This window comes from Mycobacterium celatum, from assembly GCF_002101595.1.
In the GTDB taxonomy this organism is placed as follows: Bacteria; Actinomycetota; Actinomycetes; order Mycobacteriales; family Mycobacteriaceae; genus Mycobacterium; species Mycobacterium celatum.
Map to the genome: position 1 here is coordinate 1 of NZ_LQOM01000051.1, position 57319 is coordinate 57319.

The window sequence follows — 57319 nt, forward strand, 5'->3', positions numbered from 1 at the left end:
ATCGAGGACCGGGAACGCCGCCGCGCCCCCGGTCACCACCGTGGCCCCGGGCAACGGCGCAACCACTGCACCGGTGGCCCCGGCCAGGCCGGCCGGTCCCCCGCCTGCCGAGGGCGACGAGGTCCAGGTGCTGCGCGGTGCCGCCGCGGCCGTCGTCAAGAACATGTCCGCCTCGCTGGATGTGCCGACTGCGACCAGTGTCCGGGCCATTCCGGCCAAGCTGCTGATCGACAACCGGACCGTCATCAACAACCAGCTCAAGCGCAACCGCGGCGGCAAGATCTCGTTCACCCACCTGCTGGGATACGCGGTGGTTCGGGCGATCAAGAAGTACCCGAACATGAACCGCCACTTCGCAGAAGTCGACGGCAAGCCCAGCGCGGTCACGCCCGCGCACACCAATCTGGGCCTGGCGATCGACCTGCAGGGCAAGGACGGCAAGCGGTCGTTGGTGGTGGCCGGCATCAAGCGCTGCGAGAGCATGCGCTTCGCGCAGTTCGTCACCGCCTATGAGGACATCGTGCGCCGGGCTCGCGACGGCAAGCTGACCGCCGAAGACTTTGCGGGCGTGACGGTTTCGCTTACCAACCCGGGCACCATCGGCACCGTGCACTCGGTGCCGCGGCTGATGGCCGGTCAGGGCGCCATCATCGGCGTCGGCGCCATGGAATACCCGGCCGAATTCCAGGGCGCCAGCCCGGAACGCATTGCCGAACTCGGGATCGGCAAGCTGATCACGCTGACGTCGACCTACGACCATCGCATCATCCAGGGCGCGGAATCCGGCGATTTCTTGCGCACCATCCACGAAATGGTGCTCTCCGACAGCTTCTGGGATGAGATCTTCCGCGAGCTGTCCATCCCGTATGAGCCGGTGCGCTGGCGCCCGGACAACCCGGACTCGATCGTCGACAAGAATGCCCGTGTCGTCGAGCTGATCGCGGCCTACCGCAACCGCGGCCACCTGATGGCCGACACCGATCCCCTGCGGCTGGACAACACCCGCTTCCGTTCTCACCCCGACCTCGACGTGCTGACCCACGGGCTGACGCTGTGGGACCTCGATCGGGTGTTCAAAGTCAACGGCTTTGCGGGCGCGGAGTACAAGAAGTTGCGCGACGTGCTCTCGGTGCTGCGCGATGCCTACTGCCGGCATGTCGGCGTGGAGTACACCCACATCCTCGAACCCGAACAGCAGAAGTGGCTGCAGGAGCGGATCGAAGTCAAGCACGACAAGCCGACCGTCGCCCAGCAGAAGTACATCCTGTCAAAGCTCAACGCTGCCGAAGCTTTCGAGACCTTCCTGCAGACCAAATACGTTGGACAGAAACGTTTCTCACTGGAAGGTGCCGAGACTGTCATCCCGATGATGGACGCAGCCATCGACCAGTGCGCGGAACACGGCCTGGACGAAGTGGTCATCGGCATGCCGCACCGCGGGCGGCTCAACGTGCTGGCCAACATCGTCGGCAAGCCGTACTCGCAGATCTTCAGCGAGTTCGAGGGCAACCTGAACCCGGCCCAGGCGCACGGGTCCGGCGACGTCAAGTACCACCTCGGCGCCACCGGCGTGTACATACAGATGTTCGGCGACAACGACATTCAGGTGTCGCTGACCGCGAACCCGTCGCACCTCGAGGCCGTCGACCCCGTCCTGGAGGGGCTGGTGCGAGCCAAGCAGGACCTGCTCGACAAGGGCCTCGGCGAGGACGGGTTCTCGGTGGTGCCGATGATGTTGCACGGCGACGCCGCGTTCGCCGGGCAGGGCGTGGTGGCCGAAACGCTGAACCTGGCGTTGCTACCCGGTTACCGGGTCGGCGGCACCATCCACATCATCGTCAACAACCAGATCGGTTTCACCACTTCGCCAGAGCACTCCAAGTCCAGCGAATACTGCACCGACGTCGCGAAGATGATCGGTGCGCCGATCTTCCACGTCAACGGTGACGATCCCGAAGCGTGCGAGTGGGTGGCGCGGCTGGCGGTGGACTTCCGGCAGAAGTTCCACAAGGACGTCATTATCGACATGCTGTGCTATCGCCGTCGCGGCCACAACGAGGGCGACGACCCGTCGATGACGAACCCGTACATGTACGACGTGATCGACACCAAACGCGGTGCGCGCAAGAGCTATACGGAAGCGCTGATCGGTCGCGGCGACATCTCGATGAAGGAAGCCGAAGACGCGCTGCGCGACTACCAGGGCCAGTTGGAGCGGGTGTTCAACGAGGTCCGTGACCTGGAGAAGCACGGCGTGCAGCCCAGTGAATCGGTCGAGTCCGACCAGATGATTCCCGCGGGGCTGTCCACCGCGGTGGACAAGTCGCTGCTGGCCCGCATCGGTGATGCCCACCTGGCCATGCCGGAGGGGTTCTCCGTGCACCCGCGGGTCAAGCCCGTGCTGGAAAAACGCCGGGAGATGGCTTATGAGGGCAAAGTCGATTGGGCGTTCGCCGAATTGCTGGCGCTGGGTTCGCTTGTGGCAGAAGGCAAGCTGGTGCGGCTCTCCGGGCAAGACACCCGGCGCGGCACGTTCTCGCAACGGCATTCGGTGATCATCGACCGCAACACCGGCGCGGAGTTCACCCCGCTGCAACTGCTGGCCACCAACCCTGACGGCACTCCGACCGGCGGCAAATTCCTGGTCTACGACTCGCCGTTGTCCGAATTCGCCGCTGTCGGTTTCGAATACGGCTACACAGTGGGCAACCCGGACGCATTTGTGATGTGGGAGGCGCAGTTCGGCGACTTCGTCAACGGCGCCCAGTCGATCATCGACGAGTTCATCAGCTCCGGCGAGGCCAAGTGGGGGCAGCTGTCCAACGTGGTGCTGTTGCTGCCGCACGGTCATGAGGGCCAGGGTCCCGACCACACGTCGGGCCGCATCGAACGCTTCCTGCAGCTGTGGGCCGAGGGTTCGATGACGATCGCGATGCCGTCGACCCCGGCGAACTACTTCCACTTGTTGCGCCGGCATGCGCTCGACGGCATCCAGCGGCCGCTGATCGTGTTCACCCCGAAGTCGATGCTGCGCAACAAGGCCGCGGTCAGCGACATCAAGGACTTCACCGAGATCAAGTTCCGCTCGGTGCTCGAGGAGCCCACCTACGAGGACGGCGTCGGCGATCGCGGAAATGTCAAACGGATCCTGTTGACCAGCGGAAAGCTGTACTACGAGTTGGTGGCCCGCAAGGCCAAGGACAACCGGGACGACGTCGCGATCGTGCGCATCGAGCAGCTGGCGCCGCTGCCGCGACGGCGGCTCAACGAAACGCTCGACCGGTACCCGAACGTCAACGAGTACTTCTGGGTGCAGGAAGAGCCGGCGAACCAGGGCGCGTGGCCGCGGTTCGGCTTAGAGCTGCCCGAAATGGTGCCGGACAAACTGACTGGCATCAAACGGATTTCACGCCGCGCGATGTCGGCGCCGTCGTCGGGTTCGTCGAAGGTGCACGCCGTCGAGCAACAGGAAATCATAGACCTGGCGTTCGGCTGAGCGGTTCTGGGGCATTCCCCGCACGCTCGCGGGGGCCATGTAGGCCGTACCACGAGTACCGGCTAGCCTCATCGGCAGCTACTGATTAAAGGAGTCTCCATGGAGGGGTTTGCCGGGAAGGTGGCCGTGGTCACCGGCGCCGGTTCGGGTATCGGCCAGGCGCTGGCCATCGAGCTGGCCCGCTCGGGCGCGAAGTTGGCGATCAGCGATATCAACACCGAAGGGCTGGCGCAGACCGAGGAGCGACTCAAGGCGATCGGCGCGCCGGTCAAGGCGGACCGCCTCAACGTCGCCGAGCGCGAGGCCTTCCTGGTCTACGCCGACGCCGTCAACGAGCATTTCGGCAAGGTGAACCAGATCTACAACAATGCCGGCATCGCGTTCACCGGTGACATCGAGATCAGCCAATTCAAGGACATCGAACGGGTGATGGACGTCGACTTCTGGGGCGTCGTGAATGGCACCAAGGCCTTTCTGCCGCACCTGATCGCTTCCGGCGACGGGCATGTCATCAACGTCTCCAGCGTTTTCGGGCTGTTCTCTGTGCCGGGGCAGGCTGCCTACAACTCGGCCAAATTCGCCGTGCGCGGCTTCACCGAAGCGCTGCGGCAGGAGATGATCCTGGCCGGTCATCCGGTGAAGGTGACCACCGTGCATCCCGGCGGCATCAAAACCGCGATCGCCCGCAACGCCACGGCCGCCGAAGGGGTCGACACCAAGGAACTGGCCGACTTCTTTGACAAGCGCCTCGCCAGCACCAGCCCGCAACGAGCCGCCCGGATCATCCTGGAAGCCGTGCGCAAGAACAAGGCCCGGGTCCTCGTCGGTCCGGACGCCAAGGTGCTGGACCTGCTCGTGCGGGCGACCGGTTCCGGCTATCAGCGGCTGTTCGCCTCGGTGATGGGCCGGGCGATGCCGTCTACCCGCTAAGTCGTCCACACTGGCGCGAACGTGCGCAAACCCGGGAATTAGCGCGGCGTGTCGACCGGGGACGCGCACGCTCGCGGGAGAAGGTTAGCGTCCCAACGGGTGTTCGCCGATCCACGCGTCGGCCACCGCCTGCGGGTCGGCGCCCTTGGCGACCTGCCGGCGCATGTCGACCAGCGCGGCGGTGTCGAGCACACCGGCCACCTCGTTGATCGCCAGCAGCTGCCGATCGCTCAGTTCGTTGCGGCGATACAGCGGCACCACGTTTTCGGCCTGCACCAGCGCCGGCTTCCCGTCGGCCAGCACCACCAGGTCCCCGGGCACGTCAGGGGCAGCCGTGCTGGTCCACGCCGCCGTCACCTCGCCATCTCGCAGCGCTGCGAACATCGTTGCGCTGTCCGGAAATTCGTGTGGAGGGGGCAGTTGACAGCTACTTACCTTGGCGGGCACGCGGGCGCCGAGGAGTGACGCGACGACCAGGCCGTCGCAATGCCGGGGCAACACGCTCAGTTCGGTACCGCCCCACGCTTTGGCGGTCGACTGGGTTACCGCCAGCGCGGGCTTGTCCTCCGCAGCGGTCGCGTAGTCCCCGGCGGCGATCCCCTCCGGGAGCACGCCGATCATCGCCCGGTAGACCTGCTCGTCGGATCGCACCTTCGCACCTGGCTGGAAAACCTGCAGCACCCGGCCGGTGAATCCGGGGACGACGTTGTACGCGCCGGCGTCCAGCTTGCTCAGCGGGTCGGGCGCCGGCTCGCTGCGCGCCGGGAAACCGTACGAGCGCAGCGCCCCGACATAGACGTCGGCGAGCAGCACCGACATTGCGTCGCGCTGGGATCCGACCACCAGTTCGGACGCCTGGTTGTGCGTGTCGCCGCACCCGCACAGCGCGAGCGCCGCAGCGAGCACCAGCGCGACAAACCTACCGGCGGTCACTCGGCGGTATCGGCGGCTGCTGCCACCGCGGCCGCCACCGCCGGTCCCACCCGCGGGTCCAGCGGGCTTGGCACGATCCGGTCCGGCGCCAGGTCGTCGGCGACGACGGAGACGATCGCCTCGGCCGCGGCCACCTTCATCGCCTCGGTGATCCGGCGGGCGCCGGCATCCAGCGCGCCGAGGAAGACCCCGGGGAACGCCAGCACATTGTTGATCTGGTTGGGGAAATCGCTGCGGCCGGTGGCGACGATCGCCGCGTGCCGGGCCGCCACATCCGGATGGATCTCCGGGTCGGGGTTCGACAGCGCGAACACGATGCCGTCCGGGGCCATCGTCGCGATCAGCTCTTCGGGAACCACACCGCCCGACACACCCAGGAACATGTCGGCCCCCTTGAGCGCCTCGACCATGCCGCCGGTGAGGCCGTCGGGGTTGCTGCACCGCGCCAGGTCGGCCTTGATGGTGGTCAGGTCGTCGCGCCCGGCGTGCAGGATCCCGCGCGAGTCCAGCAGCGTGATGTGCGAAATACCCACGGACATCAGAATTTTCGCGCATGCCAAGCCCGCCGCGCCGACACCGGAAATCACCACGCGCAGCGAGGCCATGTCACGGCCGAGCACCTTGGTCGCGCCGATCAACGCCGCCAGCACCACGATTGCGGTTCCGTGCTGGTCGTCGTGCATGACCGGGCAGTCCAGCGCCTCGATCAGGCGGCGTTCGATCTCGAAACACCGCGGCGCGGAGATGTCCTCGAGGTTCACCGCGCCGAAGGTCGGCCGCAACCGCACCAGGGTGTCGATGATCTCGTCGGGATCCTTGGTGTCCAACACGATCGGGATCGAGTCCAGGCCCGCGAACGCCTTGAACAGCGCGCACTTGCCCTCCATCACCGGCAGCGCCGCCGCGGCGCCGATGTCGCCGAGACCCAGAACCGCGCTGCCGTCGCTGACCACGGCCACCAGTCGGTGCGCCCATGTGTAGCGAGCGGCCAGCGTGTGGTCGGCGGCAATCGCGCGACTGACCTGTGCCACGCCCGGGGTGTAGGCGATCGACAGCGCGCGTTGGGTGTCCAGCGGGGCCCTCAACTGCATGGAAAGCTTTCCGGCCAGGTGCGCCTCGAAGATCTCCTCGTCTTCTAAGACGATGTGCGGGCTTGGTTCGGACACGTCCTTGAGCGTACTGCGGCTCAGATCAGCCCCAGTTCGGTGACCGCCTTGCGCTCGTCGGCGAGCTCGGCGGTCGACTTGTCGATCCGCCCGCGCGAGAACTCGTCGATCTCAAGCCCCTGGACGATGCTCCAGTTGCCGTTCTTGGTGGTCACAGGGAACGACGAGATCAGGCCCTCCGGCACGTCGTAGGAGCCGTCGGAGACGACGGCCATCGACACCCAGTCGCCGTCGGGGGTGCCCAGCAGCCAGTCGCGGGCGGCGTCGATCGTCGCCGAGGCGGCCGAGGCGGCCGAGGAGGCGCCGCGCGCGTCGATGATGGCCGCGCCCCGCTTGGCGACGGTCGGGATGAAGTCGTTTTCGATCCAGGCCTGATCGCCCACGACCTCGGCTGCGTTCTTGCCCTTCACCTCGGCGTGGAAGATGTCGGGGTACTGGGTGGCCGAGTGGTTGCCCCAGATCGTCATCTTCTTGATGTCGGTGACCTTGGCCCCGGTTTTCTTAGCCAGCTGCGAAATGGCGCGGTTGTGGTCCAGCCGCGTCAGCGCGGAGAACCGCTCCTTGGGGATGTCGGGCGCGTTGCTCATCGCGATCAGCGCGTTGGTGTTGGCCGGGTTCCCGGTCACGCCGATACGGACGTCGGCGGCGGCAACCTCGTTGAGGGCCTTGCCCTGGGCGGTGAAGATGGCGCCGTTGGCCTCGAGCAGGTCGCTGCGCTCCATGCCCGGGCCGCGCGGGCGCGCGCCGACGAGCAGCGCCAGGTTGACGCCGCTGAAGATCTTGTTGGGGTCCGCGCCGATCTCGACGCCGGCCAGTAGCGGGAACGCGCAGTCGTCGAGCTCCATCACCACGCCCTCGAGCGCCTTGAGGGCGGGCTCGATCTCGAGCAGCCGCAGCTCGATCGGGCGGTCCGGGCCAAGCAGCGAGCCGCTCGCCAGGCGGAACAACAGGCTGTAGCCGATCTGGCCGGCGGCGCCGGTGACGGCGACCTTGAGGGGTGTTGTGCTCACGTCGGTTGCTCCTTGGGCAGTGTTGCGTCGGGTCGAAACTAGCGCACGGACGCGCGACGGAAACCTCGGGTCGCCTGCTGCGACTCACGGGCGCTGATCTGGCGCGACGCGTAGCATTGCCGACGCTTGGCCCGTACTGCGCTGCAACGGAGGTGACGCGATGCCGTCGTTTCGCGCGTTATCACCATCGCTGCGACCGGCCGTGCGCGCGAAGGTCGGCGAGCCGGCCACCCCGTCGGTCCAGTCGCCGATCGAGCGGGTCATGGTCGACTGCGGCGTCTACGTCGAGGGTGTGCGCCTGCCCGGCGTGTACACGCACGCGACGGCGCTGGCCAAGGTGCGGGAGGTCGAACAGGGCGGCCAGAACGCGTTCGTCTGGATCGGGCTGCACGAGCCCGACGAACACCAGATGCAAGATGTGGCAGACGTTTTCGGGCTGCACCCGCTGGCAACCGAAGATGCCGTGCACGCCCACGAACGGCCCAAGCTGGAGCGCTACGACGAGACGCTGTTCCTGGTGCTGAAGACGGTGAATTACGTTCCGCACGACTCGGTGGTGCTGGCCCGCGAGATCGTCGAGACCGGCGAGATCATGATCTTCGTCGGGAAGAACTTTGTGGTCACGGTCCGGCACGGCGAACACGGCGGGCTCTCCGAGGTGCGCAAACGCATGGACGCCGACCCCGACCATCTGCGGCTGGGACCCTACGCAGTGATGCATGCGATCGCTGACTACGTGGTGGATCACTACCTTGAGGTGACCAACCTGATGGAGACCGACATCGACGCCATCGAGGAGGCGGCGTTCACGCCCGGTGAGCGGACCGACGTCGAACCGATCTATTTGCTCAAGCGCGAAGTCGTCGAGCTGCGCCGCTGCGTCAGCCCGCTGTCGGTTCCGTTTCAGCGGATGCAGACCGAGCACAAGGACCTGATCTCCAAGGAAGTGCGGCGCTATCTGCGCGACGTCGCCGACCACCAGACACAAGCCGCCGACCAGATCGCCGGATACGACGAGATGCTCAGCTCGCTGGTGCAGGCCGCGCTGGCTCGGGTCGGCATGCAGCAGAACACCGACATGCGCAAGATGTCGGCGTGGGCCGCCATCATCGCCATGCCGACCATGATCGCCGGGATCTACGGCATGAACTTCGAGTACATGCCGATCCTTCACAAGACCTGGGGTTACCCGGTGGTGCTCGTCGTGATGGCGACGATCTGCCTGGTCCTGTACCGCACCTTCCGGCGCAACCGCTGGCTATAGTCCCGCGAGCAGACAGAGAATCGCGTTACCGCAGCCGAATTCATGCGATTCTGCGTCTGTTCACGCAGAAGAGGCGCGGCGGTTTGGCGAAAGGACGTCGACGCCGTCGGCCCGCCACGCCTCGCGCATGGCGTCGGCCCCTTTGAGTCGCACCCACGCCGCCTCGGTCGCGGTAATCGGTGTCGCCGACAAAAAAGTCACCGGCTCGCGCGGCGACTCCAGCGGCAGCTCGCCGATGTCGCTGCGGCCCAACAACACCGCGGTGAACGGCGCCGGCCCGGACGCTTTCGCCCACAGCGGCGAGCCGAGGTCGATCAGACCATCGGGCACCAGCACCACGCCCTCGACCGCCGGCGTGGCCGCCACGACGGCCAGGCTACGGGCCAGCCCGGTAATCGGTCCCGGATCACGCAGGCGCAGAACGACTTCGGCACGCGGACCCCGCAACGGATCGGCGACCATCGCGGTCGGATCGACCATCGGATGCCGCGAACAACCCAGCGACACGTAGTGGACCACGCCGTCGCTGCCCGGCGGGAAACGCAGCACCTCGATGGGCTCGGTGCCCAGAAAGGTCACACTCGCGACATCGGGCTGCGCGTCGGCAAAGTGCCCGCACAGGTGTGTGCGGACTTCAGCCAGAATCTGTGTCACTCGGCGGAACAGTCAGGTTGACACCGGAATCGGCGTCGAAGATGGCCAGTTTCAATGTGTCGAAAGCCAATTCGAGCGACTGTCCTTTTGCGGCCTTCGACGCCGACGGAACCCGCGCGACGAATTCGTGTTCGACGCCGTCGGATTCCTCCTCCGCCTCGGCCAGCTGCTTGGAATGCACGGCGGCGCCCTCGGTGGTGAAGTACACGTACTTGTCGGCGCCCAGCGACTCGACCATGTCGACCTTCACCTCGAAGAGCAGCGCGCTGAGGCGCTGATAGGCGTCGATCAGCGCGGCGTCCTGCAGATGCTCCGGGCGGATGCCCACGATGACGTTCTGCGGTGTCGGGTGCTGCGCCAGCACATCGTAGACCGGCTGGGTCAGCGTCACCTCGCCGAACGGCAGGCTCACCCCGGTGGGCGTCATGGTGGCGGGGAAGAAATTCATCGCGGGCGAGCCGATGAAGCTGGCGACGAACAAGTTGGCCGGCCGCTCGTAGAGTTCGTCGGGAGTGCCGATCTGCTGCGCAACACCGCCTCGCATCACCACCACCCGGTCGCCCAGTGTCATGGCCTCGGTCTGGTCGTGGGTCACATACACCGTCGTAGTACCCAACCGCCGCTGCAGGCGCGCGATCTCGCCGCGCATCTGGACCCGCAGCTTGGCGTCCAGATTCGACAGCGGCTCGTCCATCAGGAACGCCTTGGGGTGACGCACAATAGCCCGGCCCATCGCCACCCGCTGGCGCTGGCCACCCGACAACTGGGAGGGCTTGCGATCCAGAAAGTCAGTCAGATCAAGGATTCTCGCGGTCTCCTCGACCTTCTGGGCGATCTCGGCCTTCTTCATCTTCGCCAGAGTCAGCGGAAAGGCGATGTTCTGGCGCACCGTCATATGCGGGTACAGCGCATACGACTGGAACACCATCGCGATGTCGCGGTCCTTGGGTGCCTTGTCGTTGACCCGCTCGCCGCCGATCCGCAACTCCCCCGACGAGATATCCTCCAGCCCGGCAATCATATTCAGCGTCGTGCTCTTGCCGCAGCCGGAAGGCCCGACCAGGATGAGGAATTCGCCGTCGGCGATGGTGATGCTCAGATCCTTCACGGCCGTCGCGCCGTCAGGGTAACTCTTGGTCACCCGGTCCAACACAATCTCGGCCATCGAGCTATCCCTTCACAGCGCCAGAGGTCAGTCCGGCAACTATCCGTCGTTGGAAGACTAGAACAAAAACGATGATCGGGACGGTAATGACCATCGCGCCGGCCGCGATCGATCCGGTCGGCTCCTCGAATTGCGAACTTCCGGTGAAGTTGGCAATGGCCACCGGTGCGGTGATCGCCGCCTTGGTGGCGGTCAACGACAGTGCGAGCAGCAGGTCGTTCCAGGCGAAGATGAACACCAGGATTGCGGCAGTCACAATTCCCGGCGCCGCCAGTGGAACGATGACCCTGCGGAACGCCTGGCCCGGTGTGGCGCCGTCCATCTTGGCGGCCTTCTCCAAATCCCAGGGGATCTCTCGGAAGAATGCGGACAGAGTGTACAGTGCCAGCGGCAAAGCGAAAGTGATGTACGGGATGATCAGGCCCGGCCAGGTGTCGAACAGGCCGACCGCGCGTTCGATATCGAATATCGGTGTGACAAGCGAGATCTGCGGAAACATCGCGATCAATAGCGCGGCGCCGATCAAGAGCCCTTTGCCGGGGAAATCCAACCGCGCCACCGCATAAGCCGCCATTGCACCGATGACGACCGCGATCACGGTGGTAATCGCGCCGATACCAATCGAATTGATCAGCGCCGAGCTGAAGAAGTTTCCGCGGAAAATGGCGCGATAGTTGTCAACGGTCACCGATGACGGAATCAGCTTGCCGTCTTTGACCGTTGATGTCGGCTTGAGCGACAGCGACAAGATCCACAACACCGGAAACAGCGCATAGATCACCACCAACGCGTCGGCCACCACCCAACCTGCCGTGCGCGCGGCACCGGCCCGCTCAGCCACGGCCCTCACCTCCCGGTGCCGCAGCCCCGAACACCTTGACGAAGATGAGCGCAATGACCGCCACGCTGAGGAAGATCAGCACCGAAATCGCCGAGCCCAGGCCCACATTGAAGCCCTTGAACAGGTTGTCGTAGCCCAGCATCGACACCGAATCGGTGTTGTTGGAGCCGCCGGTGAGCACATAGATGTTGTCGAAGATCCGGAAGGCATCCAAGGTGCGGAACAGCAGCGCCACCAGGATCGCCGGTTTGATCAGCGGCAGAATGATCTTGAACAGCCGTCGCCAGGCACCCGCGCCGTCGACCTGGGCGGCCTTGAGCAGGTCGTCGGGCACCAACGCCAACCCGGCCAGCAGCAACAGCGCCATGAACGGTGTCGTCTTCCAGACCTCGGCGAGCACCACGATGCAAAGCGACGGAATCTGCTGGGTCAGCGGCGCGCTGCCCTGCGGCAGCAGGTTGGCCAGATACCCGGTGCCGGGCGTCCAGGCGTAGTACCAGCTGTACGACGCGGCCACCGTGACGATGCCGTACGGAATCAACACCGCCGTGCGCACCACGCCCTTGCCGAGCAGGCTGCGGTGCATGATCAGCGCCAGCGCCAAGCCCAACACGAACTCGAGCGCCACCGAAACCACGGTGATAGCCAGCGTCACCACGAACGCCGTCCACCACAGGCGGTCGGTCAAGATGGTTTGGTAATTGGCCAGGCCGGCGAACTTGGCGTCGCCCGGTGTGGCAAAACTGAAGCGCTGCAAGCTCAACCACACCGCGTAACCGATCGGGTACGCCGTCACGGCCAGCATCAGAAGCACCGCGGGCGCCACCAGGGTGAACGCCAGGCGGCGCTCCGAACGCCGGCCCTCGGTCGCGGTGGTCGCGGTCATGGGATCAGGCCCTTCCCGTCGATGGCCTTCTGCACCTGCTCGGTGAGCGTGTCGGCGGTCTTCTCCGGATCGATCGCGGTGATCGGGGCCAGCGTTGCCGAGATCCGGGTCGACACCGCTTGGTAGAGCGGTGTCTCCGGGCGCACGGCTGCGTCGGTGAGTTGCCGGCGAATCACGTCGTACATCGGATACTTCGCCTGGAACTGCGAATCGGAGTACAGCGACGAGCGCACCGCGGGCAGGCCGCCCTCGATCGAGACGTATTTCTGGTTGGCCAGACTGCGCAGGCAGCGCACGGCCTCGAAAGCCTCCGCCTTGTGGCGAGTTGTCTTGGCCACCGCCAGATTCAGTCCGCCGATCGTCACCTTGGCCGGCCGACCGGGTTGCACACCGGGATAGGGCGCGAAGCCGAGCACCGACTTGGCGGCCTCGTAGGCCGCGCGGAACTGCTCGTCGGTCGGATCGAAACTCCCCACGCTGTCGATGCTGCCCGCCAGGTCCGGACGCCTGTTGAGCGGCAGGAATCCCACGCCGCCTTTGACGGCGTTCTCGAGCATGGAAGGCAGCACGAACGGCCAGTTGACCTCGAGCGCGGCTTTGCCTTGCTCGAGCGCCAATCGCGCTGTGCCCTCGTCGGTCTGGGTGATCGACGGGTCGGCACCGGGTGCGGTGGCCACCGACTTCATGGTCTGCAGAGCCTTGACCGTCGCCGCGCGGTGGACGGGGGTGTCGGTCAGCGTGACCGCCTTGCCGTCGTCGGACAGCACCTGGCCGCCGGCACTGGCCAGCAGCGTGTTGAACCACACCACCAGCCCCTCGTATTGCTTGGCCTCCACCGCGATCCAGCTCGGTTTGCCGGCGTCGTGCAGCCGCGTTGCCTCGGCCACCATGCCATCCCAGGTGGTCGGCGGTTTATCCATCAAATCCGCGCGGTACCAAAGCAATTGGGTGTTCGTCGTCAGTGGTGACGCGTAGAGCTTGTGTCGACGGCGGGCGGTCGCGAGCGGACCCGGCAGCGTGTCGGAGGTGGCGTCGGCCTCGGCCCGGCCGGCGGGGTCGTCGGACAGCGGCAGCGCCCAGCCGGCGTCGGCGAACTCCGCGGTCCACACCACGTCGATGGCCATCACGTCCAGGGTGCGGTCGTTGCCGGTGAGCCTGCGGGCCAACTGCAGCCGCTGGTCGTCCGCCGACCGGGGCAGGCTGAACTGCCGGATGGTGAACCGGCCGCCGAGCTGGTCGGTGCAGCGCCGGGCGAGCGCGGTGAATGTCGCGGTGTCGTTGGCCGGCGAGTAGAGACTCACCACCAGACCGTCGTCGGCCGATCCGCACGACGACACCGAAGCGGTTGTCAGCGCCGCCAGCACGGCCGCGGCCAGCCGCCGCGCGCGCCCGCGACTCGGCCCGAGCTCACGGTGGCGATCCGCTTCACCCGGCTTCGCCGCGCTTGCGATCGGCCCGAGCTCACGGTGGCGATCCGCTTCACCCGGCTTCGCCGCGCTTGCGATCGCCACGGCACCTGCCTTTCTCCGGTTCCCCGCGGCAGAACGGTAGAACCAGCTACGCGTGAGATGCAACACGCCCGGTATGCGTGCCACGTTCGAGAGCGGTCAGATCGCCAGGCGGGCGAGAAGGTCGCGGGCTTTCTCGGCATTCTGCGGGTCGCACAGCACGTCGTAGCGGCCGGCGACCAGTTGCATCGTCGAACTGAAGTCGCGGGTGCCGCGCGCCATCGCATACGGGACCGCGGAGGTGATCAGGCCGAAGAAAACCCCGGCGATCAGGCCGGTGGCCAGCGCGGCCCACGGGTTGGGGCTGAAAAACCCCAGCACCAAGCCGATGAACAGCCCCAACCAGGCGCCACTCAAAACGCCACCGCCGAGGACCTTCGGCCAGGTCAGCCGGCCGGTAACCCGTTCGACCTGCATCAGGTCGACCCCGACGATCGTCACCTGCTGCACCGGGAACTCTTGCTCGGACAGGTAGTCGACGGCTCGCTGCGCCTCCGCATAGGTGGGGTACGACCCCACCGGCCAACCCTTGGGCGGGGTCGGCAGTCCGGGCGCGCTGCGCCGGCCCGCCGCCGGGCCGGAGGGGGCGCCACCGGGAACCTGTCCGGGCTGGAAAGGGCTGGTCATAGTTCTATTCTCCTCTGCCGGCGTACCAAGTAGCAGCGGGCCGCTGTCGATCTTCTACCAGCACATACGGTAGATCTCGGTGCGCCGCTTGCGTCGCAGGCGGGCTCTGCCAGTTCCGGCCGCCGACCGTCCGCATCGTTTAGGTTGAACAGCATGACAGTTCCCGGCGGCGACTCCGGCGAGAGAACGCCGGAGGGGCCGAATCCGCCGTCGGGCTATCCACCGCCGATGCCGCCAGGCTACGGCGGGGTCCCGGGCGGCTATCCGGAGTATGCAGGCGCCCACGGAGAACAGCCCGGCACCAACACCCTGGCGATCGCCGCCTTGGTCGCCTCGCTGGTAGGCCTGCTGTGCGGCATCGGCTCAATCGTGGGCATCGTGTTGGGCACCGTCGCCGTCAACCAGATCAAGCGGAATCCGCAGCAGGGTTACGGCCTGGCCGTCGCGGGCATCGTCGTCGGCATCGCGACGCTGGTGGTCAGCCTCATTTTCTTCATCACTGTGCGGCTGCACTAGCGACATGACCGGCCCCGATCAGCCGTACCCGGGCGGAGAGCAACAGCCGTGGTGGAACAACCCGCCCGCGCCGGTCGACCCGAACACGCCGATGAACTATCCGGTGTATCCGCACGCATATCCGCCGCCACCGCCGTATCCGGGTGGCCCCTTCGGTTACGGCGGCCCGCCGGGATACCCCTACGGACCTGCGGGAACCAACGGTCTGGCGATCGGATCGCTCACCACGTCGATCGCCGGGGTCGTCTTGGGGGTGCCGCTGACGTTCTTCTGCTACCTCGGGCTGCTGATCCCACTGGTCGGCGTTGTGCTCGGTGTCGTCGCGCTCAACCAGATCAAGCACACCCACCAGCAGGGCCGCGGGCTGGCGATCGCCGGCATCGCGGTGGGCGCCGTCACCTTCGCGCTGCTGGTGCTGGCCATCATCGGGCTCTTGCTCGTGGGTCTGAGTGCCCTGACCCGGTCCTGAGGGGCTAGTCGGTAGGCGGAACGAACGGGTCCGACTGGCGTTGCATACCCGCCGCACGCCCCTTGGCCGCGATCACCAATGCCATCTTGCGGCTGGCCTCGTCGATCATCTCGTCGCCGAGCATCACCGCGCCGCGGGCGCCACCGGCACTCGAGGTGTGCCATTCGTAGGCTTCCAAGATCAGCTCGGCGTGGTCGTACTCGTCCTGGCGCGGGCTGAAGATCTCGTTGCCGGCCGCGATCTGGTCTGGATGCAGCACCCATTTGCCGTCGTAGCCCAGCGCCGCCGACCGGCCCGCCACCCGCCGGAAGGCCTCGACGTCGCGCACCTTGAGGTAGGGCCCGTCGACGGCGGCAATGCCGTGCGCGCGCGCCGCCACCAGAATCGTCATCAGGGCGTGGTGGTAGGCATCGCCGACGTCGTAGCCCTCCGGCTGCTCGCCGACGACCAGCGTGCGCATGTTGAGGCTGGCCATCAGATCCGCCGGACCCAGCACCAGGGCCTGCACCCGCGGGACAGCAGCGATCGCGTCGACGTTCAGCAGGCCGCGGGCGTCTTCGATCTGCGCGTCGATGCCGATGCCGCCCACCGGCAGTCCGTGGGTGGTTTCCAACTGGGTCAGCAGCAGATCCAGGGCGGTGACATGTGAGACGTCGGAGACCTTCGGCAGCACAACGACATCGAGTGTGGCGCCGGACGCCGCGCCGACGGCCGAGACCACCTCGATGACATCGGCGTGGGTCCACGGCGTCGTCCAGCCGTTGACCCGCACGCCGCGCAGCTGCCCGGCCCACCCGGGCCCGGCGAGCGCGGCGGCCACCCGGGTGCGGGCGGATTCCTTGGCTTCGGGGGCGACGGCATCCTCGAGATCGAGAAAGACTTCGTCGGCCGGCAATGCTTTGGCCTTGTCGATCATCTTCTGGCTACTACCAGGGACCGACAGGCAGGTCCGGCGGGGTCGATAGGCGTTATTCACAGTTTCACTCCTACAGTTTGAACCATGACGTCGATCAACCGGGTGTACGTGGCACGGCTGGCGCGAATGCTGGTGCTCGGCCCGATGGGCGAGTCGCTCGGCCGGGTGCGCGACGTCGTCGTCAGCATCAGCATCGTGCGTCAACAGCCGCGTGTTCTCGGCCTTGTCGTCGAATTGCCTTCGCGCCGAAGGATTTTCGTGCCGATTGGACGCGTCGCAGCAATCGAGCCCAACGCGGTGACGTTGAACACCACCAGCGTGTCGCTGCACCGGTTCGAGCAGCGGCCTGGCGAAGTGCTGGTGCTGGGCCAGGTGCTGGACACCAAGGTGCGGGTCAACGATCCCGAACTGCCGCAGCTGGCCGACACCGATGTGGTGATCACCGATCTCGGCATCGAACAGACGCGAACCCGCGACTGGATGGTGACCCGTGTCGCCGTCCGCAACTCGCGGCGCCTGGGCCGGCGCGCCGGCGTCTACGTCGTCGACTGGCACAACGTGATCGGCCTGACCCCGTCCGCGCTGGCGATGCCCGGGCAGGGCGTGGCGCAGCTGCTGCACCAGTTCGAGGAGTGGCGGCCGATCGAGGTGGCCGACGCACTGCGTGAGCTGCCGCCCAAACGGCGCTACGAGGTGGTCAAGGCGCTCGACGACGACCGACTCGCGGACATCTTGCAGGAGTTGCCCGAGGAGGATCAGGCCGACGTGTTGAGGCAGCTGGGTCCCGAACGAGCGGCCGTTGTGCTTGAGGAGATGGACCCCGACGACGCCGCGGACCTGCTCGGCATGATGAATCCCACCGAGGCCGAGGTGTTGCTGCGCCGGATGGATCCCGACGAGTCCGATCCGGTGCGACGTCTGCTGACCCACTCGCCCGACAGCGCGGGCGGCTTGATGACGTCCGATCCGGTGGTGCTCACCCCGGACACCTCGGTCGCCGAGGCGCTGGCCCGGGTCCGCGATCCCGACCTCACCCCCGCGTTGTCGTCGCTGGTTTTCGTGGTGCGCCCACCGACCGCCACCCCGACCGGTCACTACCTCGGCTGTGTGCACCTGCAGCGGCTGCTGCGCGAGCCCCCGGCCGCGCTGACCGGCGGAATCATCGACACCGACCTGCCCCGCTTGAGTCCGGACACCTCGCTGCCCGCACTGACGCGCTACTTCGCGGCGTACAACCTGGTCTGCGGCCCGGTCGTCGACGAACAGAACCACCTGCTGGGGGCGGTGACGGTCGACGACGTGCTCGACCACTTGCTGCCGCACGACTGGCGGGCCAGCACCGACGAGCCGGCGCTGGGCGTCGCCGGAGGATCGTCGTGAGCAAAACGTCGGCGCGGGCGCGGCTGTACACGCCGCGCACATCACGCACGCTCGCCCCGCGGGTGGATCCCGAGGCGGTGGGGCAGGTCACCGAATCGGTTGCCCGGTTCTTCGGCACCGGCCGCTACCTGCTTATCCAGACCGTGGTGGTAGTGGCCTGGATCGCGGTCAACGTGTTCGCGGTCAAGCTGCGCTGGGACCCTTACCCGTTTATCCTGCTCAATCTGGCGTTCTCCACCCAGGCCGCCTATGCGGCGCCGCTGATTCTGCTGGCCCAGAATCGTCAGGAGAACCGCGACCGGGTGGCGCTCGAAGAGGATCGCCGGCGCGCGGCCCAGACCAAGGCCGACACCGAATACCTGGCCCGCGAGCTGGCCGCGCTGCGCCTGGCGATCGGCGAGGTGGCCAAGACCCGCGACTACCTGCGCCATGAACTGGAGGGTCTGCGAAACCTGCTGGAGGATCGCCAGCCGGACACCGCCGCGCCGGTGGGCACGGGTGACGGCCTCGACCGCCACACCCACAAATCCTGACCGGGATCGCACCCGCGCGGAATCCGCGATTACATAGTCCGCCATTGCCGCCACAGCGGTCACAACTGTTATGTATGGTGACTTAGTTCACGAGGCCCACACCGGGCATCGGGAGCGCCCGGATAAGGCTCGAATACTCAAGGACGGTCGAGTGCGCATAGGGGGACGCTGGGATGCACACCCGGCCCTTGCAACGGTGCGACGGCAGCTACGCCGTCTGACCAAGACCTCGGTATTCGGTGCGGCGCTGCCACGGCAGCTCAGCGGCGTGACCCAGACCCCGGTATTCGGTGTGATCGTGATCGTCGCACTCGTGTTCGCCGGAGCCGTCGGCGCCGCCGCTCCGCCCTTCCGCGCGCCGGCTCCCACGGTGCGCGGCACCGGCATCACCCCGGTTGCCGCGGTCGTGCCGGTCTCCAGCGACCCGGCGGGGCCGATGGTCGTCTCACTCGTGCGTCCCCTCAAGGCGTTCCACATCGCAGCGGCCACGGTGTCGGCGCCGCCGCCCACGGTCGTGGTGAATTCACCTGGCGCCCTGGGAATTCCGTCGATGGCTCTGTCCGCGTACCGCAACGCCGAGCGGATGATGGCCAACGCCTACCCCAACTGTGGGATCAGCTGGAACCTGCTGGCGGGGATCGGGCGCATCGAATCGATGCACGCCAACGGCGGCGCCACGGACGCGCGCGGCACGGCAGTGCGCCCGATCTACGGTCCCGCGCTGGACGGCACGCTGCCCGGAAACGAGGTCATCGTCCAAAACAGTGCGCCGGGCCGGGTCACCTTCGCGCGCGCGATGGGGCCGATGCAGTTCCTGCCCGGCACCTGGGCGCGGTACGCCTCGGACGGCGACGGCGACGGCGTCGCCGACCCGCAGAACCTGTACGACTCCACCCTGGCCGCGGCGCGCTACCTGTGCAGCGGCGGCTTGGACCTGCGCGACTCGCAGCAGGTGCTGTCGGCGATCCTGCGCTACAACAACTCGATGCCGTACGCCCAGAACGTGCTGGGCTGGGCGGCCGCCTACGCCACCGGTGTGGTGCCGGTCGACCTGCCGCCGCTCACCGGCGCCCCGCCGCCGCTCGCCGACATGCATCTGGAGCATTTGGAGAACGCCGAGGGCATCGGGCCCGGGTTGCCGCTCAACATCCACGGCCTCCCCTCGACCGACCCGCTGGCGCAGATGCCGCTGATCGATCTCAGCCAATCCGCTGCTCCCGGCCAGCAGCCGATGTGGCCGTGGGCGCAACAGCAGCAGCTGCCGGCTCAGCGCTCGTCGAGCTGCACGGTGATCTGCATCGGGCCGCAGGAAGCGGCGCCCGCGCAGCAGCCGGGACAACCGCCGTTGCTTGCGCCGCCAGGGGTGGCGCCGCCTGGATCACCGGCAGGCCCGCAGGTCGCACCCCCGCCCGCCGCGCCGGCTGCACCTGGTCCGCCACCGGCTGCGCCCGGTCCGCCGCAGCCGGGCGCACCGCAGCCGCCGACGGCGGCCAACCCGGCGTCGGGTCCGGGCCCCCTGCCAGGTCCGGCCGGCTGACCGCCGCCGCCTACACTCGGCGGTGATGTCTCAAACCGCTGACTCCGATCTGACCGCCGCGATCCGCGCTGCGCTGGCCAAGGTGATCGACCCCGAACTGCGGCGTCCGATCACCGAACTCGGGATGGTCAAAGGCATCGACGTCGGGCCCAACGGCGCAGTGCACGTGGAGATCTACCTCACCACGGCCGCGTGCCCGAAGAAAACGGAAATCAGCGAGCGGGTCACCCGGGCGGTCGCCGACGTGCCCGGAACCGGCGCAGTCACCGTCGGCCTGGACGTGATGAGCGACGAGCAGCGCACCGAGCTGCGCAAGCAGCTGCGCGGCGATGCCCGCGAACCCGTCATCCCGTTCGCCCAACCGGGGTCGCTGACCCGGGTGTACGCGGTCGCCTCCGGCAAGGGCGGCGTCGGCAAGTCGACAGTGACGGTCAACCTGGCCGCGGCGATGGCCGCGCGCGGTTTGTCGGTGGGGGTGCTCGACGCCGACATCCACGGCCACTCGATCCCCCGGATGATGGGCACCACCGATCGGCCCACGCAAGTCGAATCGATGATCCTGCCCCCGATCGCCCATGACGTGCGGGTGATTTCGATCGCGATGTTCACCCAGGGCAACACGCCGGTGGTGTGGCGCGGGCCGATGCTGCACCGGGCGCTGCAGCAATTCCTCGCCGACGTGTACTGGGGCGATCTCGACGTGCTGCTGCTCGACCTGCCACCCGGCACCGGCGACATCGCCATCTCCGTGGCACAGCTGATCCCCAACGCCGAAATCCTGGTCGTGACCACACCGCAGCACGCGGCCGCCGAAGTCGCCGAACGGGCCGGCAGCATCGCGTTGCAGACCCGTCAGCGCATCGTCGGCGTGGTGGAGAACATGTCGTGGTTGATGCTGCCCGACGGTTCGCAGCTGCAGGTGTTCGGCGAAGGCGGCGGCCAGCAGGTCGCCGAGCGGCTGTCGAGGGCGGTCGGCGCTGACGTGCCGCTGCTGGGGCAGATCCCGCTGGATCCTGCGCTGGTGGCCGCCGGCGACTCCGGTGTGCCGATCGTGCTCAGTGCACCGGATTCGGCCGTCGGCAAGGAGCTGCGCCGGGTCGCCGACGCACTGTCGTCACGGCGCCGCGGGCTGGCCGGGATGTCGTTGGGGCTGGACACGGCCCAGCACTAGACTAGACGACTGCGAATCCTTGGCTTCGAAAGTGAACTGGGGGCGGGATTTTCGCGATTCCACCGCCCTGGCTTCACACTCGACGCCAAGGATTCACACTCGACGACCCTAGGTCGCGTCTACGTCGAACGGTGCGGGGCCGTCGGCAGGGGGTGGCGACGGCTCGGGAGACGACGGGTAGGCGGGCGGCGGCGGAACACCTTCCTCCACCCGGTCGAACCTGCCGGTGAACAGCGAATCGTCGCCGTCGAACAGGTGCTTGGTCAGTGCCGCGCGCGGCGTCATACCGCGTAGCTTCTGCAACTCGCTCAACGGCTCACGCAGATCGTCGAATTCGGGTCCGATGTCCTGGCGCAGCTGCTCGGTCATCCCACTGAGGTAGTCGCGGGCCTGGCGAAGAGCGTTGGCGCTCCAGCGAATTGCGCCCGGGAGCCGCTCGGGACCGAGGACCACCAGCCCGACCACCACGAGGACGAGCATCTCTCCCCAGCCGACGTTGGCGAACACCTAACTGTTGTCCGGACCCGGTTTCACCGTCAGCGTGACATGCCGCCCGTCGCGCACCACCTCGACCGGGGCGTCCTGTCCAATGGTCAACTGCCGCACTGCAACAACCATTTCGTCGGCGTCGGCGACGGGGCGGTTGCCGACCTTGACCACGACGTCGTTCTCCAAAATGCCGGCCTGCTGCGCGGGGCTGCCGGCCTTCACGTTGGCCACCTGAGCGCCGGAGGCAATCGCGTTGCTCACCGACCGGGTGCTCAGCCCCAGCGTCGGGTGCACGATCTTGCCGTCCTTGATCAGCGTCTGCGCGACTTCTTTCGCCTCGTTGACCGGGATCGCGAAACCCAGCCCGCTGGCGCTGTCGGACAGCGACTTGCCGGCCGTGTTGATGCCGATCACCTGCGAATCCATCCCGATCAGCGGGCCGCCGGAGTTGCCGTGGTTGATCGAGGCGTCGGTCTGCACCGCGTCGATGACGGTGTCGGTGTCCGAGCCGTCACCCGACAACGGGATCGGGCGGTGCAGCGCGCTGATGATGCCGTGCGTCACGGTGCTGCGCAGCCCGAGCGGCGCACCGGCGGCCAGCACCTCGTCGCCGACGCGCACCTTGTCGGAGTCGCCGAGCCGGGCCACCGTCAGGTTGTTGACGTTGTCGACCTTGAGCACGGCCAGGTCGGTCTTGGGGTCGCGGCCGACCAAGTTGGCGGGCACTTCCTTGCCGTCGTTGAACACGACGCTTGTCTTCCACTGGCTGGGATTGTTGGCCGCCTCGGAGATGACGTGGTTGTTGGTCACGATGTAGCCGCGGCCGTCGATCACCACCCCGGAGCCCTGCATGCCCTCCTGGTCGCTGACCGATTCGATCGTCACCACCGAGTCGGCGATCGCAGCGGCAACTTTGGCGAACCGGCCGGCCGGCTCTTCCTTGTTACCGCTGGTGGACAGCGTCACCTTCGACGTGGTGAACGCCTCGGCGACCTCGGCGGTCTTGCGCCCGATCCAGCCGCCGGCCAGCCCGATCACCAGTGCGATCGCGGCCAGGATGGCCAGGGCCCGGTAGGAAACCTTGCTCCCGAACAGCACGTCGCGCACCCCGAGCTTGCCGCCGAGCCCGGCGGCGCCGCGCGGCGGAGCGGGCGCCAGCGCGGGGCTACCGAGCGCGGCGGCCGCGCCCGGGTCGCGCCACGGGTCGTCTGCCCCCTCGAGCTGGTCCTTATCCTTTTCGCTGTCCAGCGCGCCGGCGTCGGTGGGGTGACGCTGCAGCGATTCGGCCTCCGGGAACGGCCGGCCGAAGGCCTCTTCGAGCACGGGGTCGGCCGGCTCGTCGTGCGGGGTGAATTCGCTTTGGTTGCGGTACTTCTGCGGGCGTACCGCCTCCGCCACAAACGAGCCCTGTACGCCGTTGGGGCGGCCGAACGTCTGCTGCGACGCCGGGTCGACCGGTGGCCGCGAAACGGGTCGCGGCGCCAGCCGGTGGCCGCCGTACTTGTCTTGGTCGGAGGTCACGTCATCCTCTTCCGAGCGCTGGAGAAACACCCGCTGTGGGTACGAGCACGGCGTCTGACACCGGCTAATCCACCCTACCGGCGCTTACGCCGGTCACGCGCGCTGCCGCCGGCCAACGGGTCGGAGAACGTGTCGTCGGGGGGCGACTGCGGGATCTGGGACAGCAGCCCCAGTAATGAGCTGGGGATACTGATCGGGCTGGAATCGCGCAACGCGGCGCGCGCTCGGCTCTGATCCTCGACTTCGGTGGCGCACTCGGGACACAGCGAAATGTGATGGGCCGCGCGCAGGTGTGCGGTCATCCGCAGCTCGCCGTCGACGAACGCCGCGATGGCCTCGGTTGACAGGTGTTCGGTGGAACCGAACTGGCGGGGTGCGCCGACCGGCGCGTCGCTCTGCGAGGCAAATTGGGAGGGAACCCAGGAGAACGCGCGGCGGAACACATGTCCCCGGTCGACCATCGCCAAGCTCCTCTCGGTATCGCGCGGATGCGCGGCACTACCTCGAATGTAGCGCGCTACCCCGGTGCGCAATACCACTGAACAGCCCGGAAGGTCGAGTGTCGTCAGGCTGGGTCGCCCGGTGAGCCGAGGTCCAGGGAACGCTCGGCATGCTCGGGGTGCGCCGCCAGGTAGTCGCGCAGCGCCTGACGTCCGCGGTGAATGCGGCTTCGCACCGTGCCCAGCTTCACGCCGAGGGTGGCGCCGATCTCCTCGTAGGACAGGCCCTCGATGTCGCACAACACCACGGCGGCCCGGAACTCCGGCGGCAGCGAATCCAGCGCGGCCTGCAGATCCGCACCCAGGCGGGCGTCGTGGTAGATCTGCTCGGGGTTGGGCTCGTCGGCGGGCACCCGGTCGTAGTCGTCGGGCAATGCCTCCATCCGGACACGGCCGCGGCGGCGCACCATGTCCAGGAAAAGGTTGGTGGTGATGCGGTGCAACCAACCCTCGAAAGTTCCCGGCTGGTAATTCTGCACTGAGCGGAACACCCGGATGAAGGTCTCCTGGGTGAGGTCCTCGGCGTCGTGCTGATTGCCGGACAACCGGTAGGCCAGCCGGTAGACGCGGTCGGCGTGCTGGCGTACCAATTCGTCCCACGACGGCATAGCGGCCTTGTCACCGGTCGCGTCGAAGATCGCGGTTCCGTACGGCTCGTCGGATGGCTCGACCCAGTCGGCGTCGCGGTAGCGCTCTGGGTGCGACATGCTCGCCGGGCTCATCAGGGTGGTGATAGTCAGATCCTCCGGATTGGTCCTGCCGTCATATGGCAGTGCGTCACCGCGGGCAACGCCGAGACTCCATGCTGTATTCCCGGCCCAGCGTCCTCCGCGATCCATGTACATACCGTTGCCTATCGGGGTGTGGCCGGCATGTGACGCGACTGAGCTTTCGCTGAGAAACCCGGCCGGCGCCGGTTTGCGCTGCGATTTTGCCTACCGATGCGACCTCGCCGTGCGGGCGTGTCGGCTTGTCAGGGGCGCGCCTGCCTGACCGCGGCAGGGGTTGGCTCTACGCTGCGGGGCATGGCCAGCACCGACCACCCAACCGGCCAGGCGGCCCAAACCAGTCGGGCCGCGGCCATCTATGCCCACGCCGAGGAGTCGATCTCCGAGGACGCGGTTTTGGCGGCGGCTCGCGAGCGCGCGGTGGACATCGGCGCGGGCGCGGTCACTCCCGCGGTCGGAGCGCTGCTGAGCCTGCTCGCCAAGCTCAGCGGCGGTAAAGCCGTCGTCGAGGTGGGCACCGGCGCCGGGGTCAGCGGGCTGTGGTTGCTGTCCGGGATGAGCGACGACGGTGTGTTGACCACGATCGACATCGAGCCCGAGTACCAGCGCATCGCCAAGCAGGCGTTCAGCGACGCCGGCATCGGGCCGTCGCGCACCCGGCTGATCAGCGGCCGCGCGCAAGAGGTGCTGACCCGGCTGGCCGACGATTCCTACGACCTGGTGTTCATCGACGCCGACCCGGTCGACCAGCCGGACTACGTCGTCGAGGGGGTCCGGCTGCTGCGTTCCGGCGGGCTGATCGTCGTCCACCGGGCGGCACTCGGCGGACGGGCGGGCGACCCCGCCGCCCACGACGCCGAGGTCACCGCGGTGCGCGAGGCGGCGCGGCTGATCGCCGAGGACGATCGCCTCACGCCAGCGTTGGTGCCGCTGGGCGACGGCCTGCTGGCCGCCGTTCGCGACTAGTCACTGCCGAGCAGACGCAGAATCGCCCATTTCGTGCCGAAATGAGGCGATTCTGCGTCTGCTCGCGCGTCCATACTTGACCTGGGCTGAACGCGCGTTTAGTGTACTGAACATGCGTTCAGCCGACTTGACCGCAACGGCGCGAATCCGCGACGCCGCGATCGAGCTATTCGGGCAGCAGGGTTTCGGCGTCGGGTTGCGGGCGATTGCCGACGCCGCCGGAGTGAGCGCGGCGCTTGTCATCCATCACTTCGGTTCCAAAGACGGGCTTCGCAAAGCCTGTGACGACTACGTCGCCGAAGAGATCCGCAGCGAGAAGTCCGAGGCGGTGCGGTCGAACGATCCGGCAACCTGGTTCGCCCAAATGGCCGAAATCGAGTCCTACGCGCCGCTGATGGCTTACCTGGTGCGCAGTATGTCGTCCGGCGGTGACCTAGCGAAAATGTTGTGGCGCAGAATGATTGACAACACCGAGGAGTATCTCGAAGAGGGCGTGCGGGCCGGCACCATCAAACCCAGCCGCGATCCGCAAGCCAGGGCGAAATATCTGGCGATCACCGGCGGCGGTGGCTTCCTGTTGTATCTGCAGATGCACGAAACCCCAACGGATCTGCGGGCTGTGCTGCGCGACTACGCGCGCGACATGGTGCTGCCGGCCCTCGAGGTCTCCACAGAAGGCCTGATGGCGGACCGGACCATGTACGACGCATTCCTCGCACAAGTCGAAGCTCACGCCGACGAAAGAGAAGCACATGCCAGCTAACCAAGCGCCTATCGAAATCCGTGGTCTAACAAAGAATTTTGGTGCGGTTCGGGCGCTGGACGGTCTCGACCTGACGGTCCGCGAGGGTGAGGTGCACGGCTTCCTGGGACCCAACGGCGCCGGGAAGTCGACGACGATTCGAATTCTGCTCGGCGTCGTCAAGGCCGACAGCGGAACCGCGTGGCTGCTCGGCGGCGACCCGTGGCACGACGCCGTCGAGCTGCATCGACAGATCGCTTATGTGCCGGGCGATGTGACCCTGTGGCCCAACCTGACCGGCGGTGAGACGATCGACCTGCTGGCTCGGATGCGCGGTGGCCTCGACGAGAAGCGCCGGGCGGAACTGATCGAGCGATTCGACCTGGACCCGCACAAGAAAGCCCGCACCTACTCGAAGGGCAACCGGCAGAAGGTCTCCCTGATTTCGGCGTTCTCGTCGTATGCGCGGCTACTGTTGCTCGATGAGCCGAGTAGCGGCCTGGACCCGTTGATGGAGAACGTATTCCAGCAATGCGTGGCCGAAGCGCGGGACCGCGGCGTCACCGTGCTGTTGTCAAGCCACATCCTCGCCGAAACCGAAGCCCTGTGTGAGCGCGTGACGATCATCCGGGCCGGCAAGACGGTCGAGAGCGGCTCGCTGGAGTCGATGCGTCATCTCAGCCGCACCTCGATCAAGGCCGAAATGATCGGCGACCCTGGAGATCTCACCAGAATCCGTGGCGTCGAGGACGTCAGCTTCGACGGCAACACCGTGCACGCTCAGGTCGACAGCGAAAGCCTCGGCGAACTCATTCGGGTGCTCGGCGACGCCGGTGTTCGTAGCCTGGTCAGCCAGCCGCCGACTCTGGAAGAGCTGTTCTTGCGCCACTATGGCCACGACGGACAGCACGGGCGCAGCCAGCAGGAGGTGCGGGCATGACCGCCACGCTGGAACGGCCGACACACAAAGCGCCGCAACGTGGTTCGGCCTTCACCGGAACACTCGGGATGCTGCGGCTCTACGTGCGCCGCGACCGGATTGTCCTTCCGCTGTGGGTGTTGCTGTTGTCGGTACCGCTGGCCACCGTGTACGTCGGCAGCATCGAGAAGGTCTACCCGGACCAGGCCGCGCGTGACGCCTTCGCGGCGTCGATCATGGCCAGCCCCGCCCAGCGGGCGCTCTACGGAGAGATCTACGCAAACAATCTCGGCGCCGTCGGTATCTGGAAGGCCGGGATGTTCCATCTGCTGATCGCCGTGGCGGTGATCCTCACGGTCATCCGGCATACCCGCGCCGACGAGGAGACCGGCCGCGCCGAGCTTCTCGACTCGACCGCAGTCGGCCGGTATGCCAGCCTGACCGCTGCCCTGCTGCTGTCGTTCGGCGCGTCGATCGCCACCGGCGCCATCGGCGCCGCGGGGTTGCTCACCACCGATGTCGCGCCGGGCGGGTCGCTGGCGTTCGGCGCGGCGCTGGCCGCCTCCGGCCTGGTGTTCACGGCCGTGGCCGCGGTTGCCGCCCAGCTGTCGCCGAGCGCTCGATTCGCCCGCGGCGCAGCCTTTTCGGTGCTGGCCGCAGCGTTCACACTGCGTGCCGTCGGCGATGCCGGCTCGGGAACCTTGTCCTGGCTGTCGCCGCTCGGGTGGTCCCTGCAGGTCCGGCCCTACGCGGGCGAGCGGTGGTGGGTGCTGCTGCTGCATGTGGCGACGACGGCGGTGCTCACCGTGGTGGCCTACCGGTTGCTCGCCGGCCGCGACGTGGGCGCCGGGCTGATCCCCGAGCGCCCGGGGCCGGCCAGCGCCGCACCGGCGTTGCAGGGTGTCGGCGGACTGGCGTGGCGGCTCGACAGAGGCTCGCTGGTGCTGTGGACGGTCGGTTTGTGCCTGTACGGGTTGTTGATCGGCAGCATCGTGCACGGCATCGGCGACGAAATCGGCGGCAGCGCCTCGGTCCGCGACATCGTCGCACGGATGGGCGGCACCACTGCGCTCGAGCGGGCCTTCCTCGCGGTGGCGTTCTGCATGCTTGGGATGGCGGCGGCGGCGTTTACCATCTCGCTGTCGCTGCGTCTGCACCAGGAGGAGGCTAGCCAGCGTGCCGAGATGCTGCTGAGCGGCGCGACGAGTAGAACACGTTGGCTGGCAAGCCATTTGGTGATCGCGCTGATCGGACCCGCCGCTGCCTTGCTGGTTGCCGGGCTGGTCGCCGGATTCACCTACGGTATAGCCGCTCACGACATCGCCGGTAAGTTGTCCACGGTGATCGGGACCGCGGCCGCGCAGCTGCCGGCAGTGTGGCTGCTGGCCGCGGTCACGGCCGCGCTGTTCGGCCTGGCGCCGAGGTTCACCCCGGTGGCCTGGGGGGTGCTGGTGGCGTTCGTCGCGTTGTATCTGATCGGCTCGTTGGCGGGCTTTCCCCAGTGGCTGCTCGACCTCGAACCGTTCGCGCACGTTCCGCGGGTGGGCGGCGACGACTTCACCGCCGTTCCGATGCTGTGGTTGCTGACGATCGATGCGGCGTTGATTGCGCTGGGAGCGATAGCATTCCGTCGCCGCGATCTGCGCAACTGAAGGAGCATTGGCATGGAAACCTTTGCCAAGACTGCACTTTCAGCCGCGCTGGGACTGACGGCCTTCGGCCTGATGCTGTTCTTGCCGGCCGGCACGTTCCATTACTGGCAGGCGTGGGTGTTTCTTGCCGTGTTTGCGGTCACCACCTGGATTCCCAGCAACTATCTGATGCGCACCAATCCGGCCGCCCTGGAACGGCGCATGCATGCCGGGCCCATGGCGGAAACCCGAATGCTGCAAAGAATTGTCATCTCCATCGCGCTGATGTCCATGGCCGCCACGATCGTGCTCAGCGCGCTCGACCACCGCTTCGGCTGGTCGTCGGTGCCGACGACGGTGTGCCTGGTCGGCGATGTCCTGGTCGCGATCGGACTGGGTATCGCCATGCTGGTGGTCATCCAGAACAGTTATGCCGCAGCCAATGTCACCGTCGAGTCAGACCAGGATGTCATCACCACCGGCCTGTACGGCCTTGTCCGCCATCCGATGTACACCGGCAACGTGATCATGATGGCGGGCATCCCCCTGGCGCTCGGCTCGTACTGGGGACTTATGTTGCTCATTCCGGGCATTGCCGTGCTCGCCATTCGCATTCGCGACGAAGAAGAGCTGCTCACCCACGAGCTGACGGGGTACCGCGAGTACACCGATCAGGTGCGCTACCGGCTGGTGCCCTACGTGTGGTGACGGCCGAACTTCCGCCGCGAGCGTGCGTAAACCCGGTCACTTGTCCGGCGTGTCGGCCGCGGACACGCACGCTCGCGCGGGGGAAGGGGGCACGCTCGCGCGGGGGAAAAGGGCGCGCTAAATCCAGACGCCCTTCCCGACGGCGACCACACCGCCGGCGCTGATCGCGAAGCGCTCGCGGTCCTTTTCCAGGTCCACCCCGACCATCTCGCCGGGTCCCACGACGACGTTCTTGTCCAGGATCGCGTGGCGCACCACCGCGCCGCGACCGACGCGGGTGCCGGGCATGATCACGCTGCCCTCCACGATCGCACCGTCGTCGACGACGACGTTGGACGACAGCACCGAGTTGCGCACCGAGGCCGCCGAGATGATGCTGCCCGCGCCGACCACCGATTCCTGCGCCGAGCCGCCGTTGACGAACTTGGCTGGCGCCAGGTTTTCCGTCGCCCCCCGGATCGGCCAGCGCTTGTTGTAGAGGTTGAACACCGGATGCACCGACACCAGGTCCATGTGCGCGTCGTAGAACGCATCCAGGGTTCCGACGTCGCGCCAGTAGGCCCGGTCGCGGTCGGTGGCGCCGGGCACCTCGTTGTCGGAGAAGTCGTAGACCGCGGCCATGCCGTCGGCGACCAGTCGCGGGATGATGTCGCCGCCCATGTCGTGGTCGGAATGGTCGTCCTCGGCGTCGGCGCGGATCGCGTCGATGAGCACCTTGGTGGTGAAGATGTAATTGCCCATCGAGACGAAGGTGGATTCGGGGTCGTCGGGGGTGCCGGGCGGATCGGCCGGCTTCTCGACAAAATTGCGGATGCGCCCGGAATCGTCGGCGTCGAGGCACCCGAACGCCGACGCCTCCGCGCGTGGCACCCTGATCCCGGCCACCGTCGCCCCTGCGCCGCTGTCGATGTGGAACCGGACCATCTGCTCGGGATCCATCCGGTACACGTGGTCGGCGCCGAAAACCACGATGTAGTCCGGATCCTCGTCGAAGATCAGGTTCAGCGACTGATAGATCGCGTCGGCCGAGCCGGTGTACCAACGCGGGCCGAGCCGCTGCTGCGCCGGCACCGGCGTGATGTACTCGCCAGCCAGACCCGAGAGCCGCCAGTTCTGCGAGATGTGGCGGTCCAGGGAGTGGGACTTGTACTGGGTGAGAACGCAGATCCTCAAGTAGCGGGCGTTGACGAGGTTTGACAGCACGAAGTCGATCAGGCGATACGCGCCGCCGAAGGGAACTGCGGGTTTGGCCCGGTCCGCGGTCAGCGGATACAGCCGCTTGCCCTCCCCACCGGCCAGGACGATGCCCAGCACGTGTGGCGCTTCCCTCATGGTTCAAACCTATCGGCCGCTCCGCAGCGCTGCCAGGCCAATCGCGCGATTGACAACGCTGACGGACTGTCCGTCAAGCAATTTGAGCTACCGTGCCGAATATGCGGGTGGCGATGATGACTCGGGAGTATCCGCCCGAGGTGTACGGCGGCGCCGGGGTACACGTCACCCAGCTGGTCGCGCACCTGCGCAGCCTGTGCCGGGTCGACGTGCACTGCATGGGGGCGCCCCGCCCGACGGCCGCGGCGTATCAGCCCGATCCCCGGTTGCAGGGCGCCAACCCGGCGCTGTCGACGCTGTCGTCGGATCTGCTGATGGCCGACGCGGCCGCCGACGCCGACGTGGTGCACACGCACACCTGGTACACCGGCTTGGCGGGACACTTGGCCGGCCTGCTCTACGACATCCCGCATGTGCTGACCGCGCATTCGCTGGAGCCGTTGCGGCCGTGGAAGACCGAACAACTCGGCGGCGGCTACCGGCTGTCGTCCTGGGTGGAACACACCGCAGCGACGGCCGCCGACGCCGTCATCGCCGTCAGCTCCGGCATGCGCGACGACGTGCTGCGGCTCTATCCGGCACTGGACCCCAGCCGGGTTCATGTCGTGCGCAACGGGATCGACACCGACGTGTGGTACCCCGTCGGGCGCGACCCAAACGAGTCGATCCTGGCCGAGCTTGGTGTCGACCCGCACCGGCCGGTTGTGGCGTTCGTCGGGCGGATCACCCGTCAAAAGGGCGTTGCCCATCTGCTGGCCACCGCGCACCGGTTCGACGCCGACGCGCAGTTGGTGCTGTGCGCCGGGGCGCCCGACACCGCCGAGATCGCCGCCGAAGTCACAACTGCGGTCACCGACCTGGCCCGCACCCGAACCGGGGTGTTCTGGATCCGGGAGATGCTCCCGATCAGCAAGATACGTGAAATACTATCGGCTGCAACGGTTTTCGTGTGTCCATCGGTCTATGAACCCCTAGGAATCGTCAACCTGGAGGCCATGGCCTGCGCGACGGCGGTGGTGGCCTCCGACGTCGGCGGAATACCGGAGGTGGTCGCCGATCACGTCAGCGGGCTACTGGTGCACTACAACGCCGGCGATCCCGCCGGTTATCAGGCGGATCTGGCCGAGGCGGTCAACGCCTTGCTCGCCGATCCGGCGAGGGCGGAGCGCTACGGTCAGGCGGGACGCCAGCGCTGCATCGCGGAATTCTCCTGGGCACACATCGCCGAGCAGACGTTGGAGATCTATCGGAAGGTCTGCGCGTAACGGTTAGCTGGTGACGCCCTTGAGTTCGTCACCCAGCGCGGCGGCTTCGTCGGGCGTCAGCTCGACGACGAGTCGGCCACCGCCTTCCAGCGGTACCCGCATCACGATGCCGCGCCCCTCCTTGGTCGCTTCCAGTGGACCGTCACCGGTCCGGGGCTTCATCGCCGCCATCGAGTGCTCCCTCCAGCTTCGAACGGGCCCGCCGTCGCGGACCTGGTCGGCGCCGGGCACGCGCCGCCAGTGGAATCCCGGCCATACCCGGCGTTGAACTGCCAATTCACTCCCCCATTGTTCCCTATGGGCGACGAGGGGGTGCACAAGACCCGGGTTCGACGTGTCTTAGCCGGTGATCGGCGCCACAAAACAACTGCGCAGGTGGTCGTCGACCATCCCGGTCGCCTGCATCAGGGCATAGGCAGTGGTCGGTCCGACGAACCGGAAGCCGCGCCGCTTCAATTCGCGCGCCATCGCAGTGGATTCCGCAGTCGCCGAAGGTACTTCGGAGGGGTCGGCGGGCCTTAAAGAAACGTGTCGGGGCGCCGGCGCGAACGACCACAGCAGCTCGGAGAGGCCTTCGGGTCCCAGATCCGCGGCGGCGCGGGCATTGGCGATCGTCGCCTCGATCTTGGCGCGGTTGCGCACAATCGACTCGTCGGCCATCAGCCGGGCCACGTCGGCGTCGGTGTAGCGCGCGACGGTCTCGATGTCGAAGCGAGCGAACGCGCGCCGGAAGTTTTCCCGCTTGCGCAGGATCGTCAGCCACGACAGGCCGCTCTGGAAGGCCTCCAGGCTCATCCGTTCGAACAACGCCACCCCGCCACGCAGCGGCCGGCCCCACTCGTTGTCGTGGTAGTCGCGATAGAGGTCGCCGACAGCCCAGCCGCAGCGGACCAGCCCGTCGTCACTCACTCCGGGCCTTTCTCCTCAGCGACGCGCATGGACGCGAGTTGGCCTCGCAGCAGGTCGAGTTCCTGGCCGAGCCGATCCAGTACCCAGTCCACCTCGCTGGTCTTGTATCCGCGCAGCACCTGGGTGAACTTGACCGCGTCGACGTCGGCGCCGGTGACGCCGGACGCCGGCAGCACCGTCGCCGTCGTCGCCCGTGGCAGCGGCGGCAGCTGCTCACCGCGGCCGAACAGCAGGCTGGCCACACCGAACAGGACGATCGCGACCAGGATCAGTACCACCAGATAAAGCAAGACCAACGCCACGTCCCCGATATTGCCTCATGCCGCCGACGTCAGCGCAGTCGTCTCTGGTGGCCACCCGCTCCGCCCGGCTCCGCCGCGCTGACGATCGCCACGGTGTTCATCGGGGGGCGGTCGGTCAGCGACACCGGCGAGGTGCGCGGGACATAGCCGTCTCCGTCGACGAAGAACTGGGTCAGGCCCACGCCGGAGTCGGGGATGCCGCAGCGCGAGAGCAGCGTCGCGACAACCTGGCGGCTCATCGGCCCCAGCTCGGCCAGCGGCCGGTTGCGGTGCGCCCGCACACCGAGGTTGACCTGGGCGATCGCGTCCAGCCCCAGCCGGTCGTACGTGTCGACCAGCAGGCCGATCTCCACGCCGTAGCCCGGCGCGAACGGCAGCGACATCAGCAGCTCGCGGGTGGCGGCGTATTCGCCGCCGAGCGGCTGCAGCACACAGCTCAGTTCGGGCCGCAGCGCCGCCAGCAGCGGGCGCGCCACCAGTTCGGTGACCCGTCCCCCGCCGGTCGCGGCCCCACCGTGCAACGGCCGCCGGTAGAAGCTTTTCACCAGGTGAACGCCGTCACCGGTGAGCAGAGGGCCGACCAGCCACGGCACGAACATCGGGTGCGGGTCGATCAGGTCGGAGTCGACGAACACCACGATGTCGCCGCTGGTGGCGGCCAGTGAGCGCCACAACACCTCGCCCTTGCCGGGGCGCGGCGGGACGTCGGGCAGGGCCTGTTCGCGGGTGACCACTCGGGCGCCGGCGGCGATCGCCCGGATCTCGGTGTCGTCGGTCGAGCCCGAGTCGAGCACGATCAGCTCGTCGACCAGCCCGCCGACCACCGGCGAGATGCTGTCGACGACCGATTCGATGGTGCCTTCCTCGTTGAGAGCGGGCAGCACCACCGAGATGGTCCGCCCGGCCTTGGCCGCCACTAATTCGCCGACGGTCCAGCTCGGGCGTATCCAACTGCGATCCGACAGCCAGGTGTCACCCGGCAGGGCAGCGAGAAGCTCTGTCACGCCAGTCCTCTCACTGTCCGCGCCGGCGGCCGTTGGCCGTGGATCGACGCCACCATTTCCAGCACCCGCCGGGTGGGCCCGACTTCGTGCACCCGGAACATCCGGGCGCCGGCCGCGGCGGCCAGCGCGGTGGCCGCCAGGGTTCCCTCCAGGCGTTCGGTCAACTGCACGCCCAAAGTCTCCCCGACGAAGTCCTTGTTCGAGAGCGCCATCAACACCGGCCACCCGGTGTTAACAAGATCGTCCATGTGACGCAACAACGCCAAGCCGTGGAAGGTGTTCTTACCGAAGTCGTGGGTGGGGTCGATCAGTACCCGGTCGCGGGCCACGCCGGCCGCGACGGCCTTCTCGGCGGCGGCGGTGACTTCACGGATGACGTCGTCGACCACGCCGCGGGTGCTGGTCCCGTAGCTGACCCGGAACGGCCGGGTTCGTGGCGGCGCGCCGCCGGTGTGCGAGCACACCAGGCCGGCCCCGAATTCGGCTGCAACAGAGGGCATTTCGGGGTCGACGCCGCCCCAGGTGTCGTTGATCAGGTCGGCGCCGGCGCGGCAGGCCTGCCGGGCGACGGCCGAACGCCAGGTGTCGACACTGATCAGCTGGTCAGGGTACGCGTCGCGCAGCCACTCGATGAACGGCACCACCCGCGCGGTTTCGGTGGCGGTATCGACAGCTTGCCCCGGTCCGGCCTTGACCCCGCCCACGTCGACGACGTCGGCGCCGTCGGCGATGACCCGGTGCGCGGCGGACTTGGCCGCGTCGTCGGTGAAGGTGGCGCCGCGGTCGTAGAACGAGTCCGGGGTGCGGTTGACGATCGCCATGATCAGCGGACGATCACCGGCGACCGGGTGGCCGCAGAGCGTTGACTGCACCCGTCTATGGTGCCCGCCCCGCCTAGCCGGCTGCTGTCCGGGGATCGCGACTGAGTTCGCGAGCGTGCGGCTAGCTTCACGTTCGGCGCCGAGCGTGCGGCTAGCTTCACGTTCGGCGCGAGAAGCGGCAACTACCCCTGCGGTCGCTTACCGGCCGCCACCTCGTCGGGGTAGTCGTCGTAGAACGGCACATAGCCCTCGTCGCGGCCGGCCAACACGTACAGCGGGTCCTCGATGCCCGGGCCGTAGGCCTGCTCGCGCAGATCGACCTTGCGACTCTTGAACGTCGTGGTGTGCTCCATCGAGTCCACCACCCGCACGAACAGCGGCAGCGCGTACACCGGCAGCCGGTCGTACACCGTGCGCGCGAGCGCCTTGCCGTCGAACTCGGCGCCGTCGCGCAGCTTGACGGCAGCCATCCCGGCCCGGCCGCCGGTGCGTGGGATCTCCACGCCGAAGACCGCAGACTCCTCGACCGATTTATCGGCCGCCAGCGCCGCCTCGACCTCGGTGGTGGCGACGTTTTCGCCCTTCCACCGGAACGTGTCGCCGAGCCGGTCGACGAACGCGGCGTGCCCCATGCCCTGCGGGCTCATCACGTCACCGGTGTTGAACCAGCAGTCGCCGTCGCGAAAAGCGTTGCGCACCAACTTCTTTTCGCTGGCCGCCGGGTCGGTGTAGCCGTCGAACGGCTGCAGTTTGTTGACCGGGCTGATCAGCAGGCCCGGCTGTCCGGGCGGCACCCGGCGCACCCGGCCGTTCTCGTCGCGCAGCGGGGCACCGGTGTCGGGGTCGTACTCGACGTAGGCCAGCGGCAGCGGCGAGATTCCGGTTGTCTTGGGCACGTTGAAGATGTTGATGAACGCGGTGTTGCCCTCGCTGGCGGCGTAGAACTCGCACACCCGCTCGATGCCGAACCGGGCGGTGAACTCCTCCCAGATCTCCGGGCGCAGGCCGTTGCCGGCGATCAGCCGCACCTTGTGCGCGCGGTCGGTCGGCTTGGGCGGCTGGTTGAGCAGATAGCGGCAGACCTCGCCGATGTAGATGAACGCCGTCGCATCGTAGGCGATCACGTCGTCCCAGAACTGCGACGCCGAGAACTTCTCGCCCAGCGCCAGCGTCGCCCCGGAGTTGATCACCGACGACACCGCGACCGTCAGCGCATTGTTGTGGTAGAGCGGCAGGCAGCTGTACAGCGTGTCGCTGCTCTTCAGCCGCAAGCCCAGCCCGCCGAATGCGGCGAGGGCGGCCAGCCAGCGCCGGTGGGTCATCACGCTGGCCTTCGGGTGGCCCGTGGTGCCGGAGGTGAAGATGTAGAACGCGGTGTCCTTGGCCAGCACCGCCGAGGCCGACGGCGGGTTGGTCGTCGGCGCGGTGGCGGCCAGCCGTTCCAGCTCCTCGATGGTCAACGGGTCGATGGTCGCGCCGCATTCGCTGACGGCGTCGACGAAGTCGGACTCCGAGACCAGCACCTTGGCGTCGAGCAGGCCCAGGCTGTGGGCCAGCACCTCGCCGCGCTGGTGGTAGTTGATCATTCCGGCGATCGCGCCGCACTTGACGACGGCCAGCATCATCAGCACCGCGTTGGGCGAGTTGCGCAGCATGATCCCGACGACGTCGCCGTGGCCGACACCGCGTGCGGCCAGCACCGCGGCGTAGCGGTTGGCGGTCGCGTTGGCCTCCCGGTACGTCAGCCGTTGGTCGCCGAACCGCAGGAACACGCGGTTGCCGTAGCGGGCGGCGCGGTCCTGGAACACCTTGCCGATCGACGTCTTGGAGGTAGGCCTGGCCCCCAGCCCGGTCAGCACGCCGCGCGCCATCACCGGCAGGTCGGCTACTACACCCGGCACCCGGCTGGCGATGTCGAGCAGACCGACCGATGTGTGTTCAGACACTGTTTCCCCTCTGACGAACTTGGCGGCCAGCCTAGCGGCGACCGCAAGCGCGGCGAAGCCGGCCGCCGCGGGTCGGCGCCAACGGACCCAGCGCGGGCGTTTCAGCCGGGTGCACAGGCGGCCAGCGCCGCGTTCACCTCGTCGACCACCACCAGCCGGTCCAGCGCGGCCTGCGACACGTAACCGCTGTCGACCAGCCCGTACAGCCAGGCCCGAAGCCCGTCGAAGTGGCCGCGGGGGTCGAGCATCACCACCGGTTTGTCGTGCATGCCGAGGTATGCCCCGGTCCACGCCTCGAACAGCTCCTCGAGGGTGCCGATACCGCCGGGCAGCGCAAGGAACGCGTCGGCCCGGTCCTCCATCACCTGTTTGCGTTCGCGCATGGTGTCGGTGACGATCAGCTCGTCGGCGTCGGTGTCCGCGAGCTCGCGGTGCACCAGCATTTTCGGGATGACGCCGACGGTCCACCCGCCGCGCGCCCGCGCCGCAGTGGCCAGCGCTCCCATGGCCGAGACGTTGCCGCCGCCCCACACCAGCGTCCAGCCGCGGTCGGCGATCGCCTCGCCGACTTGGGCGGCCAGCGCCAGCAGCTCCGGGTGGGTCGGCCCGGACGCGCAGTACACACAGACCGCCCACTGATTGCCAGTCACACATCGAAACGTAATCCAGATTGCCGCGGTGCGTATTTGGGCCTATCGCCGTGCCAGGGACGCGGCGGGCAATAAAATCCGGCGATGCCGACTGGGTGGGTTGCCGCGCCGGCCGAAGCTGTGCTGGATCAGGTGGCGGCCGCCCTGGATCGCTCCGGTGCCGTGCTGGTGGGAGCCGACGGCGCCGGCAAGACGCCGACCGCTAGGGCCGCCGCGGAGAGGTTCACCGCGCGCCGGCCTTCGAAGGTTCGATGGGTCACGGGCACCCCGTCGCTGCGGATGGTTCCGCTCGGCGCGTTCGCCCGCCTGGTCGAGGTGGCCGAGATCGGGAGGCCCGCCGCGCTCCTGCGCGCCGCGCACGACTCGCTGGTCGCCGGCGGCGACGATCTTCTGGTCGTGGTCGACGACGCGCACGAGCTGGACAGCCTGTCGGCCAGCCTGGTGTACCAGCTGGCGTTGAAGCGCTCGGCGCGGCTGATCGTCACCGCCCGCTCGGAGACGAAGCTGCCCGATGCCGTGGCCGCGCTGTGGACCGACGACCTGCTCACCCGCATCGACGTCGAGCCGCCGGACCGGACTGCCGCGGTGCCCAAGCTGGTCGACGAATATCTGAGCGGCCTGGCGGCCCCGGTTCGCAAGGCGCTGGACTACCTGGCCGTAGCCGAACCGCTGCACCGCAGCGAACTGGCTGTGCTGGCCGGTGACGAGGCCGTCGAGCAGGGCTATAAGGCAGGCGCGCTGGCATCCGACGACGACGGACTGGTCTATGCGGGCCATCCGCTCTACACCGAGCGGGTGCGCGCCGCGCTGGCGCCGGCCGACGCCCGGGCGCTGCGCACAGCGGTCGTCGCCCAGCTGTCGACCCGTCGCTCCGACCACATCACTGACCAGCTGCGGCTCGCGGCGCTCGCGATCGAGAGCGACGCACCGTACGACGACTTCTCGGGCGCCGCCCAGCAGGCGCTGAGGCTCGGCGAGTTGGCCCTGGCCGAACGGCTAGCCCGCGCGGCCCTGGATCAATCGGGCGGGCTGGCGGCGCGGTTGACACTGGGCTACGCGCTGGGCTGGCAGGGCCGCGGCCGGGAAGCCGGCGAAGTGCTGGCCGCGGTGGATCCCGACACCTTGACCGACGCCGAGCTGATGGCGTGGGCGCTGCCGCGGGCGGCCAACCAGTTCTGGATGCTCGACGAACCGGAGCGCGCCACCGCGTTTCTGCACACCACCCGCAACCGGATCTCGTCGCCGACGGCCCGGGCCACCCTCGACGCGCTGGCGGCGACGTTCGCGATGAACGCGGGCACCCCGCTGAGCGCGTTGCGGATCACCGGCGAAGTGCTGGCATCGCCGCACGCCGACCAGGTCGGCGTGGGCTGGGCAGCATCGACGGCGGCACTGTGCTCGGCCCGCGTCGGGCGGTTCGGCGACGTCGAGGCGCTCGCGGGCCGGGCGCTGGCCGGTGAGCATCCCGGCCTGCTGCGGTTCACCAGCGGTTTCGCGCTGGTCACGACGCTGGTGATGGCGGGGCGGCCGGATGCGGCGCGCACGGTGGCGCAGCGCTACACCGATTTCGCCGAGCTGCAGCAGCCGGGCCGGGCCATCGGTGAGGTGCTGGTGGCGTACGCAGCCATCGCCCAGGGCGACTTCGAAACTGCCGTAACGCTTTTGGAGCCTGCCGCCGAGGCGCTGGCGCGCACCGGCTATTCGTGGGGTCCGCTGTCGCTGATGCTGCTGGCGCAGGCGCTGGGCCAGCAAGGTGAACAACTCGCGGCGGCAAAGGTTTTCAGCCAGGCGGAGTCACGGCACGGCCTGAAATCGGCGTTGTTCACGCCCGAATTGGCACTGGCCAGAGCGTGGTCGAAGGCGGCGCGCGGCGACATGACGGCCGCAGTCGACGCCGCCCGCGAGGCGGTGCAGGCTGCCGAACGCGGCGGGCAGTCGGCGATCGCGCTGCGCGCGCTGCAAGACGCCGCCCGCCTCGGTGACACCCGGGCCGTGTATCGCGCCGAGCGGCTGTCCGTGGAGGTGAACTGTGTGCTGGGCAGGCTCACGCTGGCGCACGCCCGCGCGCTGGCGGCGGGTGACTCCGCGGCGCTGGCGGAAGTGGCCGCAGATCTGGCCGATGCGGGACTACATCCCGCGGCCGCCGACGCAGCCGCGCAGGCCAGGCGCGGTCAGCCGGTCAGGTAGCGGCGCAGCATCTCGACGGCGGCGCTGATCTGCTCGACCGGTACTCGCTCGTCCCGGCGGTGCGCCAGGTTGGGATCGCCCGGCCCATAGTTGACCGCCGGGATGCCGCGGGCGGCGAACCGCGCCACGTCGGTCCACCCGTATTTCGCCCGGACTCGCCCTTCTGCGGCATCGACCAGCGCCTTGGCGGCGGGTTTGGAAAGGCCGGGCAGCGCGCCGGCGGCGCTGTCGGTCTGTTCGATGCGCACGTCGAGCCCGTCGAACACGTCATGCACGTGCGCAAGCGCAGCGTCCGCCGACCGGTCCGGCGCGAAGCGGAAGTTGACCGTCACCGACGCCGCGTCGGGGATGACGTTGCCGGCCACGCCGCCGTCGATGCGCACCGCCGAGAGCCCCTCGCGGTAGGTGCAGCCGTCGATCTCGACGTCGCGGGCCTGATAGGCCGCGAGCCGGTCCAGCACCGCGCCAAGCTTGTGAATCGCGTTGTCGCCCAACCACGATCGCGCCGAATGCGCGCGGGTGCCGGTCGCGTGGACGACGACACGCAGCGTGCCCTGACAGCCCGCCTCGATGTAGCCGCCGGTGGGTTCGCCGAGGATGGCCACGTCGGCGTCCAGCCAGTCCGGCAACTCACGCTCGATGCGGCCCAAACCGTTTGCCGCGGACTCGATTTCCTCGCAGTCGTAGAACACCAGGGTCAGGTCGTGGGCCGGTTCCGGCACAGTGGCTGCCAGGTGCAGGAAGACCGCGTCACCGGACTTCATGTCGACGGTGCCGCAGCCGTGCAGGATGTCGCCGTCGCGGCGGCTGGGCACGTTGTCGGCGATCGGGACGGTGTCGAGGTGCCCGGCCAGCAGTACTCTTGACGGTCGGCCCAGATGCGTGCGGGCCAGCACCGCGTCGCCGTTGCGGATGATCTCGAAGCGGGACGTCTGGGTTTGTAACGCCGCCTCGACCTCGTCGGCGATGCGTGCCTCGTCCCGCGACTCGCTGGGGATGTCGACCAATGCCGCGGTCAGCTCGATCGGGTCCCCGCGTAGGTCCAGCACGCTTCCAGTATGCCGAGCAGACACAAACGCCCCGTTTTCACCGGCGTGTCGGGACATTTTGCGTCTGCTCGGCCGGGGAAAGTAGCGTTGCCATCGTGACTGGAGCTTCGGGTATTGGGGTGGCGACGCTGGCCGCCGACGGGTCGGTTCTCGACACCTGGTTTCCCGCACCGGAACTGATCGACGGCGGCGAGAGCGGCACCGTGCGGCTGTCGGTCGCCGAGGTACCCGACGAGCTAGCCGCCCTGGCGGGACGCGACGACGCTCGCGGCACCGAGACCGTCGCGGTGCGCACGGTGATCGGCTCGCTGGACAACAAGACCACCGACGCCTACGACGCGTATCTGCGGCTGCATCTGCTCTCGCACCGCCTGGTGGCGCCGCATGGACTGAACGCCGAAGGCTTCTTTTCTGTGCTGACCAATGTGGTGTGGACGAGCCAAGGGCCTTGTGCTGTCGAAGGTTTCGAGATGGTGCGGGCGCGGCTGCGCCGTCGCGGGCCGGTCGCCGTGTACGGCGTCGACAAGTTTCCCCGGATGGTCGACTACGTGTTGCCGACCGGAGTCCGGATCGCCGACGCCGACCGGGTCCGCCTGGGCGCTCATCTGGCGGCGGGCACGACAGTGATGCACGAAGGCTTCGTCAACTACAACGCCGGCACTCTGGGCGCCTCGATGGTCGAGGGTCGCATCTCGGCGGGGGTGGTGGTCGACGACGGCTCCGACATCGGCGGCGGCGCGTCGATCATGGGAACTCTGTCCGGCGGTGGGACCGAGATCATTTCGGTCGGCAAGCGCTGCCTGCTCGGCGCCAACGCGGGGCTGGGCATCTCGCTCGGCGACGACTGTGTCGTCGAGGCCGGGCTGTACGTCACGGCCGGCACCAAAGTCGCCATGCCTGACGGCAGTTCGGTCAAGGCCCGTGAGCTGTCCGGCGGCAGCAACATGCTGTTCCGCCGCAATTCGCTGACCGGCGCCGTCGAGGTGGTCTCCCGCGACGGCCAGGGCATCGCCCTGAACGCCGACCTCCACGCCAATTGACTCCCACTTTGCCGCGAGCGTGCGTGTCCCCGCACGACACGCCGCGGTGAAACCCGTTTTTGCGCACGCTCGTGCCGGGGGCCGGGACCTACATCAGCTCCTTTTTGAGCACCTTGCCCATCGCGTTGCGCGGCAAGCTGTCCACCATCCGTACTTCACGCGGGCGCTTGTGCACCGAAAGTTGCCCCGCCACATAGTCGATCAACGTTTCAGAGTCCGCATCGCCGACGACGAAAGCCACGATCCGCTGACCCAGGTCCTCGTCGGGCAGCCCGACCACCGCCGCCTCACGCACACCGGGATGCCCAAGCAGCGCCGTCTCGATTTCGCCCGCGCCCACGCGGTAACCGCCCGACTTGATCAGGTCGACCGACTCACGGCCCACGATGCGGTGCATACCGCCGGAGTCGACGACCGCGACGTCGCCGGTGCGGTACCAGCCGTCGGCGTCGAATGCCTCGGCGGTGGCGTCCGGCCGGTTCAGGTAGCCGTCGAACAACGTGGGACCGCGAACCTGAAGGCGCCCAATGGTCTCGCCGTCGTGCGGTACCGGGCCGCCGGCGTCGTCGACCAACCGCGTCTCGACCCCACGCAACGGCAGACCCACCCAGCCGGGGCGGCGTTCGCCGTCGGCGCGGGTGGACAACGTGATCAGCGATTCGGTACTACCGTACCGCTCGACGGGCGCGTGCCCGGTGAGCCGAACCAACTGGTCGAACACCGGCACCGGTAGCGGTGCGCTGCCGGACACCAGCAGCCGCGCCGATCGCAGCGCCTCGGCCGCGGCCGGGTCGGCCACCACCCGCGACCAGACCGTCGGCACCCCGAAATACAGCGTGCCGCCCGCCTCCGCATAGCCTGCGGGCGTTGGTTTCCCGGTATGCACGAAGCGGTTTCCGACCCGCAGCGAGCCGAGCAGCCCCAACACCAGACCGTGCACATGAAACAACGGCAACCCGTGCACCAAGACGTCGTCGGCCGTCCACTGCCACGCTTCGGCCAGCGCATCCAGGTCGGCGGCGATCGCCTGCCGGCTCAGCGGCACCCCCTTGGGCGGGCCGGTGGTGCCTGAGGTGTAGATGATCAGCGCGGTGGACTGCAGCGGCGGCTCCGGATAGCGGTGCCACGACCGGGCATGCAGCCGCACCGGAATGTGCGGCAGGCCCTCCGCCTCGTCGGGCGCCTCCCCCAGCCAGGCCTGCGCGCCCGAATCGGTGAGGATATGCCGCCGTTCCGCCTGCCCGACGTCGGCGGGCACCGGCACCGCCGGAACCCCGGCCAGCAGGCAGCCCGTCACAGCCAGCACGGTCGCAGCCGTCGGCGTGGCCAGCACCGCGACCCGATCCGCACCGCCGACCCGTTCGGCCACTGACGTCGCGGCGCCGACCAGATCGCTGCGGCTCAACGTGACGTCGCCGACGCTGACCGCGTCGCGCGTATCGACAGCAGCGGCGGGATTCAGCGAGGCCAGCAGCACGTGAGCGAGGTTACCTGCCTCGGCCACCGCTTCAGGACAACGCTGATCTCAACTTGGTTCGCCGCAATCGCCGGAAACTCAAACCCCTGCGGCGTTCTAGGCAAAGCGGGCCCGTGACCCGCTCGCCGCGCTTCGATCGGGCGGCCAGTCGGGTCGCGGAAACAGCGGCCGCAGTGTTGCCGGCGGCCGGAACGGGGCCCACTCGCCGCGCGGCTGCGCCAGCCGGTCCGCGATGGCCCACAGCACAGCGGGGTTGTGCCCGTAGCCGAAGTGGCTGCCGATCACCGAGATGTTTTCCGCTTGCGGCGACCGCAGATCCAGACACGCCTGCCAGGCGACCACACCGTCGTATCGGGAGTAGATCGACGTCGCCGGCACCGGCAGCGGTTCGGTTTCCAGATCCACTGGCGCTCTGGCCCGTTCGACGTGCAGATGGGAGAAGCGGTTGAAAGCCGCGCTGGCGCGAGTCTGGTTTCGGTCGGCGAGGCGAAATGGGGTGCCGAGAGTGATCACCTGGCGCACCGACGACGGGCGGCGCCGGGCCATGCCGCGCGCATAGATGCCGCCGAGGCTCCAGCCGATCACGCTGACCGGAGTGCCGTATCGGGTGTGCAGGTCATGCAGGCGCTCACCCATGCCCGCGACGGCTTGGGCCGTCGGACCGATATTCCGGCCCAGCCGCCAGCCGTGCATCCGATATCCGAGGCCGCGCAGAATGCGTCGCAACGCCAACGTCGATCCGTCGCCGGCCAGCAGGCCGGGCAACACCAGCACCGGATGGCCGTCGCCGACCGGCAACGCGCGCCGCAACGGCAGCGCACCGAGCAGCAATCCGAACTCGACCGCCGCGCGGCCGGGGTCGGTGAGCGCAAGGTGCCAGGGCGGGCCGCCTGATCGCCGCGGGCGCTCGACGGGTTGAAACACCGGCTCCATAAATGCCAGCCTGCCACCGGTCCACCTGCCGCGCCGCAAGTTCAAGGAAACGGCGACTTGGCGAGACGCCGTGCAGATGACATCATGAATTGCATCAAGTGATGCTCTTTTAGATGCGCGGGAGACCTGGATGAGGACGACGGTGACCATCGACGACGAACTCCTGGCCCGTGCGAGTGAGCTGACTGGTATCACCGAGAAGTCCGCGCTGCTGCGCAACGGATTGACGACCCTGATACGCGTCGAAAGCGCCCGCCGACTTGCCGCTCTCGGCGGGTCGGACAAGAAGGCCTCTGCGGCGCCTCGGCGCCGGGGCTCCGCCGGGTGATCCTCGTCGACACTTCCGTGTGGATCGACCATCTCCACAAAACGGACCCCGGATTGGTCACGCTGCTCGAAGCGGACGAGGTCGGGTGTCACGAATCCGTGATCCAGGAGTTGGCTCTCGGATCGATCCGGCAGCGCACCGTGGTCTTGGATCTGCTCGACAACCTCTACAGGTTCCCCGTCCTCGGTCACGCCGAGGTCGTGGCGCTCGTCGACCGACGCCGACTGCATGGCCGTGGACTGAGCGCGGTGGACGCCCACCTGCTCGGCTCAGTGTCAATCAGCGGCGGCGCACAGCTGTGGACGCGCGACAAGCGGCTGCGTTCTGCCTGCCGCGACGCCGGCGTCTCCTACGTCGACGAGTCCGGATAAAACGCAATCCTTGGGGGTATGCCGCCGCGATGGGAACACACGTACAGACCGGCACGATCACCACGCAGGTGCCGGCCCGGCTGGACCGCCTGCCCTGGTCGCGGTTCCACTGGCGGGTGGTCGTCGGATTGGGCGGGGTCTGGATTCTGGACGGCCTCGAGGTCACCATGGTGGGCAACGTCGCGGCCCGGCTGACCGAGCCCGGCAGCGGAATCAAGATCAGCATCGCTCAAATCGGCGTCGCCGCAGCCTTCTACATTGCCGGCGCCTGCAGCGGTGCGCTGTTTTTCGGTCAGCTGACCGACCGCTTCGGTCGTAAGAAGCTGTTCGTCACCACGCTGGTGATCTATCTGGCGGCCACCGCGGCGACGGCGTTCTCGTTCGCGCCGTGGTACTTCTTCGCGGCGAGGTTCTTCGCGGGTGCGGGCATCGGCGGCGAGTACGCCGCAATCAACTCCGCGATCGACGAACTGATCCCCGCGCGGGTCCGCGGCCGCGTCGACTTGGCGATCAACGGCTCGTTTTGGCTGGGATCAGCGTTGGGCGCGGCCGCCGCGCTGCTTTTCTTGAACACGTCCATTTTCCCGATCGGCATAGGGTGGCGAATCTCGTTCGGCATCGGCGCCATCTTCGGGTTGGCGGTTCTGGTGGTCCGCCGCAGTGTTCCCGAAAGCCCGCGCTGGCTCTTCATTCACGGCCGCGAAGAAGAGGCCGAGGAGATCGTCCGCGGCATCGAAGACGAGATCGAGCAAGAGACGCAGGAATCGCTGCCGGAGCCGGAGGGATCGCTGACCGTCCGCCAGCGCAAGACCATCTCCCTCGCCGAGATCGCCAAGGTGGCCTTCACCCTCTATCCCGGCCGCGCGGTCCTCGGCCTTGCGCTGTTCATCGGCCAGGCGTTCATGTACAACGGCGTCACTTTCAACCTCGGCACCCTGTTGAGCGGGTTCTATTCAGTGGCCTCCGGCATGGTCCCGGTGTTCTTCATCCTGTGGGCGCTGTCCAACTTCGCCGGGCCGGTACTCCTCGGGCCACTCTTCGACACCGTCGGGCGAAAACCGATGATCTCGCTGACATACCTCGGCTCCGCCGCGGTGGCTGTCGTGCTGGCCGGTATCTTCGTGAGCCAATTCGGCGGCGTCTGGACGTTTCTCGCTGTGCTCATGGTGTGCTTCTTTTTAGCCGGTTCCGGTGCCAGCGCCGCATATCTGACGGTCAGCGAGATTTTCCCGATGGAGACCCGGGCCTTGGCCATCGCCTTCTTCTATGCGGTCGGCACCGCGATCGGCGGCATCACCGGTCCGCTGCTGTTCGGCGACCTGATCGAGTCCGGGGACCGGCATCAGGCCGCCCTGTCATTTCTGATCGGTGCGGCCGTGATGGCAATCGGCGGGGTGGTCGAACTGATCTTGGGCGTCAAGGCCGAGGGCCAGAAACTGGAGGACCTTGCGATGCCGCTGACCACCGCGGATGCCCCATGACGCCGTGGGCGTGCCAGCTGGCCGGGCACCGGCCGCGTTTCCGCGTCGACGGCGCAACGATGCACTGGGAATGCGAACGTGGCTGCGGACAAGCCAGCGGCAGCAAGACATATCCCACCGCCGAGGATGCGCGCCGGTTTGCCGCGGCGTTTGACCGCACCGGCGCGTTGGGCAAGCGGGCGCCGCTGATCGGACTGCTGCCACTTCGGTTGTGGCACACCGTCGTCTCGGCGAACAGACGCAAAAGCGGCCAAAACCCTAGGCTGTAGGGGACTTTTGCGTCTGCTCGCGGGACGCCAGAGCCCGCAGCAGGAACATCAGGTTGGCCGGTCGCTCGGCCAGACGTCGCATGAAGTACCCGTACCACCGAGCGCCGAACGGCACGTACACCCGCACCCGGTTGCCGGCGTTCGCCAGCCGCCGCTGCTCGCCGTCGCGGATGCCGTACAACATCTGGTATTCGAAATCGGCGGCGTCCCGGCCGGTTTCGCGTGCCATCGCCGCCGCGGCGTCGATGATCGCCGGATCGTGCGAGGCCACCATCGGGTATCCCGATCCGGCCATCAGCACCCGAAGGCAGTCCAAGTACGAGGCGGTGACGGCTGCGCCATCCCGGTAGGCCACCGACGCGGGCTCGTCGTAGGCGCCTTTGCACAACCGCACCCGGGCGGAGGCAAAGTCGCGGCAGTCGCCGAGCGTGCGCCGCAAATAGGCCTGTAAAACAACGCCCAGCCCAGGGAATTCGCCCCGCAGATCGGAAACGATCGACAACGTCGAATCGGTGGTCGTGTGGTCTTCGGCGTCCACCGTCACCCAGGCTCCCACCCGCTGCGCTCGCGCGCAGATGGTGTGCGCATTCTCCCGGGCGATCTTTTCGCCGTCGCGCTCCAGCGCCTGGCCCAGCGCCGAAAGCTTGAGCGACACCTCCAGCGGACGGGCACCGTCGTGCACAGCATCGGGCCGACTGCCCAGTGCATCGAGCAGGTCGAGGTAGGCCTGCATGTTCGCGGCGGCGGCGTCGACGTCGGCGACGTCCTCACCCAGGTAGTCGACGCTGACGAAGCATCCCGAATCCCGCAGCGCGGCAACACTGTCCAGCACACAGCCGAGCGTCTCCCCCGGCACGAAGCGGTGGACCACCTTGCTGGTCACCGGTAACCGCTGCGCGGTGCGCCGCAACCAGTCGGAGCGGCTGGCCGCCAAGATCGCAGGCCGTACCGTCGCGGCGAACAGGCCGGGTTTGATGGGGGCGACCCGTCCCCCGCAAGCGGGAGGTGCCCCCACCGCCCGGCTCCGCCGCGCTGGCGATCGCCCCATCAGTCCGCCGCCATATGCGGATACGTGTGGTCGGTGGCCGGCACGAACGTCTCCTTGATGGTGCGCGCCGACGTCCAGCGCAGCAGGTTCAGCGGCGAGCCGGCCTTGTCGTTGGTGCCCGAGCCCCGCGAACCGCCGAATGGTTGGCGTCCCACCACCGCTCCCGTCGGTTTGTCGTTGACATAGAAGTTGCCGGCCGCGAACCGCAGCCGTTGCTGCGCGGCCAGCACCGCGTCGCGGTCATCGGCGATCACCGCCCCGGTCAGCGCGTAGCGCGATCCGGCGTCGATCACGTCGAGGATCCGCTCGTACGCGTCGTCGGGATAGACGTGCACCGACAACAGTGGCCCGAAGTACTCGGTGGCAAACGCTTCGTCGGTCGGGTCGTCGGACAGCAGCACCGTGGGACGCACGAAATAGCCTTCGCTGTCGTCGTATTCGCCGCCGGCAGCGATCGTGACACCGGCCGCGCCTTTCGCCCGTTCGATGGCGCTGACGTTCTTGGTAAACGCCCGCCGGTCGATCAGCGCCCCGCCGAAATTGGTGAAGTCGGTGATGTCGCCGTACCGCAATTCGGCTGTGGCAGCCAGGAAGCCGTCGCCCATCTTCTGCCACACCGAATGTGCGATGAACGCCCGCGACGCCGCCGAGCATTTCTGGCCCTGGTAGTCGAACGCGCCGCGGATCAACGCGGTGCGTAGCACGTCCGGCTGCGCCGACGCGTGCGCGACCACGAAGTCCTTGCCGCCGGTCTCGCCGACCAGCCGCGGATAGCTGTGGTAACGCTCGATGTTCGAGCCCACCTCCCGCCACAAATGCTGAAAGGTGGCCGTCGACCCGGTGAAGTGGATGCCGGCCAGCCGCGAATCAGCCAGCGCCACATCGGAAACCGCGTACCCGTCGCCGGTGACCAGGTTGATCACCCCGGGCGGCAACCCGGCCGCCTCGAGCAGTTGCATCGTCAGATAGGCCGCCAAGGTCTGAGTGATCGACGGCTTCCACACCACGGTGTTTCCCATCAGCGCCGGGGCGGTGGGCAGATTTCCCGCGATCGAGGAGAAGTTGAACGGCGTGATCGCGTAGACAAATCCATCCAGCGGCCGGTAATCGGTGCGGTTCCACTCGCCGGGACCGCTGATCGGCTGCTGTGCGAGGATCCGGCGGGCGAACGCGACGTTGAACCGCCAGAAGTCGATCAGCTCGCAGGGCGCGTCGATCTCGGCCTGGTACGCGGTCTTGGATTGGCCGAGCATGGTTGCGGCCGCGATCTTTTCCCGCCACGGCCCGGCCAGCAGATCTGCGGCCCGCAGGAAGATTGCGGCGCGTTCGTCGAACGGCGTTGCCGCCCAATGGTTCCGCGCGGCCATGGCGGACTCGACGGCCGCGGTGGCGTCGGCGTGCGTCGCGTTGGTCAGCGTGCCCAGCGTGGCGGTATGCCGGTGCGGTTGCACGACGTCGATCCGCTCGCCGTCGCCCATGCGACGCTTGCCGGCGATGACGTGCGGCAGCTCGATCGGGTTATCGGCCAGCTCCCTCAGTGCGTCGCGCAGCCGGCTGCGTTCCGGTGAATGCGGCGCGTAGTCGTGAACCGGTTCATTGGCGGGCAGCGGAACATCGGTGATCGCGTCCATGCCCTCAGGATCCTCGCCACCGAGCGCAGGGCCTTTGGCGGATCGGACAACCAGTAAGCCCACAGACAGTAGAATCAGACAATATGCGGGCCACCGGCGTCGGGCTGGGCCAGCTGTTGCTGGCGCTGGACGCAACCATGGTCAGCCTGGTCGACGCCCCGCGCGGGCTGGACCTGCCGGTGGCTTCGGCAGCGTTGATCGACTCCGACGATGTGCGGCTGGGGTTGGCGACGGGCGCGGATTCGGCCGACGTGTTCTTTCTGCTCGGCGTCGGCGACGACGAGGCGCAGCGCTGGATCAGCACGCAGACAACCGCGCCGGTGGCCATCTTTGCCAAAGAGCCGTCCGCTGCGTTGGTGGCCCGTGCCGCGAAGGCCGGGTCAGCGGTAGTGGCCGTCGATCCGCGGGCCCGCTGGGAACGGTTGTACCGCTTGGTCAATCACGTCTTCGAGCACCACCGAAGCGACCCCCGCTACGACTCCGGCACCGACCTGTTCAGTCTGGCGCAGTCGGTGGCCGACCGGATCCACGGCATGGTCAGCATCGAGGACGAGCAGTCGCATGTCCTGGCCTACTCGGCGTCCAACGACGAGGCCGACGAATTGCGGCGGCTCTCGATCCTCGGTCGCGCCGGTCCGCCCGAGCATCTGGAGTGGATCAGCCGCTGGGGCATCTTCGATGCGCTGCGGGCCGGCGACGAGGTGGTGCATGTCAAGGAGCGCCCGGAGTTGGGCCTGCGGTCGCGGCTGGCGATCGGCATCCACCAGCCGCCGGTCGACGCACGGCGTGCGCCCGCATTCGTCGGGACCATCTGGGTCCAGCGCGGCTCGCGGCCGCTGGCCGACGACGCCGACGAAGTGCTGCGCGGTGCCGCGGTGCTGGCCGCACGGATCATGTCGCGACTGGCGGCCCGGCCCTCGACGCACGCGCTGCGGGTCCAGCAGCTGCTGGGCCTGGCCGACAAAGAACGCCTCGACATCGGCGACATCGCCCACGAACTCGGCATTGTTCCCGACGGCAACGCCGCGCTGGTCGGCGTCGACTCCGCCGATCAACACCCACGACTGCCCGACATAGTTGCATTGAGCGCCAGCGCTTTTCGCGCCGACGCCCAAGTCACGTCGAGCGGCTCGCGAACATATGTGCTGCTTCCCCCCGCCGCCAAGCCCACGTCGGTCGCATCCTGGGTTCGCGGCACCGTCGGCTCGCTGCAGTCCGAGCTGGGGTTGCGCCTGCGCGCGGTCATCGCAGCACCCGTCGCCGGACTGGCCGGGATGGCCGCGGCACGCACCGAGGTCGACCGCGTGCTGGATAGCGCTGCGCGCCATCCGGATTCGATCGATCAGGTCAGCTCGCTGGCCGAGGCGCGCACCACCGTGCTGCTCGACGAGATCGTCACGCTCGTCGGTGCCGACGAGCGGCTCGTCGACCCACGGGTCCGCGAGCTCCGTACCCGTGACCCGGCGCTGGCCGAGACCCTGCGGACCTACCTGGACAGCTTCGGCGATGTCGCCGCGGCGGCGCAGCAGCTGCACGTGCATCCCAACACCGTGCGCTACCGGGTCCGCCGGATCGAACGGTTGCTGTCGACGTCGCTGGCCGATCCCGATGTGCGGCTGGTGCTTTCGCTGAGCCTGCGCGCTACCGAGCGCTAAACCGCGTCGGCTGGTCGGCGATCGTCGCGTCATGTCCCGCGCCGGCCGTCATGGTGGCGGCCTCCCCGCGGGCCAGGCCGACTGTCGCCACGATCACCATCACCGCCGCAGCCACCAGCAAGAACCACTCCGGCCCGTCGGCTTCCAGCGTCTCCTTGAGCACGATGATCCCCAGCGCCGTGGCCACCACCGGCTTGGCCACGGTGATCGTCGGGAGGGAGGCGGTCAGCGCGCCGGCCCGAAACGCCGACTGCTGAAAGATCATCCCGACAACCGCGGCGAGTATCCAGGCATACAGCTCCGGTGTACGCAGCAACGCCCCGGCCCCGTGTTCGAGCACGTCGACAATTCCCTTGGTCAGCACCGCGAACAGCGCCAACGCCGAACCCGACACCGCCGCCAGCAGCACCGCCGCGGCCGGACGATCCGACCAGATCCGCGCGCCCAGCACGCACAACGCCAAGGCCGGGCCCATGACAAGTGCCACGATGATCCAGGTTCCCAGCGAGCCCCGCGACTGCCCGGCGGTCGGATCACCGACAGTGACGAGGAGAGCCAGTGCCGCCGCCAGGAACACCGCCCACATCCACTCCCGCCGGGTTATCCGATGACGGGTCACCCGCGCGTAGATGGGCAGGGCGAACAGCAGCACGGTCACCTGCAGAGCCGTGACCAGCATGACCGAACCTTTGTCGAGCGCAGCTGCAAGCAGGCAGTAACTGGCGACATCACCCAGACCGCCCAGCCACCACCGGACGTCGCGCACCAACATCCCGAACAACGCCAAGTGGCCGACCGGTTCGTCGGTGATCTGCTGCGCGATCCGCTGACGGACTACGCTGCCGATCGCAGCGGCCAGCGCGGCGCACAGCGCAAGAAACCCCGCGATATCCGTATTCGACATCTGACCTCCTTGCCGACGTCTACGCCCGGAAGCCGTGTTCCTTCCGGCGTGACTCTAGTGCTCACAGTGTGCTCGGCGAGCTTCGCGGCGAAACCGCGAAGTCTAGGCAGCCTCAGAGCGGAAACTTGGTGTCGGTCAGCTGCTCGGACAACTCCCAGAGCGCCGCCGCGGTGCCTGACCGCTTCGCCGGCCAGTTGCGCCAGGTCGGCTGACTGGGACCGTAAAACGCGAACCGCGGGCCGACGTAGGTGTCGCCGGGCAGATCCTGCGACACCGCGTACAGCGTCTGCCGGGCACCGAAGTCGGCATCGGTGGACACCACCCGGTCGACGGCCAGCACCACCGCATCGCTCACTGTGCGCCCGGACTGGCCTTGCAGGTTGGTATGCGACCAGCCCGGGTGGGCGGCCAGCGCGCGCAGCGAAGTGCCTGCACTCTCCAAGCGCCGCTGCAGCTCGCTGGTGAACAGCAGGTTGGCCAGCTTCGACTGGCTGTAGGCCAGCCACCGCGAATACGGCCGGGACTGCCAGTTCAGGTCTTTGAGGCTGATGTAGCCGAACATGTGCATCAGCGACGACACCGTCACCACCCGGTCGGTGAGCCTGGGCAACAGCAGGTTGGTCAGCGCGAAATGGCCGAGGTGGTTGGTGCCGATGTGGCGCTCGAAGCCGTCGACCGTCAGCGCGTGATCGACGGCCATGATCCCGGCGTTGTTGACCAGGACGTCGACGGCGTCCACACCGTCGGCAAAAGCGCGCACCGACGACAGATCTTCCAGGTCGAGTCGACGCACCTCGACGTCTCCGGTCATCCGGCCGGCGGCGGCCTCACCCTTGTCGGTGTTGCGCACCGCCAGGATGACGCGGGCACCGACGCGGGCCAACTCGCGGGCGGTCACCTCACCCAGCCCTGCGTTGGCACCGGTGACGATGACGGTGCGTCCGGCGAACGAGGGCAGGTCTGCTGCGGTCCAACCAGGCATGGCAGACACAGTAATGAGGCCCACTGAGCGTGGAACACCGGCGCTGGTCAGCCGATTGCCCGGCGAAAACGCTGTCGCAGGTATCGTCCTGGGATGGCGCGCGGATACGCCTGCGCCCCGGTCCGCTCGCTGAGGAGTATTCATTTGGGAAGCGATGTGCCCGCCCGGATGTATCTGGGTGTGATCGTCAACCCGCGCGCACGCAAGAATCTGGCCGCGCGGGGAGATCGCAGCGCAGAGCTGCGTCGCATCGTCGGACCGTGGGGCGAGGTGCACGAAACCGAATCGATCGAGGAGCTCCGCAAGGTCATCGAGGACCTGCATCCACGGGTCACCCACCTGGTGGGTGACGGCGGCGACGGCGCCCTGCACTGGTTGGTCAACGAAATGCAGCACTGCGTCAGCGATCCGGAACAGTGGCCGGCATTCGTGCCCACCAACGGCGGTAGTGTCAACGCCGTCGCGCGTAAGGCGCGAGTACGCGGCCGCGCCGACGCGATCATCCGCGCACTGACCGCTGCCGCGGCGAAAGGTCGGTTCCCGCCCGAAATGTCGCTTGACACTTTGGAGCTCGACGGTGCAACCGCGGACGGCGCGCCGTTTCATCGCCTGTGCTTTGGGCTCGCCGCCGGAGGTGTGGGCAACCGGTTCTACGACAAGTACTACGCCAACCCCGATCACGGCCGTGCAGCCGTCGCGCGGGTGATCGGTCGCACGTTCGGCGACTACATCACCAACAAGGTCGCTCCCGGCCACATGGACAGGGAAAACTGGGCGGCCCACCTGTTCGCTCCGACCCATGCCCGCGTCGTCATCGACGGCGAGGAGGTCCCGACGCGGACGCACCGCGTGCTGCACGCCGGCGCGATCGACCTGCGCATCGGCGGGCCATTCCGGCTGTTCCCGAAGGCATCCGAACCGGGTGCACTGCATTTCCAGGCCGGTGAGATCAGGCCGTCGAGCATCGTCGTGCAGCTTCCCTCGGCGCTCACCTACGGCAGGCTCCGCGGCAGTCGGGTCCGCGACGTCAACGGCAAGGAGATGATCATCGAGGCCGACGACGAGCCGCTGTCGCCGATCATCGACGGCGAGCGTTTCGACGGCATCGTCAGGCTGGTGGCCCGCGCCGGGCCGCGCATCCGTGTCGCCCCCGTGGCGCACGGGTCCTGAGCGCTGGGCAGCCCGCGATTCACCGCCGAGCGCGAATGGTGCGGATGATCTGCGCAGAGAGCTTCGGGTCGCTCAGCAGTTGGTCGACGAGCGCGACCAGGACCTCTTGTCCCGTGACGCGGGCCAGTCCCAGTCGGTCGGCGGCTTCTCGCTGCCAGATGTCGAGCGCTCGGTGCTGAGCGGGTGAAAGGTCGACTGTTCGTCGTGTGCGGCCGGCGCGTGTTCGGCCGATGGCGAAGGGTTCGGTCGGCGCCGCCGCGACCGCGGGTGCAATCGGTGCGACGCCTGCGGGGCGTGCGCGAGGCCGCCCGTCGTCGCCATCGATACGGTCGGCACCGCTCATCGTCGGCCTCCTTCGGCAACGTATGTCAGTAGTCCGTATCTCAGTACATTATGACTTCTGTAGCGACGCTGGGTCCATCGCCGGGCCACCGGCCCCACTGCGACGACGCGCCGCATCCGTCACCACCAGCCGCGCACGCCGACGGCGGTTGCCGCCCTTTCGGCTTTGTCATGCGGTGTTTGCTGAGATGTCGGGTTTCTGGCGATATTCCGGACCGCACCGCGGACCTTTGTCCGTATATTTCTATCGACAGGTCGTCAATAAGGAGCTGGCAGGCCGAACCTGGAAATGAAGGGTCTCGAAATTATCATGGATTACGGATATTCGCGGTTCAGTACTCCAGTATCGGCGTATTCACAGAAGTCGAGCCTGTGAGCTGGTTATTTAGGATATACTGAGCTACTGATCCCCGTACCCACAGATAATATGTGCTTATTTTCAGTCTGTTTTCGTGACCAGAAACACAGCGACACACCGGCCGTAAATAACCGCCTTCGTGCCAACCTGGGAGATCGTTGTGAGTTCAATGTGCACTAGCCAAAAAATCCTGATTAAACTTTGCCAGACATTGCTTAGCAGCGCTACGATCGGCTGTATCAAAGTGAAGTTGTTCTATTGATTGCAGTGAAGAGCCTGGAAGGGAGAGTGACTCTGAAGATGGAGACGCTTATCGATTACCTCGACATGTGGGAAGCGCGCAAACCGGACCAGACCCTGTACCGGTTCGTCGACATCGAGGGCCGCGAGCTCGAGCACTACACCTACCAGAGCTTCGCCGAGCGGACGCGCGAGCTGGCCGCCTACCTCTCGGCGGAGGCCGGCCTTCAGCCGGGTGACCGGGCGCTGCTGGTCTACCCCCCGGGCCTGGAGATGGTCGCGGCGTTCTACGCGTGCGCGCGCCTCGGCGTGATCGCCGTTCCAGTCAGCCCTCCCCTGCCGATGTCGTTCGAAGCGGGGCTGGCCAAGCTCGGCTTCATTGCGCGGGACTGCCAGGCCAAGGCCGTGCTGTCGACCAAGCAGCTCGAGTACGACTTCCGCTCGCTGCTGGGCAATCAGCAAGGCGGGCTGCCCTGGGCCGACGTCGCGCAACTTCCGGACCTGCCCTGGTTCGCGACCGATGCCACGCAGGACTTCGGCGGTGCTTCCGTTGTCGACACTCCTGGTCCGGTGCTCTTCCTGCAGTACACCTCCGGCTCCACCAGCGATCCCAAGGGCGTGATCGTCAGCCACGCCAACGTCATCGCCAACGCCTCGGCGTTCAGCGGCAAGGAAGTCGCGGTCAGCTGGCTGCCGCAGCACCACGACATGGGCTTGATCTCCGCCTACCTGTTCATCGTGGTGCTCGGCGGGACCACGCACGGGATGTCACCGGCCGACTTCCTCCAGCGGCCGTCGGCCTGGCTGCGGCTGATCAGCGAGGTCCGCGCCACCCACACGCCGGCGCCGAACTTCGGCCTCGAGTACTGCCTGCGTGAGGACAAGCTTCCCGCCTCCGAGCTGGCCGGCCTCGACCTGAGCAGCCTGGACAGCATCGTCGTCGGCGCGGAGCCGTTGCGGGACAAGACCTTCGCACGTTTCCGGGAGCGCTTCGCCCCCTACGGTCTGCGGCCCGACGCGCTGACCGGCGCTTACGGCCTGGCCGAGAACACCCTGGGAGTGACGCTCAAGGGGCGCCAGACCGTGACCGTGAACAAGCGGGCGCTGGAGCAGAATGTGGTCCGGGTCGAAAAGGCCGTGCCCGAGAACAACAACCAGACCCCGCTGGTGAGTTCCGGCAAGCCCGTCGCCGGAAACGTGATCCGCATCGTCGATCCGCAATCGCGAGAGGACCTGGCCGAGGGCCGGATCGGCGAGATCTGGGTGGACGGAGCATCCAAGGGAGGCGGCTACTGGCGCCGTCCCGAGCTCAGCGCGGAGACGTTCGAAGCCCGCATCGTCGGCGACGACGAGCACACCTATCTGCGGACAGGCGATCTTGGCTTCCTCTACGAGGGCGAGCTGTTCGTCTGCGGCCGGCGCAAGGATCTGATCATCGTCCGCGGCGTCAACTGCTACCCGTCGGACATCGAGTCGGTCGTGGAACGCTCCTCCGCACAGATCCGCGGCGGCTGCGTCGCCGCCTTCTCGGTCGAGCGCGACGAGCAGGAGTCGCTGGTCGTGGTCGCCGAGGTGCGCGACAAGGACGCGCTGCCCGATGCCAAGATGCTGGCGCGGGCGATCCGCAGGCACTGTCACATCGATCCGCAGACCATCGTGTTCTCACCACCGCGCAGCATTCCCAAGACCACCTCGGGGAAGATCCGGCGGGCGCACACCCGCCAGCTGTGGCTGGACGGCAAGCTGCCGGAGCTGGCGAGCCACTCCCACCACGCGCCCGAAGCGCCGGGAGCCGGCGCCGGCCCGCTGGAACGCTTCCGCTACCTCATCGAGAGCTACGACTTGACCGGCCAGGAGGACTGCTCCTTCGCCGATCTGGGCATCGACTCACTGGCCCTGGCCGAACTCCACACCGACTTGCAGGCCTTGCTGAGAGAGCACGGCGCCGGCGAGCTGGCCAAAGAGGTCAACACGCGGCTGCTTCAGCGCCTGACGGTTGCCGAGTTCTTCCAGATCATGCGGCAGTTCGGAGAGGGGGCCGAGCTGCCGCTCCAGACCTTGCGGCAGACGCTGGACCAAATTGCCGCCGAGTACGAGGAATACGAGACCCGGCAGATGCGTGCCGACGCGCAACTGCCCCTGCCGGCCCTGCCGCCGGCGCGCGAAGGCGTGCCGACCGACATCCTGCTGACCGGCGCCACCGGGTTCCTCGGGCCGTTCCTGGTCAGCAGCCTGCTGGCGCAGACGTCCTACACCGTGCACGCGCTCGTGCGCGCCACCGATGCGGCGCACGGCCTGGACCGGATCATCGCCGGGCTGCGGCAGGCCCACCTGTGGTCGGCAGGCCTGGAAGCCGAGGTCCGCGCGCGGGTGCGGGTGATCTGCGGCGACCTCGCCGAGCCGCACCTGGGCATCGGTG

At 67.8% G+C, this 57319-nt stretch carries 53 protein-coding genes and 1 pseudogene (1 of these 54 cut by a window edge); 24 read left to right on the plus strand and 30 right to left on the minus strand.

Annotation, left to right across the window (positions count from 1 at the left end; genetic code table 11):
- Positions 1 to 3496: multifunctional oxoglutarate decarboxylase/oxoglutarate dehydrogenase thiamine pyrophosphate-binding subunit/dihydrolipoyllysine-residue succinyltransferase subunit (locus AWB95_RS21830; protein WP_249025645.1), on the plus strand; the 3496-nt coding region annotated here is incomplete at its 5' end.
- A gap of 99 nt (positions 3497 to 3595) precedes the next feature.
- Positions 3596 to 4426, plus strand: a complete 831-nt coding sequence (locus AWB95_RS21835) for an SDR family NAD(P)-dependent oxidoreductase (RefSeq protein ID WP_062540316.1) — start codon at positions 3596 to 3598, stop codon at positions 4424 to 4426.
- A gap of 84 nt (positions 4427 to 4510) precedes the next feature.
- Here the strand turns inward: AWB95_RS21835 and AWB95_RS21840 are convergent, their stop codons facing one another.
- The 3 genes from AWB95_RS21840 to AWB95_RS21850 are packed head-to-tail and all read right to left on the minus strand — an operon-like array spanning position 4511 to position 7535.
- Positions 4511 to 5359 carry a glycine betaine ABC transporter substrate-binding protein gene (locus AWB95_RS21840; protein WP_085168640.1) on the minus strand — a complete coding sequence of 283 codons (849 nt, stop codon included), beginning with the start codon at positions 5357 to 5359 and terminating at the stop codon, positions 4511 to 4513.
- Positions 5356 to 6525: an NAD(P)-dependent malic enzyme gene (locus AWB95_RS21845; RefSeq protein WP_238600912.1), complete on the minus strand. Its 1170-nt coding sequence runs from the start codon at positions 6523 to 6525 to the stop codon at positions 5356 to 5358. The genes AWB95_RS21840 and AWB95_RS21845 overlap by 4 nt, the downstream gene beginning before the upstream one ends.
- Positions 6526 to 6545: 20 nt before the next feature.
- Positions 6546 to 7535, minus strand: a complete 990-nt coding sequence (locus AWB95_RS21850; protein ID WP_085168641.1) for a malate dehydrogenase — start codon at positions 7533 to 7535, stop codon at positions 6546 to 6548.
- A 160-nt stretch (positions 7536 to 7695) separates the two neighbouring features.
- Between AWB95_RS21850 and corA the strand changes: the two genes are divergently transcribed.
- The gene (gene corA, locus AWB95_RS21855; RefSeq protein ID WP_062538685.1) at positions 7696 to 8799 is read left to right on the plus strand and encodes a magnesium/cobalt transporter CorA; all 1104 of its coding nucleotides are present in this window, start codon (positions 7696 to 7698) and stop codon (positions 8797 to 8799) included.
- Between the two features lie 60 nt (positions 8800 to 8859).
- Here the strand turns inward: corA and AWB95_RS21860 are convergent, their stop codons facing one another.
- The 6 genes from AWB95_RS21860 to AWB95_RS21890 form a co-directional block, all read right to left on the minus strand.
- Complete coding sequence (locus AWB95_RS21860; RefSeq protein WP_085168642.1) at positions 8860 to 9453, minus strand: suppressor of fused domain protein; 594 nt, start codon at positions 9451 to 9453, stop codon at positions 8860 to 8862.
- On the minus strand, positions 9434 to 10618 hold the full coding sequence (locus AWB95_RS21865; protein WP_085168643.1) for an ABC transporter ATP-binding protein: 1185 nt from the start codon (positions 10616 to 10618) through the stop codon (positions 9434 to 9436). Before AWB95_RS21865 ends, AWB95_RS21860 begins: the two co-directional genes overlap by 20 nt.
- A 4-nt stretch (positions 10619 to 10622) precedes the next feature.
- Positions 10623 to 11459, minus strand: a complete 837-nt coding sequence (locus AWB95_RS21870; protein ID WP_085168661.1) for a carbohydrate ABC transporter permease — start codon at positions 11457 to 11459, stop codon at positions 10623 to 10625.
- Positions 11452 to 12345: a carbohydrate ABC transporter permease gene (locus AWB95_RS21875; RefSeq protein WP_085168644.1), complete on the minus strand. Its 894-nt coding sequence runs from the start codon at positions 12343 to 12345 to the stop codon at positions 11452 to 11454. The genes AWB95_RS21870 and AWB95_RS21875 overlap by 8 nt, the downstream gene beginning before the upstream one ends.
- On the minus strand, positions 12342 to 13796 hold the full coding sequence (locus AWB95_RS21880) for an ABC transporter substrate-binding protein (protein ID WP_169714732.1): 1455 nt from the start codon (positions 13794 to 13796) through the stop codon (positions 12342 to 12344). The genes AWB95_RS21875 and AWB95_RS21880 overlap by 4 nt, the downstream gene beginning before the upstream one ends.
- A 156-nt stretch (positions 13797 to 13952) precedes the next feature.
- Complete coding sequence (locus AWB95_RS21890; RefSeq protein ID WP_062540616.1) at positions 13953 to 14480, minus strand: general stress protein; 528 nt, start codon at positions 14478 to 14480, stop codon at positions 13953 to 13955.
- Between the two features lie 198 nt (positions 14481 to 14678).
- Between AWB95_RS21890 and AWB95_RS21895 the strand changes: the two are divergent.
- Positions 14679 to 14996, plus strand: a pseudogene (locus AWB95_RS21895) (DUF4190 domain-containing protein); the annotation flags it as partial.
- 4 nt (positions 14997 to 15000) lie between these two features.
- Entirely contained in the window at positions 15001 to 15465 is a 465-nt protein-coding gene (locus AWB95_RS21900) for a DUF4190 domain-containing protein (protein ID WP_062540618.1), read from the plus strand.
- Between the two features lie 4 nt (positions 15466 to 15469).
- Here AWB95_RS21900 and AWB95_RS21905 read toward each other — a convergent pair whose 3' ends face one another.
- Positions 15470 to 16441 (minus strand): HpcH/HpaI aldolase/citrate lyase family protein, encoded by a 972-nt coding sequence (locus AWB95_RS21905; RefSeq protein ID WP_085168646.1) that lies wholly within the window; start codon positions 16439 to 16441, stop codon positions 15470 to 15472.
- A 24-nt stretch (positions 16442 to 16465) separates the two neighbouring features.
- Here AWB95_RS21905 and AWB95_RS21910 point away from each other — a divergent pair, with 24 nt between their 5' ends.
- From AWB95_RS21910 to AWB95_RS21925, 4 genes are all read left to right on the plus strand, one after another.
- On the plus strand, positions 16466 to 17761 hold the full coding sequence (locus AWB95_RS21910; protein WP_062541304.1) for a magnesium transporter MgtE N-terminal domain-containing protein: 1296 nt from the start codon (positions 16466 to 16468) through the stop codon (positions 17759 to 17761).
- The gene (locus AWB95_RS21915; protein ID WP_062541303.1) at positions 17758 to 18294 is read left to right on the plus strand and encodes a DUF1003 domain-containing protein; all 537 of its coding nucleotides are present in this window, start codon (positions 17758 to 17760) and stop codon (positions 18292 to 18294) included. Before AWB95_RS21910 ends, AWB95_RS21915 begins: the two co-directional genes overlap by 4 nt.
- Positions 18295 to 18445: 151 nt before the next feature.
- Positions 18446 to 19831: a lytic transglycosylase domain-containing protein gene (locus AWB95_RS21920; protein WP_099539630.1), complete on the plus strand. Its 1386-nt coding sequence runs from the start codon at positions 18446 to 18448 to the stop codon at positions 19829 to 19831.
- Between the two features lie 25 nt (positions 19832 to 19856).
- Positions 19857 to 21002, plus strand: coding sequence for an Mrp/NBP35 family ATP-binding protein (locus AWB95_RS21925; protein WP_062538696.1), 1146 nt, complete (start codon positions 19857 to 19859; stop codon positions 21000 to 21002).
- 108 nt (positions 21003 to 21110) lie between these two features.
- On the opposite strand, the gene tatB is transcribed toward AWB95_RS21925, so the two are convergent.
- From tatB to sigE, 4 genes are all read right to left on the minus strand, one after another.
- Positions 21111 to 21509 carry a Sec-independent protein translocase protein TatB gene (gene tatB, locus AWB95_RS21930; protein ID WP_062538697.1) on the minus strand — a complete coding sequence of 133 codons (399 nt, stop codon included), beginning with the start codon at positions 21507 to 21509 and terminating at the stop codon, positions 21111 to 21113.
- On the minus strand, positions 21510 to 23012 hold the full coding sequence (htrA, locus tag AWB95_RS21935; RefSeq protein ID WP_085168662.1) for a serine protease HtrA: 1503 nt from the start codon (positions 23010 to 23012) through the stop codon (positions 21510 to 21512).
- A gap of 74 nt (positions 23013 to 23086) precedes the next feature.
- Positions 23087 to 23473: an anti-sigma E factor RseA gene (gene rseA, locus AWB95_RS21940; protein ID WP_085168648.1), complete on the minus strand. Its 387-nt coding sequence runs from the start codon at positions 23471 to 23473 to the stop codon at positions 23087 to 23089.
- A 104-nt stretch (positions 23474 to 23577) separates the two neighbouring features.
- Positions 23578 to 24351, minus strand: a complete 774-nt coding sequence (gene sigE, locus AWB95_RS21945) for an RNA polymerase sigma factor SigE (protein ID WP_062541357.1) — start codon at positions 24349 to 24351, stop codon at positions 23578 to 23580.
- Positions 24352 to 24537: 186 nt separating this feature from the next.
- Here sigE and AWB95_RS21950 point away from each other — a divergent pair, with 186 nt between their 5' ends.
- From AWB95_RS21950 to AWB95_RS21970, 5 genes are all read left to right on the plus strand, one after another.
- Entirely contained in the window at positions 24538 to 25206 is a 669-nt protein-coding gene (locus AWB95_RS21950) for an O-methyltransferase (protein WP_085168649.1), read from the plus strand.
- Positions 25207 to 25318: 112 nt separating this feature from the next.
- The gene (locus AWB95_RS21955) at positions 25319 to 25969 is read left to right on the plus strand and encodes a TetR/AcrR family transcriptional regulator (RefSeq protein WP_062541495.1); all 651 of its coding nucleotides are present in this window, start codon (positions 25319 to 25321) and stop codon (positions 25967 to 25969) included.
- Positions 25959 to 26888, plus strand: coding sequence for an ABC transporter ATP-binding protein (locus AWB95_RS21960; protein WP_062541494.1), 930 nt, complete (start codon positions 25959 to 25961; stop codon positions 26886 to 26888). Before AWB95_RS21955 ends, AWB95_RS21960 begins: the two co-directional genes overlap by 11 nt.
- On the plus strand, positions 26885 to 28519 hold the full coding sequence (locus AWB95_RS21965; RefSeq protein WP_099539632.1) for an ABC transporter permease: 1635 nt from the start codon (positions 26885 to 26887) through the stop codon (positions 28517 to 28519). Before AWB95_RS21960 ends, AWB95_RS21965 begins: the two co-directional genes overlap by 4 nt.
- Before the next feature lie 12 nt (positions 28520 to 28531).
- Positions 28532 to 29206: a methyltransferase family protein gene (locus tag AWB95_RS21970; protein ID WP_062540555.1), complete on the plus strand. Its 675-nt coding sequence runs from the start codon at positions 28532 to 28534 to the stop codon at positions 29204 to 29206.
- 117 nt (positions 29207 to 29323) lie between these two features.
- On the opposite strand, the gene glgC is transcribed toward AWB95_RS21970, so the two are convergent.
- On the minus strand, positions 29324 to 30538 hold the full coding sequence (glgC, locus tag AWB95_RS21975) for a glucose-1-phosphate adenylyltransferase (RefSeq protein WP_062540556.1): 1215 nt from the start codon (positions 30536 to 30538) through the stop codon (positions 29324 to 29326).
- Between the two features lie 101 nt (positions 30539 to 30639).
- Here glgC and glgA point away from each other — a divergent pair, with 101 nt between their 5' ends.
- Complete coding sequence (gene glgA, locus AWB95_RS21980; protein WP_062540557.1) at positions 30640 to 31803, plus strand: glycogen synthase; 1164 nt, start codon at positions 30640 to 30642, stop codon at positions 31801 to 31803.
- A gap of 3 nt (positions 31804 to 31806) precedes the next feature.
- On the opposite strand, the gene AWB95_RS21985 is transcribed toward glgA, so the two are convergent.
- The 7 genes from AWB95_RS21985 to AWB95_RS22015 form a co-directional block, all read right to left on the minus strand.
- A complete protein-coding gene (locus AWB95_RS21985; RefSeq protein ID WP_003406247.1) occupies positions 31807 to 31974 on the minus strand; it encodes a DUF3117 domain-containing protein in 168 nt (55 codons plus the stop codon).
- A 168-nt stretch (positions 31975 to 32142) separates the two neighbouring features.
- Entirely contained in the window at positions 32143 to 32712 is a 570-nt protein-coding gene (locus AWB95_RS21990; protein ID WP_062540559.1) for a DNA-3-methyladenine glycosylase I, read from the minus strand.
- Positions 32709 to 33014, minus strand: a complete 306-nt coding sequence (locus AWB95_RS21995; RefSeq protein WP_062540560.1) for a DivIVA domain-containing protein — start codon at positions 33012 to 33014, stop codon at positions 32709 to 32711. Before AWB95_RS21995 ends, AWB95_RS21990 begins: the two co-directional genes overlap by 4 nt.
- Positions 33015 to 33043: 29 nt before the next feature.
- On the minus strand, positions 33044 to 34018 hold the full coding sequence (locus tag AWB95_RS22000) for a glucosyl-3-phosphoglycerate synthase (protein ID WP_062540561.1): 975 nt from the start codon (positions 34016 to 34018) through the stop codon (positions 33044 to 33046).
- The gene (gene folP, locus AWB95_RS22005; RefSeq protein ID WP_232315705.1) at positions 34015 to 34839 is read right to left on the minus strand and encodes a dihydropteroate synthase; all 825 of its coding nucleotides are present in this window, start codon (positions 34837 to 34839) and stop codon (positions 34015 to 34017) included. Before folP ends, AWB95_RS22000 begins: the two co-directional genes overlap by 4 nt.
- A 182-nt stretch (positions 34840 to 35021) precedes the next feature.
- Positions 35022 to 36785 (minus strand): long-chain-acyl-CoA synthetase FadD6, encoded by a 1764-nt coding sequence (gene fadD6 / locus AWB95_RS22010; protein ID WP_062541705.1) that lies wholly within the window; start codon positions 36783 to 36785, stop codon positions 35022 to 35024.
- Positions 36786 to 36886: 101 nt separating this feature from the next.
- Complete coding sequence (locus AWB95_RS22015) at positions 36887 to 37450, minus strand: cytokinin riboside 5'-monophosphate phosphoribohydrolase (RefSeq protein WP_169714733.1); 564 nt, start codon at positions 37448 to 37450, stop codon at positions 36887 to 36889.
- Positions 37451 to 37519: 69 nt separating this feature from the next.
- On the opposite strand from AWB95_RS22015, the gene AWB95_RS22020 reads away from it, so the two are divergent.
- The gene (locus tag AWB95_RS22020; RefSeq protein ID WP_085168650.1) at positions 37520 to 39622 is read left to right on the plus strand and encodes an ATP-binding protein; all 2103 of its coding nucleotides are present in this window, start codon (positions 37520 to 37522) and stop codon (positions 39620 to 39622) included.
- On the opposite strand, the gene dapE is transcribed toward AWB95_RS22020, so the two are convergent.
- A complete protein-coding gene (dapE, locus tag AWB95_RS22025; protein ID WP_062541737.1) occupies positions 39607 to 40671 on the minus strand; it encodes a succinyl-diaminopimelate desuccinylase in 1065 nt (354 codons plus the stop codon). The two genes, AWB95_RS22020 and dapE, sit on opposite strands and share 16 nt — an antisense overlap.
- Positions 40672 to 40766: 95 nt before the next feature.
- Between dapE and dapD the strand changes: the two genes are divergently transcribed.
- Entirely contained in the window at positions 40767 to 41711 is a 945-nt protein-coding gene (dapD, locus tag AWB95_RS22030) for a 2,3,4,5-tetrahydropyridine-2,6-dicarboxylate N-succinyltransferase (RefSeq protein WP_085168651.1), read from the plus strand.
- 88 nt (positions 41712 to 41799) lie between these two features.
- Here the strand turns inward: dapD and AWB95_RS22035 are convergent, their stop codons facing one another.
- Complete coding sequence (locus AWB95_RS22035) at positions 41800 to 43188, minus strand: acyl-CoA synthetase (protein ID WP_085168664.1); 1389 nt, start codon at positions 43186 to 43188, stop codon at positions 41800 to 41802.
- A gap of 96 nt (positions 43189 to 43284) precedes the next feature.
- Positions 43285 to 44121: an esterase/lipase family protein gene (locus AWB95_RS22040; protein WP_062539296.1), complete on the minus strand. Its 837-nt coding sequence runs from the start codon at positions 44119 to 44121 to the stop codon at positions 43285 to 43287.
- Between the two features lie 130 nt (positions 44122 to 44251).
- Between AWB95_RS22040 and AWB95_RS22045 the strand changes: the two genes are divergently transcribed.
- From AWB95_RS22045 to AWB95_RS22060, 4 genes are read left to right on the plus strand one after another with little or no spacing between them, the layout of a single operon-like run.
- Complete coding sequence (locus tag AWB95_RS22045) at positions 44252 to 44449, plus strand: type II toxin-antitoxin system VapB family antitoxin (protein WP_062539297.1); 198 nt, start codon at positions 44252 to 44254, stop codon at positions 44447 to 44449.
- Positions 44446 to 44820 (plus strand): type II toxin-antitoxin system VapC family toxin, encoded by a 375-nt coding sequence (locus AWB95_RS22050; protein WP_062539298.1) that lies wholly within the window; start codon positions 44446 to 44448, stop codon positions 44818 to 44820. Before AWB95_RS22045 ends, AWB95_RS22050 begins: the two co-directional genes overlap by 4 nt.
- Positions 44821 to 44849: 29 nt before the next feature.
- Positions 44850 to 46301 carry an MFS transporter gene (locus AWB95_RS22055; protein WP_062539299.1) on the plus strand — a complete coding sequence of 484 codons (1452 nt, stop codon included), beginning with the start codon at positions 44850 to 44852 and terminating at the stop codon, positions 46299 to 46301.
- Positions 46298 to 46570, plus strand: a complete 273-nt coding sequence (locus AWB95_RS22060; RefSeq protein WP_062539300.1) for a hypothetical protein — start codon at positions 46298 to 46300, stop codon at positions 46568 to 46570. Before AWB95_RS22055 ends, AWB95_RS22060 begins: the two co-directional genes overlap by 4 nt.
- Here the strand turns inward: AWB95_RS22060 and AWB95_RS22065 are convergent.
- On the minus strand, positions 46560 to 47534 hold the full coding sequence (locus AWB95_RS22065; protein ID WP_062539318.1) for a proline dehydrogenase family protein: 975 nt from the start codon (positions 47532 to 47534) through the stop codon (positions 46560 to 46562). The two genes, AWB95_RS22060 and AWB95_RS22065, sit on opposite strands and share 11 nt — an antisense overlap.
- A gap of 83 nt (positions 47535 to 47617) precedes the next feature.
- Positions 47618 to 49249: an L-glutamate gamma-semialdehyde dehydrogenase gene (gene pruA / locus AWB95_RS22070; protein WP_062539301.1), complete on the minus strand. Its 1632-nt coding sequence runs from the start codon at positions 49247 to 49249 to the stop codon at positions 47618 to 47620.
- An 83-nt stretch (positions 49250 to 49332) separates the two neighbouring features.
- Here pruA and AWB95_RS22075 point away from each other — a divergent pair, with 83 nt between their 5' ends.
- A complete protein-coding gene (locus tag AWB95_RS22075) occupies positions 49333 to 50904 on the plus strand; it encodes a PucR family transcriptional regulator (protein WP_062539302.1) in 1572 nt (523 codons plus the stop codon).
- Here AWB95_RS22075 and AWB95_RS22080 read toward each other — a convergent pair.
- Together AWB95_RS22080 and AWB95_RS22085 are read right to left on the minus strand one after the other, a co-directional pair.
- A complete protein-coding gene (locus tag AWB95_RS22080; protein WP_062539303.1) occupies positions 50891 to 51808 on the minus strand; it encodes a DMT family transporter in 918 nt (305 codons plus the stop codon). The genes AWB95_RS22075 and AWB95_RS22080 overlap by 14 nt on opposite strands.
- 112 nt (positions 51809 to 51920) lie before the next feature.
- Positions 51921 to 52790, minus strand: coding sequence for an oxidoreductase (locus AWB95_RS22085; protein WP_062539304.1), 870 nt, complete (start codon positions 52788 to 52790; stop codon positions 51921 to 51923).
- 168 nt (positions 52791 to 52958) lie between these two features.
- Between AWB95_RS22085 and AWB95_RS22090 the strand changes: the two genes are divergently transcribed.
- On the plus strand, positions 52959 to 53960 hold the full coding sequence (locus tag AWB95_RS22090; RefSeq protein WP_062539305.1) for a diacylglycerol/lipid kinase family protein: 1002 nt from the start codon (positions 52959 to 52961) through the stop codon (positions 53958 to 53960).
- A gap of 19 nt (positions 53961 to 53979) precedes the next feature.
- Here the strand turns inward: AWB95_RS22090 and AWB95_RS22095 are convergent, their stop codons facing one another.
- Positions 53980 to 54303, minus strand: coding sequence for a hypothetical protein (locus AWB95_RS22095; RefSeq protein ID WP_062539306.1), 324 nt, complete (start codon positions 54301 to 54303; stop codon positions 53980 to 53982).
- A 657-nt stretch (positions 54304 to 54960) separates the two neighbouring features.
- Here AWB95_RS22095 and AWB95_RS22100 point away from each other — a divergent pair.
- Positions 54961 to 57319, plus strand: the 5' portion of a protein-coding gene (locus AWB95_RS22100; protein WP_062539319.1) for a fatty acyl-AMP ligase. 881 nt of this gene lie beyond the right edge of the window; only the first 2359 of its 3240 coding nucleotides appear in the window; its start codon is at positions 54961 to 54963; its stop codon lies off the right edge, out of view.

What these genes read in the sequence shown, in the direction of transcription:
- AWB95_RS22040 (WP_062539296.1), bottom strand. Translation starts at nt 44,121, where the DNA reads ATGGAGCCGGTGTTTCAACCCGTCGAGCGCCCGCGGCGATCAGGCGGC.
- glgA (WP_062540557.1), top strand. Translation starts at nt 30,640, where the DNA reads ATGCGGGTGGCGATGATGACTCGGGAGTATCCGCCCGAGGTGTACGGC.
- AWB95_RS21900 (WP_062540618.1), top strand. Translation starts at nt 15,001, where the DNA reads ATGACCGGCCCCGATCAGCCGTACCCGGGCGGAGAGCAACAGCCGTGG.
- AWB95_RS21955 (WP_062541495.1), top strand. Translation starts at nt 25,319, where the DNA reads ATGCGTTCAGCCGACTTGACCGCAACGGCGCGAATCCGCGACGCCGCG.
- AWB95_RS22080 (WP_062539303.1), bottom strand. Translation starts at nt 51,808, where the DNA reads ATGTCGAATACGGATATCGCGGGGTTTCTTGCGCTGTGCGCCGCGCTG.
- AWB95_RS22090 (WP_062539305.1), top strand. Translation starts at nt 52,959, where the DNA reads ATGTATCTGGGTGTGATCGTCAACCCGCGCGCACGCAAGAATCTGGCC.
- sigE (WP_062541357.1), bottom strand. Translation starts at nt 24,351, where the DNA reads ATGGATCGCGGAGGACGCTGGGCCGGGAATACAGCATGGAGTCTCGGC.
- AWB95_RS21960 (WP_062541494.1), top strand. Translation starts at nt 25,959, where the DNA reads ATGCCAGCTAACCAAGCGCCTATCGAAATCCGTGGTCTAACAAAGAAT.
- AWB95_RS22060 (WP_062539300.1), top strand. Translation starts at nt 46,298, where the DNA reads ATGACGCCGTGGGCGTGCCAGCTGGCCGGGCACCGGCCGCGTTTCCGC.
- AWB95_RS21865 (WP_085168643.1), bottom strand. Translation starts at nt 10,618, where the DNA reads ATGGCCGAGATTGTGTTGGACCGGGTGACCAAGAGTTACCCTGACGGC.
- AWB95_RS22045 (WP_062539297.1), top strand. Translation starts at nt 44,252, where the DNA reads ATGAGGACGACGGTGACCATCGACGACGAACTCCTGGCCCGTGCGAGT.
- rseA (WP_085168648.1), bottom strand. Translation starts at nt 23,473, where the DNA reads ATGGTCGACCGGGGACATGTGTTCCGCCGCGCGTTCTCCTGGGTTCCC.
- AWB95_RS21890 (WP_062540616.1), bottom strand. Translation starts at nt 14,480, where the DNA reads ATGACCAGCCCTTTCCAGCCCGGACAGGTTCCCGGTGGCGCCCCCTCC.
- corA (WP_062538685.1), top strand. Translation starts at nt 7,696, where the DNA reads ATGCCGTCGTTTCGCGCGTTATCACCATCGCTGCGACCGGCCGTGCGC.
- AWB95_RS21950 (WP_085168649.1), top strand. Translation starts at nt 24,538, where the DNA reads ATGGCCAGCACCGACCACCCAACCGGCCAGGCGGCCCAAACCAGTCGG.
- AWB95_RS22085 (WP_062539304.1), bottom strand. Translation starts at nt 52,790, where the DNA reads ATGCCTGGTTGGACCGCAGCAGACCTGCCCTCGTTCGCCGGACGCACC.
- AWB95_RS21965 (WP_099539632.1), top strand. Translation starts at nt 26,885, where the DNA reads ATGACCGCCACGCTGGAACGGCCGACACACAAAGCGCCGCAACGTGGT.
- AWB95_RS22055 (WP_062539299.1), top strand. Translation starts at nt 44,850, where the DNA reads ATGGGAACACACGTACAGACCGGCACGATCACCACGCAGGTGCCGGCC.
- AWB95_RS21985 (WP_003406247.1), bottom strand. Translation starts at nt 31,974, where the DNA reads ATGGCGGCGATGAAGCCCCGGACCGGTGACGGTCCACTGGAAGCGACC.
- AWB95_RS22095 (WP_062539306.1), bottom strand. Translation starts at nt 54,303, where the DNA reads ATGAGCGGTGCCGACCGTATCGATGGCGACGACGGGCGGCCTCGCGCA.
- folP (WP_232315705.1), bottom strand. Translation starts at nt 34,839, where the DNA reads ATGGCGATCGTCAACCGCACCCCGGACTCGTTCTACGACCGCGGCGCC.
- glgC (WP_062540556.1), bottom strand. Translation starts at nt 30,538, where the DNA reads ATGAGGGAAGCGCCACACGTGCTGGGCATCGTCCTGGCCGGTGGGGAG.
- AWB95_RS21875 (WP_085168644.1), bottom strand. Translation starts at nt 12,345, where the DNA reads ATGACCGCGACCACCGCGACCGAGGGCCGGCGTTCGGAGCGCCGCCTG.
- AWB95_RS22020 (WP_085168650.1), top strand. Translation starts at nt 37,520, where the DNA reads ATGCCGACTGGGTGGGTTGCCGCGCCGGCCGAAGCTGTGCTGGATCAG.
- AWB95_RS21835 (WP_062540316.1), top strand. Translation starts at nt 3,596, where the DNA reads ATGGAGGGGTTTGCCGGGAAGGTGGCCGTGGTCACCGGCGCCGGTTCG.
- AWB95_RS21970 (WP_062540555.1), top strand. Translation starts at nt 28,532, where the DNA reads ATGGAAACCTTTGCCAAGACTGCACTTTCAGCCGCGCTGGGACTGACG.
- pruA (WP_062539301.1), bottom strand. Translation starts at nt 49,249, where the DNA reads ATGGACGCGATCACCGATGTTCCGCTGCCCGCCAATGAACCGGTTCAC.
- AWB95_RS21910 (WP_062541304.1), top strand. Translation starts at nt 16,466, where the DNA reads ATGACGTCGATCAACCGGGTGTACGTGGCACGGCTGGCGCGAATGCTG.
- AWB95_RS21925 (WP_062538696.1), top strand. Translation starts at nt 19,857, where the DNA reads ATGTCTCAAACCGCTGACTCCGATCTGACCGCCGCGATCCGCGCTGCG.
- AWB95_RS22075 (WP_062539302.1), top strand. Translation starts at nt 49,333, where the DNA reads ATGCGGGCCACCGGCGTCGGGCTGGGCCAGCTGTTGCTGGCGCTGGAC.